A 56,908-nucleotide genomic window follows, 5' to 3' on the forward strand; every position below is an offset into this window, starting at 1 on the left:
GTCGTACGCGACGGCGTTGATGACCTCGGCGGCAATCGCGCTGGCGGCCATCGGGTCGAGACCGCCGGCCGACGGCTCGGCCGGGACGCCCCAGTGCAGGGTGCCGCCGGCGACCGGGTCGCCGCCCGCGTCGGCAGTGGATCCGCCGGGCGCACAGCCGCTGAGCGCGAGGGACGCCGCCACGATGGCGACCGTCCCCGCGAGGATGCGTGTCTTCATTGCTGCCTCTTCTCTGGAGCGTCGTCCGTGGACGCCGCGTCGATGGTGGTGCGGGATGACGTGCCGTGGTGCGCCGCTGCCGCTCGCCGACGCCCGCGCGGGCGGCCGAGCGAGAACGCGGGCTCCCGCCTCGGGGCGAAGTGGTCCTGGAGCCCGTCGGCGAGGAGGTTCCAGGCCGCCGAGAGCAGGATGATCACGAGGGAGGGCAGGACGATGAGGAGTGGCTGCACGTGCATGAAGCGCGTGAACTCGCTGATCATGCGGCCGGCCGAGGGTTCGGGCGCCTGGACGCCCTGACCGAGGTAGCTGAGCGCGGCTTCGATGAGGACCACCTGCGAGGCGACGGACGCGAACTGCACGAACAGTGGGGTCAGGACGTTGGGCAGCAGGTGCTCGACGATCACCCGATGTCCCCGCACGCCACTGAGCGTCGCTGCGAGGACGAAGTCCCGTTCGCGCAGGGCGATGACCGGGGCCCGCATGACGCGGGCGAAGCCCGGAGCGAACACGAGGCCGAGGGCGATGATGAGTGGCCACGGCCCGGTGCCGATGACGACCCCGACGACGAGCGCGACGAGGATCGCCGGCAGCGCGAGCGCCGCGTCCACGATCCGCATGATGATCGCGTCGACCCAGCCGCCGAGGTACCCGGCCACCAGTCCCAGGGCCGTACCGATGACGGCGCCGAGCAGGGCGGCGGCGCCCGAGATGAGCAGACTCGTCCGGGCGGCCAGCGCCAGGCGGGTGAGGTTGTCGCGGCCGAGGTTGTCGGTGCCGAGCAGGTGGTCGAGGCTCGGCGCGGCGAGGGCAGGTCCGGAGGCGGCGAACGGATCGTAGGGCGGCGCGAGGGTCATCCACCCGGCGAGCAGGAGGATGCCGACGAGGATGCCGGCCCCACTCCAGAAGGCGGGACCGAACCCGTTGCGACGGCGGCGGCCGTCGATCTTCGCGAGCGCGATGGCGCGGGTGACCGTCATGACGTGTGGACCCTCACTCGTGGGTCGATCAGCGGGTAGATCAGATCGACGATGAAGTTGATGAGCACGTAGACCGCGCCGATGAGCAGCACGGTCGCCTGGATGATCGGGTAGTCGGACGAGCGGATGCCGGTGAGGAGGAGCGAGCCCATCCCGGGGAGCGCGAACACGGTCTCGATGACGACCGTCCCGCCGACGAGCGCGGCGAGTTCGATGCCGATCACGGTCGTGACGGGGATGAGGGCGTTGCGCAGCGCGTGCCGCCCGACCAATCGGGACGGTGACGCCCCCTTGGCCCGCGCCGTGCGGACGAAATCCTGTCCGAGCGTGTCGAGCAGGGTGCCGCGGGTGTACCTCGCGACGATGGCCGCGAGGACGAGACCGATGAGGAGCGCCGGCAGGATGAGCACCCCGACGAGTCGCAGCGGATCCCCGCTCGCCCCCGCGGTACCCACGAGCGGCAGGCGCAGGGTGAGTGAGTTCACGAGGATGAGGACGGTGCCGAGCACGAACGGCGGGGTCGCGAGGAGCACGAAGGACAGCCCGCGCACCGCGTTGTCGGGGGCCCGACGCCACCGGGTCGCTGCGAGGACGCCCGCCGGGATGCCGAGGACGGTCCCGAACAGGGTCGCCATGACGGCGAGGGTGAGGCTGAGCGGGAGGCGCTGGGCGATGAGGTTTGACACCTCGTTGGGGACGGTGATGGCTCGTCCGAAGTCCCCCTGCAGGACGCCGAGCAGCCACGCGAGGTACTGCGTCAGCCAGGGTCGGTCGAGGCCGAGTTCCGTGCGGAGGGCGTCGAGCGCGGCCGGGTCGGGGTTCGAGGGGTCCGCGAACGCCGACAGGGGGTCGCCCGGGATCACCCGGACCATCGAGAAGACGAGGACGGACAGGACGAACAGGACGAAGAGCGACGACAGGACCCGGGAGACGATGTATCGCGCCATGGGATCAGCTCGCGGAGGTCGGCATCGGTGAGACGCGGTCGGCGCTGCGGGCGTGGGACGGGGCGAAGCTCGCGATGTCGTCGCTCGTCTCCCCGTCGAGCGCGAGCTCCGCGAGGATGCGTCCGAACGCGGGCGTGAACTTGAAGCCGTGACCGGCGGCGAGGGCGACGATGACGTCCGGGTGCTCCTCGAGCGGGCCGAGGACGAAGTTCCGGTCCGGGGTGAGCGCGTACTGGCAGGTCACCGTGCGGAGCTCCGGGCCCGACGCCGGCACGAGGTCCGCCATGAAGTCGGCCAGCTGCCCGGTGAGCTCCGGCGACGGGACGAAGGTGCGCTCCGCCGGCGACATGCGGTTCTCCGAGACGTCGCGGGCGGCCTTCACGGTCGGTTCCCCGAAGGTCGGGAAGCCGTAGTAGCACTCCTCGTCCTCCCAGATCCACACCGGGAACCGCTCGCGATCGAGCTGATCTGCGTCGGCCGGGCGGAAGTAGGTGACCTGCTCCTGCATGACGTCGAGTGGGATCGCCGCGCCGAGGGGTTCGAGCAGCTCGTTGGCCCAGGCATCGGCGGCCAGGACGACCTTGCCGGCACGCACCGGGCCGCTGGAGGTCTGCACCACGACCCCGTCGCCGTCGGGGGTCAGCGCGTCGACGCGGGTGCGGTCGCGGAGGTCCGCACCGAGCGCCCGAGCACGGAGCTGCAGCGTCGCGACGGTGCGCGCCGCGTGGGCGATGCCGGTGTCGGCGGTGTAGACCGTCTCCACGTTCTCGGGGATCCGGAACTGCGGCCACCGCGCCTGCACTTCGGCCGGCGTCAGCAGCTCGTGCGGGACCCCGCACGCCTCCAGGGCCGCGGTGAAGTCGGTGGCCGAGTAGGGTCCGTCGACCGGCAGGAAGATGACCCCACCGGTGATGGTGAGCAACCGCTCGCCCGACTCCTGCTCGAGGTCCGCCCAGTCACGGTACGCCGACTGCGCGAGTCGCACGTACTGCGGAGCGCCGTACGACGTCCGGACGATCCGCGAGGTGTCGTGCGAGGCACCGCGGACGTGCCCGAGTTCGAACTGCTCGAAGGCGACGACCTTCGCGCCCCGACGGGCGAGGTGGTAGGCGGCGGCACTGCCGAGAGCTCCCATGCCGACAACCGCGACGTCGAACGATTCCATCCGGTGGTGCTCCCTCATGCTTGCCCGATCGATTCAGGCAAGTGTGCTGGAGCGCCGGAGACCGGCCTATGGACCGAGCACCCATGTTTCCGCGCTGACAGTGTGTCGGAACGACCGATGGCAGCGATCGGTGGCCCGCGCGGCTTCAGCCGGCCGGGTGCGCATCGCGCAGGGACCGCCGGAGTCGCTCGAGTCGCGCAGCGGCCTGCACCCGGAATCGGAATTCGCTGTCGTCCCAGTCACCATCGAGGAGCGAGCGGATGCGGTCGAGACGCTGCTGCACCGTGTTCGGATGGATGCGGAGGCGTCTCGCCACCGCGTGTCGGCTCTCGCCGTCATCGAAGAAACCGGCCAGCGTGTCGAACAGGGCGGTGCCACGTCGTTCGTCCCAGGCGAGGACCGGCCCGAGGAGTTCGTCGACGAAGCGGATCACCGCCGTCGGCTCGCCCGAGGTGAGCGCGTGATACGGCGCGAGACTGTCGGAGGCCACCGTTGCGGCCTCGATGCCGAGTGGGTGGAGGAACCGCAGGTCGGCCGTCGCTCGTTCGACGGCCGGGCCGAGATCCGCCCATCCGCCGAGGCCGGTGCAGACCACCGCGGTGAGCGCCGACTCGTGCAGCCGGTCGGCCAGCAGCCGACGCAGCCGCTCCGTCTCGGCGACGGGGTCCGCGACCGACCAGGCGACGATCACCCGGTGATCGCGCCGGGCGACCACGCCGTTCTCGCCGACGGCACCCGCGGCGACGAACGCCGCGTCGGCGACGTCCCGCTCGAGGACGTCGACGACCGCGCAGGCTCCCGGCGCCATGGCTAGCAGCGAGGGTTCGACGTCCGCCGAGAGGAGGTCGTCCGCACCGTCGACGACCGCCAGCAGCCAGCGCGCTCGACGCTCGGCTCGCAACGCGATCACCGCGTCGCGCTTGAAGGAGACCAACGCGGCCACCTGGGCGGCCCGCTCCAGCGTGCGGCGGAGGACGCTGTCGTCGGGACCGGAACCGGCCTCCGCGACGATCGACCCGAGAACGCGGTCGGCCCCGACGATCGCCACGACGAGCCAACGGTGCCCTCGGGCTTCCACGAGCTCGGCGTGCCCGCTCAGCTGGCTCCGACCGACCGCGTCGCGGAGCACCGGTCTGCTCGGCAGCTCACCACCGCCGTCGAGGAGTCTCGCCTGGTCGTCCAGCGCCCAGACCCGTCGTCCGAGTCGTTGGGAGAGGGTCACGACGAGGTCCACCACCGTACCGCCGGACATCGCCGCCGAGGTGAGCTCCTCATGGATTCCGCTCGCGAGCTCCGTCGCGGCGAGGTGACGTTCGAGTTCGCGGTAGGCCTCCTCGGCACGGACGACGGCTGCCGCCCGCTCCGCGAGCGCCCGCGCCGTGTGCAGGACGGCCGCGGCGTGATCGGCGAACGCCGAGAGCAGGAGGACGTCGTCCGGCGTGTAGTCGTACCCGAACCGGTTGCACGCGAAGAGCGCGCCGAGCACTTCGTCCCCGACCGCGAGCGGGACACCGAGGAACGACACGAGTCCCTCCGCCCGCACAGCGGCGTCGATGCGGTCGTCGTGGCCGACCTCGGTCATCGTCTCGTACCGCGCGACCCAGGCGGGCTCACGCGTCCCGGCGACCAGGCTGGCGAGCCCGACCCCGGCCGGGACGGCCAGGTCCCGGAACCCGGGCGTCACCGTCCCGACGGAGTGCCGCACCCGGAGGTCTCCTCGGACGTTCTCGACCTCGGAGAGATAGGTGACGTCGGTGCCCATGAGCTGGTGCGCACGCTCGACCAGGCGGCGGAGGACCTCGTCGACGTCCTGCAGGCGGACGAGCTCTCGCGCGGTCGAGAAGAGCGCCTCGAGCTCGTTCGCCCGACGCCGCAACCGTGCACCACGCAGTTGCGACTCGCGGACGGACTCGACCACCGCCTCGGCCTCGGCTCCGGCGACACCGGCCCTGGCGAGCAGGTCCCGGACGCCTGCGCCGGGACGCCCGGGCTCGTCGCGGGACGCCGCGAGGAGGTCGAGCGCCAGTGACGCTCCCGACCTCGCAGCGTCGACGCTCGGGCGCGGTTCGTCGGAGCCGATCACCGGACTCATGCGGACTCCATCAGCGTGAGGGCGGGACACGTCCGCCTCGGGCAGGATGGCCTCAGTCTAGGAGTCGTGCGAGGGGAACACGGGCGGAGTGCGGGCGGCGAACGCGGCGAGCCCCTCGCGGGCGTCCTCGCTGGTGAAGGCCTCCTGACCGAGGACCGCCTCACGGCGGAAGGCCTGCTCGAGCGGCAGGTCCGAGAGTTCGCGGACCGCCCGTTTGACGGCGGCGACGGCGGTGCGACTCTTCGTGAGCAGCTCGTCGGCGACGTCGTGCGCGGTGTCCATGAGCTCCGTCGCCGGGACGACGCGGTTGACGACGCCGTACCGGAGGGCGGTCGCCGCGTCGATGCGACCGCCGCGCAACATGAGGTCCATCGCGAAGGCGTACGGGATCTGGCGGACCAGACGACTCAGCGTGCCTCCCGCGGGGACGACGCCGACACCCGTCTCTGGGAGCGCGAACCCCGCGTGCTCGGCGGCGATGCGGATGTCGGTGGACAGCAGGATCTCGAACCCGCCCCCGAGGCAGAGCCCGTTGACCGCGCCGATCACCGGCTTGTCGAGACGGGTGTGCTTCTGATGCGCGTCGTCCCACTCACTGATGTCGAACCGGCCGTCGGCCAGGGCCGGTATCGACTCGCCGAGGTCCGCTCCGACGCAGAACGCCCGGTCGCCGGCACCGGTCAGGATCGCGACACCGATGCGCGGGTCGTCGCGGACCTCGGCGAACGCTTCGCCGAGTTGGTCGTACATCGCGAGGGTCAGCGCGTTGAGTTTGGCCGGGCGGTCGATCGTGATGACGGCGGTCGCTCCGGACCGGTCCAGTCGGACTCCGCCCATCAGATGGTCCCCGCGGCCCGAAGCTCGTCGATGGCGGCCTCGTCGTAGTCGAGCAGCTCCCGAAGCACCGCGGCCGTGTGGGCCCCCGTCGACGGCGCTCGGCCGTTCGTCCGCGGCGGGGTCGCGTCGAGCTTGACGGGTGAGCCGAAGGTCCGGAGTGCGCCGAACCCGGGATAGGCGGTCTCGACGACCATGTCCCGCGCCGCGATCTGCGGGTCGGCCACCACTTCGCCGATGTCCTTCACCGCGCTCAGCGGGACGAGGTCCCCGGCGAGCGCCTCGAGCTCCGCCTTGCGGCGGCCGGCGAACCAGCGTTCGACGAGGGGACGGACCGCGCCCTCGTAGACCCCCTCGTCGAACCGGTCACCCATCGCGTGGAGTTCGGGGTGGGCCTCGTACTCCCCCGGGGCTCCGAACAGTTCGCAGGAGATCCGCCAGAACTTGTCGGTGTAGCCGCCGAAGAAGACGAAGCCGTCTCGGCAGGGGAACGCCTCGTAGGGGCGCACGAAGGGATGGGCGTTCCCGAGCGGGACCGGCACCGTGCCCTCGGTCGTGTAGGCGACGACCGCGTTCTCGGTCAGGGTGAGGACCGAGTCCTGTTGCGAGATGTCGACGAGCTGCCCGTACCCCGTGGTGTCGGCGTGCCGGAGCGCTGCGAGGACGCCGATCGTCCCGTACAGGCTCGCTGCGAGGTCGCCGATGATGGTGCCGACCCTCGTCGGCGGCCCACCGGCCGGGCCGTTCATCGACCACAGACCGCCGGTCGCCTGGGCGCTGTTGTCGTAGGCCGGTCGGCCACGGTACGGTCCGGTCTGACCGTAGCCACTGAGGGCGGCGTACACGAGGCGCGGGTTGATCGTCCGCAGGTGCTCGTAGCCCAGGCCGAGGCGGTCCATCGTGCCCGGACGGAAGTTCTCGACGAGCACGTCGGCGCGGGCCACCAGATGCTCGAGCAGCGCAGCACCCGAGGGATGCCGGAGGTTGGCGGTGACGCCGAGCTTGTTGCGGTTGTACTGCGCGAAGAAGCCGCTCAGTCGGTCCTCGCCCGCCGGGCCGTCGGGGTCGTCCTCCGCCGCGAGCAACGGCGGGAAGGTTCGGGTGTAGTCGGGTTCGTCCGGGTGCTCGACCTTGACCACGGTGGCCCCGAGGTCCGCCAGGACCATCGAACAGTACGGGCCGGCGACGACCCTGGTGACGTCGACGACCACCACGCCCGCGAGCGAGCCGCGTGCGGTGTCGAACCCGCCGAGATCGGCGAGGCGGACACGCAGGTCCTCATCGATCATCGGTTGCCACCCGTCGTCGAGGTGGTGTGATCCGGCCGCCTGCGCATGTCGCTCCGCTCTGCACTTCGGAACGGTCCCGATCGTGCGTGGCGATCCTGTCACCGCGATCGACGGCGCGGACATGTCCGTCCGGACCACATCCGCGGCCTCAGGGACGGCCGCGACACATGCCGGTCACTCAGCGCCCGCGTCGCCCCGAGAACAGCGCATGGAGGAGCGGCAGGATGGAGACCACCATGAAGACGGTGCCGAGCACCGCGTCGTCGGCCCGGAGCACGGCACCCGCGACGAGCAGTGCGGCGAACAACACGGCCGAGACGACCCGGCCCGTCGTGCGGTCGAGCCGCGCGATCCGCTGTTCCAGTCTCGGGTTGGTGGTCGCGACCGTGCCCGCTTCGACCCGGGTGATGACCGCGTCGAGACGCTTCGGCAGGCGGACGGCGACCGTGGCGATGTCGAGTGCCTCACGACCGAGGTCCTGGACGACGTTGCCGCGTTCGTCTCGGAGCAGCTGCGCGGCGTAGGGCTCGACGGAGTCCCAGAGGTTGAACTCGGGGTCGAGGGCGCTGCAGACACCGGAGGTGAGCGAGATCGCGCGGATGATGAGCAGGAAGTTCTCGGGCAGCTGGAACGGCAGCGTGCGGATGACCTCGCTGAACTGGTTGCCGAAGTCGCGGAACTCCTTCGGATCGACGTCGCGCAGTTCCGCGAACCCCATGCCGCCGAAGCGTCCGAACAGCGCGGTCATGGCCCGCTCGAGCTCGGTCGTGTCGGCCGAGGGCAGGAGGACGCCGAGGTCGCGGATCGCGTCGACCAGGCCCTTGCCGTCGCGCGATGCGGCGGCGATGAGCAGCTTCCGGAGGCCGCGCCTCGTGGTCGGCGGGACCTCGCCCATCATCCCGAAGTCGATGAAGGTCAGCTTCCAGGGCCGCTCGCCCGGGGCGGCGTCGATCGGCGTCACGAAGATGTTGCCGGGATGCGGGTCGGCGTGGAAGAACCCGTTGGTGAAGAGCTGGTCGAACATGACGGCCGCGAACACGGGTGCCACGTCGACCGGATCGATGCCGGCGGCGCGCAGGGCGTCCGCGTCGGTGATCTTGATGGCGGTGACGTCTTCGAGCGTCAGGACGCGCTGGGTCGTGCGCTCCCACACCACCGCGGGTACGGAGACGCGGTCGTCGCCCGCGAAGTCTGCGGCGAACCGCTCGGAACTCGTGGCCTCATGGAGGTAGTCGATCTCCTCGAGGCTCGTGGCGGCGAACTCCTCGACGAGTGCGGGCATGTCGACGCGGTCGGAGACGAGCCGGACGCGGCGCAACCAGCCGCCCACCTTGCGCAGGGCGGCGAGGTCGACGGTGACGATCTCGTCGATGCCCGGCCGCTGGACCTTGAGCACGACGGCGTCGAGCCCGGTGTCGGCGGCGAGCGCCGGAGCGAGCATGGCGCGGTGCGCCTGGCCGAGCGAGGCCGCTGCGACGGGGCGTTCGTCGATGCCGGCGAAGACCTGCGAGAGCGGCACGCGGAGTTCCGACTCGGCGAGCGCGCGGATGCGTGGGAAGGCGACGGGCGGGACTTCGTCCTGCAGGCCTTCGAGCTCCTTCGTGATCTCCGGCGGGAGGACGTCGAGGCGCGACGACATGAACTGGCCGACCTTGATCATGAGGCCGCCGAGGTCGACGGCGAGCACGTGGAACCGTCGTGCGAACTTCTGCATCCGACGCGTGCGGGTCCGCTCCGTCAGTTTGATGAGTCCGAACCGCGGCAGGACGATCTCGAACCACCAGGCGGCGGCCAGGTGCCAGCTCGCGAAGCGGAGGATGCGACGGTACCGGGCGCGCCCGTGAGCGGGCGGACCGGCAGGAACGCCGGCCCGCCCGCTCATGGGAAGCTCGCCGAAACGGGACGCCGAGTCGCTGGGCATCCCGCCGGTCGACGACACTCGGTCAGTCCTGGGCGAGGATCGCGTAGAGGCGCTTGCGAGCGTCGTCGAGGATGGTGACGGCCTGCTGGACCTGCTCGGGCGTGCCGGTGCGGCCGACCTGGGCTGCGGCCTGGGCCAGCTCGACGCCGGCCTTCGGCAGGGCGGTGAAGCCGGGGTGCTCGGACGACTCGGCGTTCTGCCACGGAGCGGATGCTCCGGACTCGGCGACCTCGTCGCGACCGGCCTCGGTCAGTGCGTAGGTCTTGCGTCCGCCCGACTCCTCGGCCGTGATGATGCCCTCGTCGGACAGCAGCTGCAGCGTCGGGTAGACCGAGCCTGCGCTGGGCTTCCAGGAGCCCCCGCTGCGCTCTTCGATCTCGCGGATGATCTGGTAGCCGTGCATCGGCTGCTCGGCCAGGAGGGCCAGCACGGCGGAGCGGACGTCGCCTCGGCCGACGCGCGAGCCGGCGCTCTTCTCGAACTTCGAACGCAGCTGTTCCATCATCTGCCACATGCCGTCGGTACCGAAGCCGGCTCCGTTGCCGAAGCCTCCGCCGTTACCGAACCCTGCGCCACCGAATCCTGCGCCACCGCTTGGGAATCCACCCATGATTGCTCTCCTTCGTAGTCCGTGAACGATGCTCAACGATATATCGGTGAAGCTGTGAACGATATGTGTAATCGCAAGATCGTGATGGCGTAACGTCGCCCTCATGAGCCCCTGGACCGCAGCAGACATCCCCGATCAGCACGGCCGCGTCGCGATCGTGACCGGCGCGAACAGCGGGATCGGCGCGGTCACGGCCCGCGAGCTCGCCGCCCACGGTGCCGCCGTGATCCTCGCCTGCCGCGACACGGACAAGGGCGCGCGTGCCGCGGCGACGATGACCGGCGACATCGAAGTGCGGCAGCTCGATCTCGCCGACCTGGCGTCCGTCCGTCGATTCGCCGACGGCGTCGAGCGGGTCGACGTACTGGTGAACAACGCGGGCGTCATGGCGGTTCCCGAACGACGCACGGCCGACGGCTTCGAGATGCAGATCGGCACGAACTTCCTCGGGCCCTTCGCCCTCACCGGCCTCCTGATCGACCGCATCACCACGCGGGTCGTGACGCTGTCGAGTGCTGCACACCGCGCCGGCAAGATCGACCTGGCCGATCTCAACTGGCGCAACCGCACCTATCGACGCTGGTCGGCCTACGGCCAGTCGAAGCTCGCCGACCTCATGTTCTCGGCCGAACTGCAGCGACGCCTCACGGCGGAGGAGTCCTCGGTACTGTCCGTGGCCGCCCACCCCGGCTTCGCGTCGACCGAGCTCCAGTCCCACACCGAGTCCGCGCAGGGTCCGCTCCTCGCGTGGGGAACCAGGCTCCTCGGTCAGAGCGCTGAGATGGGTGCGCTTCCGACGCTGTACGCGGCGACCTCGCCTGACGTCGAGCCCGGCGGCTACTACGGTCCGAGCGGCTTCGGCGAGATGCGCGGCGGCCCGAAGCCCGTCGGCCGGACCTCGGCGGCCCGCGACGAGCACGTCGCCGCCGAGCTCTGGACGACGGCCGAAGCGCTCACCGGAGTCACCTACCGGTGAGCGCGCCCGGCCGTCCCGGCGTCACGCGGGAAGACTCTCCTCGATCGCGGCGATGACCTCGGGGGCATCCGGCTCGGTGGTCGGACGGAAGCGGTGCACGGTGCCGTCGGGCGCGATGAGGAACTTCTCGAAGTTCCACTTGACGTTGCCGGCCTTGCCGTTGGCATCGGCGGTCTTCACGAGCTCCTGGTAGAGCGGGTGCCGGTTCCGGCCGTTGACCTTCACCTTGTCCATCATCGGGAAGGTGACGCCCCAGGTGGCTGAGCAGTACTCGGCGATCTTCTCGTTGTCGCCGAGCTCCTGCAGGAACTGGTTGCTCGGGAACCCGATCACCGTGAAGCCGCGGTCGGCGTATTCCTTCTGGAGCGCCTCGAGCTTCTCGTACTGCGGTGCGAGGCCGCAGCGGCTCGCGACGTTGACCACGAGTTTGGCCTTCCCGTCCCACTCCGCGAGGGTCGTGTCCCGGCCGTCGAGGGTGGTGACGGGGATGGTGTCCAGATCGGTCATGGTGTGATGCCTCTCATCTGTCGAACGACGTCCTGCCTGTGCACTGGTGTGCGCAAGCGGATCCACTCCGAACGCTACTCGCCCCGGACACGGCCGGCGCCCTTTCGGCAGGGCGTTCCCAGCCGACAGCCGTTGACACCGCCTGCCCGCCGGTGGATCGTGAGTGCAGCAGATCGGAGCAGGACATGGGACGCATCCACATCGACCTCTTCATGACCCTCGACGGCGTCGCTCAGGCGCCCGGCGGGCCGGAGGAGGACCCCAGTGACGGGTTCGCGTTCGGCGGCTGGCAGGCACCGCTCATCGACGAGGTCGACGGGGAGCAGATCGACGCCGGCATGGTGGGCATGGACGCCCTCCTGCTCGGGCGCCGGACCTACGACATCTTCGCCGGATACTGGCCGCACCAGGAGGGCGGTCAGGACGACGGCATCGCCAGGCTCTTCAACCGACTGCCGAAGTACGTCGCGTCACGCGAGCCGAGGGAGCTGCGGTGGGCGAACTCGACGCAGCTCGGCCCGGACCTCCCGGAGGCCGTTCGAGCACTGCGCGAGCGTCACTCACAGATCCACGTCATCGGCAGCCTCGACCTCGTGCAGACCCTGCTCGCTGAGGCACTCTTCGATCAGCTGAACCTCTGGGTGTACCCGATCACGCTCGGCACCGGGAAGCGGGTCTTCGCCACCGGCACCGTGCCGTCCTCGCTGCGCCTGCTCGGCCCGGCGACCACCTCCCCCGCAGGGACGGTCCACCTCAGGTACGAACGGATCGACGGCACACCGGCCACCGGCGACATGGGCGACCCGCGATGAGCGCAACAGACGAGGCGTCGGCGCAGTCACCCGAAGCCGACACCTGCTTCGACACGGTCGTCGTCGGTGCCGGCGTCGCCGGGCTCGTCGCCGCACGACTCCTCGCGGCCGCCGGACGAACGGTGGTCGTCGTCGAGGCCCGTGACCGGGTCGGCGGGCGGGTGTCGACCGAGCGTCGCGACGGTCAGGTGACCGATCTCGGCGCATCGTGGGTGCACGGGGTGAATGACAGTGCGGTCGCCGCGGCGGCCGACGCGTTCGGGATGCGGACCGTCGAGTTCACCGTCGGCGGCTACCAGCCGGACAGCCGGCCGATCGCGTACTACGGTCCCGACGGCGAGCGCCTGTCGGACGCCGAGGCTCGCGGCTTCGCCGAGGATGTTCACGCCCTCGACGCGACGCTGCTCGGTGTCATCGCCGAGTCCGCGCCGGACGCGTCCTACCGTGACGTGACCGAGGCGGCGCTCGCGCTGCAGGACTGGGACGCCGAGCGGGTGCAGCGGGTCCGCGAGTACCTGGAGCATCGTTCGGAGGAGCAGTACGGCGCGTGGATCGAGGACCTCGCGGCCCACGGGCTCGACGACGACGCGATCGACGGTGACGAGGTCGTGTTCCCCGACGGGTACGACGTGCTCCCCCGGCGATTGGCCGAGGGGCTCGATGTGCGCCTGGAGCACGTGGTGACGAATGTGCGGTGGTCTGCGGACGGCGTCGAGGTCACCGCGCAGGGACCGACGGGCGGGGTGGTGCTGCATGCGGGCTCGGTGGTGGTGACGGTGCCGGTCGGGGTGCTGCGGTCGGAGGAGTTCACGATCGATCCCCCGCTGCCGGAGCCGGTCGAGGGCGCACTCGCCCGGTTGCGGATGAACGCGTTCGAGAAGGTGTTCCTGCGGTTCGAGCGGCGATTCTGGGACGACGACGTCTACGCCGTCAGACAGCAAGGACCGGAGAGTCGACGCTGGCACTCCTGGTACGACCTCACGACGGCGCACGGATCGCCGACGCTGCTCACGTTCGCCGCCGGCCCGACGGCCGCGGAGATCCGGGACTGGGAGGAGTCGCGCGTCGTCGAGTCGATCTTCGAGCAGCTGCGGAGCCTGTACGGCGACCGTGTCGAGGAACCGACGGAGGTGCACATCACGCGCTGGCAGGACGACCCGTTCTCCCGCGGGTCCTACGCCTACATGACCGTCGGCTCGACGACCGACGACCACGATGCTCTCGCGACCCCGGTCGGCGGCGTCCTGCACCTCGCGGGCGAGGCGACCTGGACCGACGACCCCGCGACGGTGACGGCGGCATTCCACTCCGGCCATCGGGCGGCGGAACGCATCCTTGGTCAGTCGATCCCGATCGAGACCCTCTGGCGCGACGAGAGCGCAGTACCGGTCGTCAACCCGGTCCGATAGCGACCACGAGTGCGCTCTCGCCGTTGCCGGAGGCGATCAGGCGCGGAGCGGCTTCAGTGCGCCTGCCCACGCTTCGAGCTGGTCGAACAGCACCCCGGCGGCTTCGGTGTGCTGCGGTCCGGGCGTGAAGGTGCTGAAGTCCTCGAAGTCGGCGAACAGAGAGAAGCTCAGCTGCTGGCGCACGTCCGCGATCTGCAGTTCGGCGCTGATGCCGCGGAGGTGTTCGATCGCGCGGGCACCGCCGAGGCTGCCCCATGCCACGAACGCGGCGGCCTTGTTGTTCCACTCGGCGTACAGGTAGTCGATGGCGTTCTTCAGGACAGCGGACGTGGAGTGGTTGTATTCGGGAGTGACGAAGACGAACCCGTCGTAGGGCGCGATCGTCGCCGCCCAGGCCTTCGTGTGCTCGTTCTCGTATGCCCCGAACGACGGCGGCGTCGGCTCGTCGAGGAGCGGCAGCGGGTGGTCGAGCAGGTCGATGAGCTCGTAGCTCGCGCTCCGACCGGCGGCCTGCTCGACGACCCAGTCGGCGACGGCCTTGCCGTTGCGGCCGGGGCGGGTGCTGCCGAGGATGATGGCGATTCGGAGGTCTGACATGGGGTGTTCTCCTTCGATGTGCGTGCCCATCCCGCGAGCCACGGGACGTAGTGGTGCCTGGCTCGCACTGTAGCCCGGCACGGCCGCCGATGTCCTCGACGGGACAGGGGTTGCCTTCAGGCCGGAAGGCGTGCTCGGACCGAGCAGCATCACTCCCTGTCCGCCTGTGGTTCAGGAGCCCGCCTGCAACCCTGGCAGGGGCTGGGCACCGATGACGGCGAGGAGTCGGAGTTTCTCGGCGCTCTCACTCCCGGGCTCGGCCGTGTAGACGAGCAGACGATGGGACTGATCGGGGTCCAGCAGCGTCTGGCAGTGCAGCTCCAGTTCGCCGACCTCGGGGTGGAGGAACCGCTTGACCTCCGTCGGCCGGAGACCGACCTCCTGCGCGGCCCACAACTCGCGGAACTCCTCGCTCCGTTCAAGCAGTGCGTTCGCGAGTCGTTCCGCTCGCGATCCGGGACCGCGCATCGTGACGACCTCCCGCAGCCCGGCGGCGTACACGCGCGAGAGCAACAGGCGATCGGCGGGCGGATAGGCCGCGCTCGCGGTCGGGTCGGTGAACCACCGGTAGCCCAGGCTCCGGTCGTCGCCGGTGAATCTGGAAGCGTCGCCGTTGAGTGCGACGGCCATCGGGGTCTGGCGAAGCGTCTCGCCGAGTTCGTTGATGATCTCGGCGGGGGTGTCCTGCAAGCGGTCGAGGATCCGCAACAGACCGGGGCCGACATGGTCGCCGTGCGCTCCCCGCGCGGGAGGAGTGCGGCCGGCCAGTCGGAAGACGTGGTCCCGTTCGTCCAGGGAGAGGTGCAGGCCCTGCGCGATCGCGGCGATCATCTGTTCGGACGGTTGCGGCCCCACCCCGCGCTCCAGACGGGCGTAGTAGTCGGTCGACATGTTGCAGAGCGCCGCGACCTCCTCCCGCCGGAGGCCGTCCGTCCGTCGCCGCGGACCGCGCGGCAGCCCGACGTCCTCAGGCTGGAGGAGGTGGCGACGATGACTGAGGAAGGTCGCCAGACCCGGTCGATCGATCATCGCGCTCCTTCTCCTGCTGCAGTCGGTCGAGTCCCTTTCTATCGTGCGTGCAAGCAGACAGCCACGGCCTGTCGATCCACCCCTGACGAGGACGACCGCAGCTGCGGTGGTCGCGCGATGGACGGAGGTATCCACTGACCGGCGATCAGTGGATGAACCGGTCCTGGCGCCCGCCATGGACAAGACCGCAGTCTGGGTCTCACACACACCACGCTGTGCCGCCTCCCAGACGAAGGACCACCCATGTCTCGAACACCCGCGTTCACCATCCCCGACCTGACCGGGTCGTTCGCCGTCGTCACCGGCGCGAGCGACGGCCTCGGTCGAGTCATCGCCACCGACCTCGCCCGGGCGGGCGCTGAGGTCGTCCTGCCCGTGCGCTCGACCACGAAGGGCGGGCACGTCGCCGACGGCATCCGTGCTGCGGTTCCGCGCGCGAGGGTGTCGGTCCGCAGTCTGGACCTCGCCTCCTTGGAGTCCGTCTCCGCGCTCGTCGACCAGCTCACCGCGGAGGGCCGCCCGATCGACCTGCTCATCAACAACGCCGGCGTGATGACGCCGCCCGAACGGCAGGAGACGCGCGACGGGTTCGAGCTGCAGTTCGGCGTCAACCACCTCGGTCACTTCGCGCTGACCCTCGGCCTGCTGCCACTGCTCAAGGCCGGCGGAGCGCGCGTCACGCACCAGACGAGCGTCGCCGCCCGCAGCGGGGACGTCAATTGGGACGATCTCAACTGGAAGCGCGACTACGACGGGATGCGGGCGTATCGACAGTCCAAGATCGCCGTGGCCTTGTTCGCCCGCGAACTCGACGCGCGGAGCCGAGCAGGTGGGTGGGGGGTCTCCAGCAACCTGTCACACCCTGGCGTCTCCCCCACCAACCTGTTGGCGGCACAACCGGGCATGGGCCGGCAGCGGGACACTGGAGCCCGTCGCGTGGTCCGCTTGCTCTCACGCCTCGGCGTCGCAGGCACGGTGTCGAGCGCCGCTCAGCCCGCGCTCATGGCCGCAACGGCTTCGACCGCGCGAGGCGACGAGTTCTACGGCCCGGTGAGGACCATCGGTGGCCGACCCGCGCTCCTCCCGACCCTGTGGCCGCCGATGCGAGACCTGGACGACGCGCGTCGGCTCTGGGACGAATCCGAGCGGCTCATCGGACGGTGACGCGCACGACCGTCGACCGGTCGATGGTCCGAGGACGCCTGCCGGAACTCGTGACGATGGCCGCCACCACCGCCCGCCGGAGGCCGGCACCGAGGTGATCCGGAGGCTCGCGCCCTACTCAGGGATGGACGGCGCCCCGTCCGCGCCGCGCGCGATGCGGAGCATCCGCGTCGCTGTCGCGTGGAGGAGTGCTCTGAGGTCTTCAGGCTCGTCGACGATCACCGCATGATCTCCCAGCCCGGCGATCACCGCTGGAAGCCAGTCGAGGCGCTTGGCTCGGATCGAGACCCGATGCCAGGCAGGTGCGTCCTCGATCGACTCCACGACGGCCACGCTCTCCGGGAAGTGGGCCCGGATCTGCGGGACGCTCGCCTGGATGCGCAACCGGACGTGCCATCGGTAGTCCGCCCCCGCGAATCGATCGACGAGCGGAGGGCGCTCCGCTCGAACAATCGGGCCCGAGACGACGCCGGGCAACGTCCGCGCCGATCGGATGCGGTCGACCCGGAAGGTGCGCTCCTCCGCTCGCTCGACGTCGAACGCGTCCAGGTACCAACGACCGGCATGGACGAGCAGGTCGAACGGATGCACCGTGCGACGCGATGGTGTGTCCTCCGCGTCGCGGTAGCGCAATTCCACGGGGCGTCTCGCTCGGAGCGCGTCCGACACGGTGAGCAGGACTCCCGCGTCGGGCACGTCGAGGGGCGACGGTCTCCGTGCTGCGGCCTGCAGGACCGCCTCGAGGCGGTCCACGGATGCGGCCGGGAGGGATCGCCGGATCTTCGCGAGGGCGATCTGCGCCGCGAGGTCCGGGGAGTCGGAGGACGATTGGGCTTCACTCAAGCCGAGGAAGACGGCGACCGCCTCCTCGTCGGTGAGCATGATCGGCGACACCCGTCGGCCGACGGCGAGGCGGTACCCGCCGTAGCGACCGCGCACCGATTCGATCGGGACATCCAGGTCCACGAGACGCTGCACGGAGCGGCGCACGGTCCGTTCATCAACGCCCAACCGTTCGGCGAGCTCTGGCACGCTGCGGATCTCCGCCGACTGCAGCAACTCGAGCAGCTGCAGCGCTCGAGCAGTCGGCGAGCCGGCATGTCCCATCTCATGAGAATACCGGGCGAAATCTGTCCGGTATTAGCTCTATCGTCGTCACCGCCACCGCACCCGCGGGGAGCCCCACCTGTCATGGAGACACACATGCAACTCGCAGCCACCCGGATCATCACTGACGACGTCGACGCCCTGGTCGCCTTCTACGAGCGGGTCACCGGCGTGACTGCGGCACGCTTGCATCCACTGTTCGCCGAGGTGCGCACCGACACCGGCACGCTCGCCATCGCCAGTTCAGCGACCATCCCACTGTTGGGTGAGAACGCCGCCGCGCCGCGAGCCAACCGATCCGTCATCCTCGATCTGCTCGTCGATGACGTCGACGCGGTCTACACGACGCTCCAGGGCGTCGTGGAGACGTTCGTGAACGAGCCGACGACCATGCCGTGGGGCAACCGGTCGCTGCTGTTCCGCGACCCCGACGGCAACCTCGTCAACGTCTTCACCCCGACCACCGCTGACGCCGGTGAACGCGTCGGATCGTGAACCTGCACCTGCCGGCTACGCCGGGATGACGCTCGACATGAGTCGCGGTGCTGGCGGGAGCGCTTCGTGCCGGTCTGACGCACGCAGTCCGTCGATCACGAGTGCGGCGTAGCGTCGCGCAGCTCGGACGCGCTCCGTCTCCGTCGTACTCGAGAGTCCGCGAGCCGCGAGCAGGACCACGAGGAAGTCGTCGAGGACGAAGTCCGCGCGCAGCGCGCCGACGTCGATGGCACGACGAGCGACGGTGGTGATCGCCCGCACGGCCTGTTCGCGCTGGGTCCGGAAGTCGATGGCATCGGGGTAGGCGGCGAGGAACGCGTCCGTGAACCCCTGGTTCCGGGCGTTGAGGACCAGGACCTCCTCGATGATGCCGCGGAAGCCACGCCAGGGGTCGACATCCGCGAGGGCGTCGACCACGATCGAGCGGCAGGCGCCGAGCTCGTCCACGAAGGCGGCTCTGACGAGATCGGCTTTGGTCGGGAACCGCCGGTAGAGGGTGGCCGGCCCGACACCGGCTCGTCGGGCGATCTCTCGCATCGTCACGTGGAGGCCGTCGGTCCCGAACAGTTCGCGGGCTGCGGCGAGGACGCGGTCACGGTTCTCCTGGGCGTCGGAACGCAGGTTCTGAGGCAGTGTCGCGGACATGTGTCTCACATTACTCAAGTGGACGGGTGCGTCCGTTACGTTTCGGGAGGCGGGTCAGATCCCCCGCCACGAAACGGAGTGCACCCATGCGCGCAGTGATCATCCGGACCTTCGGCGACCCGAGTGGGATGGAGGTGACGGACCTGCCCGTCCCCACGCCCGGGGCCGGTGAGGTCCTCGTTCGAACGGAGGCCGCAGGCGTCGGCGGGGTCGACGTCGTGATCCGCAGGGGCGGGATCGCCGAAGCCGCCCGGGACTCGGGGATGATCCCGGGGAGTGAGGCCGCCGGCGTCATCACCACGACCGGGCCCGACGTCGACCCCGCATGGGTCGGTCGACGGGTCTGGGCGTTCACGGGGACGTCGGGCGCGTACGCCGAGTACGTGATCGCGCGAGCAGACGAGATCGTCGAGCTGCCGTCCGACCTGACATCCATCCAGGCGGTGACGCTGGGTAGCGCGTTCCCGGTCGCGCACTTCGCGCTCGAACGCGCTCGCCTGGCCGCGGGCGAATCCGTCCTCGTGCGCGGGGCCGCCGGGAGCATCGGCCTGGCCGGCGTCGAGCTGGCCGCTCGTGCCGGTGCCGGGGTCATCGCCGTCACCACGTCATCCCCGGAACGCGGAGCACGACTGCGGGCCTTCGGCGCCACGCACGTGCTCGACCGCGCGGGTGTCGGCAGCGCGGAGGCCCCGGCCGAGTTCGACGTCATCCTCGACATCGTCGGCGGCCCCGACCTTCCCCGGTTCATCGAGCGGCTCTTGCCGAACGGCCGCCTGATCGCCGTGGGCGTGGTGGGCGGGTTCCCGCCCGCCGACTTCGGCACGGCTCTGTTGTCCGGCTTCCGCCGATCGATCACCTTCGGAACCCTGAGCCTCGACACCGTGCCGCGCGAGGACCTCGCCCGGGTCCGGGCCGAGGTGTTCGACGACGCCGTCCGCGGCACGCTCTCGCCGGTGGTCCACGACACCCTGCCACTGAGCGACGCCGCCGAGGCGCACCGGCTCATGGACGCCGGGGAGGTGTTCGGGCGCATCGTGCTCGTCCCCTGAGTCGGCTGACAAGGCAGGCACCGATCCGCCACCGCTACAGCCAGATCGTCGCCAGCCAGATCTCGACGGCGGCGAGCACCAGCAGGGCGACGTTCAGCCCGAGTACCCGGATCTCACCGCGACGCACGTGCAGGGTGATACCGCCGAGCTGCACCAGGACCAGCCCGACCGCCGCCGCGACGGTCAACCAGGTGAGGACGCCCACGAGCGGGGGCAGGATGAGACCGACCACGCCCAGGACCTCGAGGAGCCCGATCACTCGAACCGCCGAGAGTGGCATGCCGTCGACCCACGCCATCATCGGGCGGAGCTGCTCTGCAGAGCGGACGAGCTTCATGCCGCCCGAGTACAGGTACAGGACCGCGAGCAGTCCTGCAACGATCCAATAGGCGATGACCATGTGCAACCTCCGAGTGCGTGTGTGCGTTGATGGTTACGATGGGTAACCAACGCAAGTGTGGACCGGATCGGACCGGCGTACAAAAGGCACACGCGTGTGACCGAGCCGCGAGGGGTGCCGTGTTCCGCTATCAGAGGCTGTGTTCCGTCAGGGGCGACCAGGGCAAGGCCATCCGCTCACTCCTGGACCGCATCGCCGACAAGTGGGCGCTCCTCCTCCTCGCGACGCTCCATGACGGCCCGTTCCGGTTCACCGAGCTCGAGCAGCGCATCCCGGGCATCTCCCGACGCATGCTCACCCTCACCCTCAGGAACCTGGAGCGCGACGGGCTCGTCATCCGCACCACCTTCGCCGAAGTGCCGCCGCGGGTCGAGTACGAGTTGACAGACCTCGCGCAGTCGCTCATCCCCCATGCGGTGGCACTCGCCGAGTGGGCCGGCGAGCACGTCCCTGTGATCGAAGCGAGTCGAACGGCATACGACGAGCGGTTCTGACCACCTGCCCGTGCTGCGAACAACGAGAAAGTCCCGAAAACCAGATGGTTTCCGGGACACCCCTTGACCCTCATGTCGCCCAGTTAGTGAGCTTCCCTGAGTTCTTGCACGCTCCGCTCCGCGCAGCCCGCGCTTCGCATCACTCAGTCCATGCATTCAATGTTTGTGGTCCTGGCGCGGTCCCGGTAGACGATCTACACGCCAGTTGGACGACATCGCCATCACCATCGTTCGTCAGCACGGCGCCTCCGCCGCGAGTGTGATGCGTAGTGCACACTTGTGCGGACTCGATTGGGAGGACGGGAGTGCCATGACGAATCGTGCAGCTAGACCCCCAAAGCAGCTTTTCCCGTAATTGTCGCGCGAGAATGTGCGCGGTTCGCGAGGTGATTGGCGGAGCAGGTCAGCGAAGACGCTCACCATCTGAGCGCTGGCACGCACATCGTGTATGAGTCGGTGTCTGGCTTCAAGGCGCGTCTCGAACGGGATTGATGGGACAGCCGCGGTGCCGGACCAATGCGGGCCTGGATCGACACACGCAGCGCACTTCAGTAGGCAGGACAGCCTCCCGCTGCTCGAATCTACGAAGGTGGTGTAACGCTATGAGATCGATTACTACGTTGCTGCGACTCGTTAGGACGAATAGACGCCGCGGCCCAGATCCTTGCGTCGACGTACATCGCCTCTGACCACAGCCGTTTCGAGTTCCCAACGCAGCTCGTGTCTCCAGCGGACGGCTCCGGTGCTCGCCTCGACCTCATCGTCGACCAGGTCTGGATGATCCCGTTCGATCGCCGAGTAGAGGTCGGCTATCGAGATTGGTGCGCCGTCTCTCTCAAAGCGTACGATGCGCGGGATCTCTGTTGCGAACTGATTGCGCCTTGTCATGAGAGAACACTAGCGAAAAGGTGCCACCCTTCTCGCCCACTACGACCCGGCGGCCGCCTATTATTGGACTGATTCGCGTTTGCTGTTCGAAGGGGGGCAAACCTTGATCGGCTAAGCCTGCTCCGCTTCCGCAAGGGGAAGATCGTCAACGTATGCGTGAATTGTCGTAAGCACATTCTCGGGTTTGATGTTGAGTTCGACTCGATCGTCCCTCGCGATGAAGTATCCGGGCGCCATCCGACTCAAGGCCAGACACTCCTGCCTGAGTTCAACGTCTGAAATCGTGAGGTTCCGCGTGTACCGCAGGGCAGTCCGGAGGGAGGCGTACTCAACCGTGTGGTCGCGATCTTCCTGCTGCAGCTCGTACACGGTCTCGAGGATCTGTTGATGCGGACTGGACTCAGGCTCAGACGCTTCGATCGCGTCGACCCACTGCTCGGCCTGGTTCGGCGTCTGGCAGGTGGCCAGAAGTTCTCGCATCTTCGCCAGGCTGACTCGCTTTATGGGGGCCAACCTCACAAGCCGCGCGAGGTCCCTGGCCCGCATGAGAGTGATGCCTTTGGAAGGGTTGGCCTGGCGGTCGGATTGGATCTCGCGAATGACCGCACCAAGGTCGTCGGCGCCAGTTTCGAACTCTGGACCGACGACGATTGCGTAATCGCAGTCGGCCTCATCGCGATGGCGCGCGATGGTGGACACCTCAACACTGCTCTTCTTGACCTTTCCTCCCGGCTTCTCCTTGCTTTTCGCCTCCAGGGAGACACGGTATTGAGCGACGCCATCATCACCCGCAGGCAAAAAGGCCTCGGCAAGGCCATCTTGTTCGTCTTTTGCAGCCTTTGGCACCGCCTCAAACCCTAGCTGTTGGAAGACATCGACCAGCGCAAGTTCAAGACCCTTCGGACTCGTGAGCGAGTTCATGAGTCCCTGCGCGACAGTGATGGAGTTGCGCGCCCCGGAGGATCTAGCAAGGTGCCTGAGTAGCTCATCCCTGGCATCGAGAACGGAGACCACCGCTGCATCACCGAGGTTGGCATCGTTTAGTCCTGCCTCCAGCAGTATCTCGGCGATCGCAAAAAGTTCGAGGGGCAGGTTCTTCTTCCGGTCGTTGTACTCGTCGGCGAAGTGCGCAACGAATGGGTGTTCGAGATTGATCGAGAGCCGCCCACTTGCACTATCTAGCATGGCCATCGGGAGAAGCGTTCCCAGATCCTCATAGACCACGTCACCAATTAGGCCCGCACCGTCAGTGATCCGCGCTTCAAGAAAGGCGATAAGTTCGTCTGATGTGGAGAAGACCTTCTTATCGATCGAAACTAGGTGTCGGGAGTGGATCTTCTCCTCATAGGCATCAACGACCAGGCGCAGGATCGGTTTCTCTGTGAGGCTTGCGGGGCTGTCCGCAAATCGTTGCGAGGCTCGGCGCTCGGATGCAGCCTGGGTCTCGTGTGATTCAAGCTTCGCCCGAGCGAGGTTGAACAGGCCACGTAACAACTCGCGTGATCGGTCGACGACTGGTCCAGCTAGCAGAGTCTCGCGTGAAGACCGGAGTTCTGTGTCGAGTCGGTCAATATTGACGACAAGCCTAAAACGTGAGAACGTGCCGTGACGGAGGCTATTCCGGTCGATGCCAAAGCCCGAATCGTCCGGATTTATAAGACGTCCGTGCACATATACAAAGAAACCGTTGCTACGTCCCACGTCCGCAGACTTGCCGGCGTCGATAGGGTCTTCGTAAAGCTCAAGGTACCCGCTTACAGGGCCAAGACTCTTGTCTACAAGCAAAAAGTGCCGATAGTCCTCTGAGGGTATTTTCTCGTCGACGTCGGTATCGAGTTCATTGGGCGCGGGGTTCGGAATCGTGATGATGTCTTTACCAAGCACCCACGCGCCAACCTGCGTCGCACTTGCTTTAGATGCGATCACCTTCTGGCCGTTTAGATACAACGAAAAGTCGTCGCGCAACGGCATCGCGGTTGCAAGCACCCAACGCAAGCGACCCGCGGCGAGCTCGATCGCCATCGGTTTCAGATCCGTGATGATGGCGACAGTCCAAGACTTCTCTGCAGCTTCACCGAACAGGGCCAGACTGTCGCGCCCGGCATCGTCCGACATCCAAGGTCGTACAGCTCGGAGCGCCTCCTGCTCAGTGAGCTCACGGAGCGGCAGCTGCACAGGCGGGGCTGTGACAGCCTCCGCAGTTGCCGCGCGATCGGAAGCCGGCGGTGGCGTTGGAATCGCTTTGAAGTCCATCGTCGTGGAGTAGTACTTGCCGCCGGACTTCGTAATGTGAGTGAGCCGTGTTCCAAGGACGTATGCTGCTAGCTTTCCAATTCCAAACTTTCCGATTGTACGCCTGCCACGAGCGGTCGTTCGATTGTTGGCTTTCACCGAATCTCCGACGATCCAGTGAATCTTGAGCCCGGCGGCATCCATACCCGTACCGTTGTCAATAATGGCGATTGAGGCATCAGGTGCCGCCCGGTCCGGCGTCATCACGGTGTGCACGCAAGTCGCATCCGCATCAAATGCATTCGAAACTAGTTCCTCGATGGCCTTGTTCGGGCTGCTATAGAGACCCTCGGAAAACAGGCCGATAATTTGGAAGCTGATCTCAACGTTAATCTGGTCTGTGACCGCGCCAGCCTCGTAGAACGAGCTGCTCCCACTTAGAGCCGTTGAGGCGCTCATGGCTTCTGAACGGTCAAAACAACTTCGGTGCGCATACGCTTGGAAAGCGAAGAGTTCTGATTCGCCGTGCGCACAGGCAGGTACCTCTTATTCTCTGGAAGATCGCGTTCTATCCGGGCCGTGACATTGAAACCGGCCTGCTGATACGCGATTCGGACCAGAGCATCGTTTTGGATGTAGTTTCCACGCAACGTCGAGTTTCCGATGACCGTTACGACCTCGGCCTGAGGCTTGCACACCCGTTTGAGCTCTCGCGAGAAAAGAGCGAGATCCTGCGAGTATCGGGTGATAGTTGATAGAGGAAGGCGGTCGGGATCATCAACGGAGTCCTTGATAAACTGGACCATGTCATTTACATGGTCTAGGGCGTCACCATTAAGTGCGCGCTCGGCCCCAATGCTGTTCGAACGTATCTTCCTCAGCTCCGGGATCGTGTGACCGAACCAGATGAGCGACATCTTGTGCCCGCGGAGGTAGTCGATCGCATTGAGATAGGGCGGGGAGGTGATAATAAGGTCCACAGAGTTTGCAGCTAACGCAAGCGCACGCGCATCGCCGCGAGCGACCTCAACCTGGCCAGTAAGTTCACGCTGATCAAGGAGCTTCATAAGACCCGCAACCGAATTTTCGAAGCCTCGGTAAACGTCAAAGGCCGATTCGGTGGCCACACGATGAGGACGGCTGTGCGAAGTGTCCGCAGCCAGCGATGCCTTGGGCGACTTCGTCACGATGATTCGACTCAACGCCACTTGAAGTGCCTGTCTAATCGCGTCATCGTCGACGCGATCCATCTCGCGAACCAGGCGGTTCAGCTGGGTACGCTGCGTCCCCGCGAACCAATACTCAGCGAACTTGATCGTCTCTGGATCTTCCCACCGAGCTTTAACCACCGCCGAGGCCCGGGCCCGAGCGCAGAGACGCTCAGCCTCCGCAACGACCGCATGGGTGTCTACTGGACGCGTCGCAACCGAGCTCATGAGGACAGCAAGCGGATCCATGTCGAACCCGCGAGCAGAGTGGCCGCGGCCCGCCGCGGCTGTGAGGACGGTGCCAGAACCGCACATCGGGTCAAGGACCACCAGCTCGCCCTCGCCGGATATGGCGTCCAGATGGTCGATGGCAATGTCAGGAGCCATCTTCGCTGGGAAGGGGTGGATAGTTCTTGCACCCATCAGGAGCGCTCCTTTTACTCGTCCGGCAAGAGCAGGCGTGCTCCTCGAGGCCGTCAATCGTCTCATCATCCCAGCGGGGCCAGAGACAGGTCATCGAACTCGCCGGCGTGTCCGAGCTTATCGGGGACCGCTGACAGCTTGGACCCGGAGCCCCCTCTCGGCCCAGTTGTGACAATCGCGCCCTGGGATGGGAGTGCGCAGAGGGCCTTGTGCCCCAACCTGAACTGGGTTTCGCGCCGCGCCGGATACACCCGTTGTACGTAATGTGAACACGACCCGCTCGTGACACGTCGAGGTATCCTCCGTACCGTGATTCTTCAGACAGCGTTGAGCGACAACTCAACATCGTTGCCGCGGAGGGTGGTGATGTAGACCGGGTATTGCGTCGGCCAATTGACTGGGATCGGGAACGGGCCAACTCACGGACGCCGGCCCGATCGTGTCGTGGAAGTCGCTGCGAAGTATGCTCGATCGAAGGGTCTTGTGTAGGCGAGGCAGGTAGAGTTAGGCGAACTTGAAGACGGAATTGAAATCGGGGCACCGAGCCGGACATATAGCAACGCCGCTTGGTGTCAGTCGCGAGTCGGACCGACCGCAGATTTCAGGTTCAGAATTCACCTACAGACGGCAGTAAATTACGCAATGCGTCTTTTACATTTAGTTTGTGCCGCGAAATATTATGGTTTCATTGCGCGTACATTGCTGTTGATCCAGTGGACGAGCGAGTTGTGTCGCGCGTTGAAAGCATGGAGAACGGCCCACGATCCTACTCTGCCGGGCATCGCCACAGAGAAGCACACTTACATACCTCAGCTGCCTGCGACGATCCTGCAATCAACTCATCTCACTCCACGGCCAGGTCCAGTTGAACATTAGCCAATGACGGCCCACCTCAACACAACTCTTGCATGCGTCGACCCGCATCCGGATCCCGAGGAAGAGCGTTGCCACGACGTCAACGACTCCGTGGACGCCTTTCCACCGAACGGACCAGAGCTTCATGGAACGGCACTCCGGGATAATGCGCGTGAGTGAACCGATGCCACCGTGACGGATGTAATGGACGCCCGCCGACGGCCCACACCTGTAGGTCGCGGGCATCAATCAGGGTCTCGGCCCACGCGACCTGCTCTCGGAAATGCACGCGGGCGGGCCCGGAAGGTTCTTGCCCTCCGTAAGCAATCAACACAGCGTTGCACTGCTCGATGGCGGCCGAGATTGCAGGCCTCGCTTCCAGCCAGCCGTCCGGTTCTGCCCCGACTTCAGCTATGTTCCCAGTGCGGTACGTGGCAATCGAGAACAGGTTGGCAGTAACGATCGCGCTAACCCCAAGGAGTTCTTTCAACAAGGCGACGCGTCGTCGGGTACGGTCGCCAGAGGTGGCCGATGGCGGATTGGACATCAGGACTAGCAGGACCGTCCCAGCTCGGGAGAGGCCGTGGGGTCGCATCGTACCGGGCTGAGAATCGTCCACACTCAAGCATATGTGAGACTCCTGTTCACGCGCGAGGCCGCGACACGTTGCGACTTACGGATCTGCTGAGTATGTACCGGTCATACTGAAACCTAGCCAAGCGGCCCATGCACTGTCTGTAGCGAATCAACACTGGCTAGACAACCTGCGAAGGCGCATTTCAGGAAGAGGATCGAGGATGACCACCGTGAGCGACTTTGACATCAACAACTTTTTGGGCGATCAGATCGAGCATGCAAGAGGCGGCAGGCTGGCACGTCAGTACGGTCGGATCGCGGAAAAAGGCCAGAGCATAGACAGCATCAAGCTGGCGGTTGATGCGGCCATCGACAACATCCAAGTCCACGATGCCCGTTCCTTTGTCATCTATGGTGAACCCCAGAGTGGCAAAACCGAGATGATGATCGCCCTCACCGCCGCTCTGCTAGATATCGGCAAGCGGATCGTGATCGTGCTGACCAACGACAGTGTGCAGCTACTGGAACAGAACATCACTCGCTTCCAGCTGTCCGGCCTCGATCCTGCGCCGAAGAACTTCTCCGAGGTCCTCGACAGCGCCGTGAAGATCGCCGGTCGTGACTGGGTCATTTTTTCCAAGAAGAACCAGAGTGACCTTGACAAGCTCCTACAGAAGATCTCCGCTTATCCGAACCGGGTAATCCTGGACGATGAGGCAGACTACGCGACGCCGAACGGTAAGGTGAATCGCGCGGACAAGACTCGTATCAACGAGCTGGTCGAGAAGCTTATCGGAAAGGACGGTATATACATCGGCGTCACTGCGACTCCGGCTCGCCTCGACTTAAACGCGACCTTCGACAACGAGAACACCCGCTGGGTCGACTTCCCTCCTCACCCCTTCTACACCGGCCAGGACGTCTTCTTCCCAACGACGAAAGAAGGGATGGAAAACCTCAAGTACAAATTGATTCGTATGCCCGACGCTCGAGATGACACAAAGTTTCTGCGGAAGGCACTGCTTAGCTTTCTGGTGAACGTCGCCTTCTTGAACTACACGAATCAGCGTCCCGGTAGCTACTCGATGCTAATTCATGCGAGCGGCAAGAAGGCCGACCATGCCGTTGACTATGAGGCAGTGACGAAGATTTTTGGGATTCTCGCGGACTCCAACGCCACGAGATACGAGGCAACAACTCGCGAGCTTTTCGAGCTTGCCCGGGCCCGGCACGGAGAACTTGCCACCGCACTGACGCGCTTCGTTCTGCGTTCCATCAACCAGAACAACGTCGTCGTAATGAACAGTAACTCCGATCGATCGCAGTCGAGCTACACGAAGGTGACTACCCCAGCAGCACTGTTCACTGTGGCGATCGGGGGTAACATCGTCTCCCGCGGGGTGACCTTCGATAACCTCCTCTCAATGTTCTTCACCCGCGATTCCGCTCACAAGATCCAGCAGGACACCTACATTCAGCGTGCGCGGATGTTTGGAAGTCGCGGCGCTTACCTTGAAAGTTTCGAGCTGTACATTCCAGGCGCTCTCTACGACGACTGGCAGCGCTGCTTCGTCTTCCACAAGCTCTCACTCCGTCAGATCCGAAGCGGCTCTGGGGCACCTCTGTGGCTTCAGGACAATCGCATCCAGCCCGCAACGACGGCAAGCGTTAAACTAGCCGCCGTTGACTGGCAGAGTGGTGAGATGACGTGGGAGATTTTCAAGTTGTCTCCTGAAGTCGAAAAGATAATTGGCACCGGTGGCACCGGCATCGATCTCGTCAAAACTCTCGCTTCCACTGTCGGCAAGGACGCCCTCCCTGACCATGTCGTCGAGTTCGTCGAGAACTTCAGTCCCAAAGGCGCAAATTCCGTCGCTGTCCACCCGACGAGGTTGATCACGAAGTCATACACGACCGCCGACGCTGACACCATCACCCGCGCAAAGGGCTTTATCGGAACTAAAGAAATTGAACGCCTCGTCTACCCGCTCGCAATCCATCACTTCATGCTTTTTTCCAACGAAAAGGGCTTCGCTCGCGTCTATTACAAGTATTCACCGGCGCCGAACGACCCCAACGTAAATAGCCGACGCCTGGTATTCGTCGGGCGTAACGCGACCGCTTAGTGATCGGCGAGAAGCTCCGCTACCACGGAGTTGCCCTAGCCCGACTGATCGCGGAAGCTGGAGAGGAAGTCACCATCGAGCCGTTGAAGGACACTTCCCGCTGCGCGTATACGGTCAACAATGTGGTGATTTTCGTGAAGTACTCGACCAGCCGCCTGAGCCCGTGGAAGTTCGGTTTCTCAGACGATCAGAGGACGGAGCTGGAAGAGCTGGCGACTGGTTTCACGGCCATCTGGATTGTTCTCGTCTGTGGCAACGAGGGCGTCTTGGCCGTGCCCTGGGTCGACGTGCTTGCGGACCTTCTGAAGGACAAAGACGGAGGCGCATTCTCCCTTCAGGCTTCGCGAAGAAAGCACGAGAAGTTTCGCCTGTCGGGCGCTCGGGGAACGCCACTCCGTATTGCCGAGACCGATTTCCCGGCGCGCCTCTTCGTCTAGGTGGCGGCGATTTTCCGCCAGGCCTATCCCGCAGTCATGTCAAACGCATGCTTGTCGAGCGTGCGATTGCTGGAATCGATGTGCGCCCCGAGCGCGGTCGCAGTGTCGCCGCCAAATTCACCATGGACCGGGCGGCCTCGTCGCCCGGTGAATCAAGGGTCAGACTATCCGGCACGTGCCCGTCCTCCACTACCTCACCCCTGTGTTTGAGCGCATCGGCGCAGGCTGGCTTCCGAACTCAATGGCGTCCTTCAAGAAGTCAATCTAGCTGGCATCATCTGCCCGACACGAAGATTCACGGAGGGATAGCTCATCACTCAGCAGCCGGAAATGAGCGGACCAGGGCGATCATCAGTTCAGTCAGTGAATTGCGCTGAAGGAACGACTCTCATCGGACACAACGCTAAGCTCCGGTTATACGGAATACGTGCGCAGCATGATCCGCCAGCCCGTTGGCGAAGCGTGAGCGCTCTCGTAAAACAGAGGCTAGAGTTTGCAGAGCAACGACGACGGAAAGAGGAGGCTTATCATGACAACCATTGATGACGCGATCAATGATCGAGTTGAAATCGAATTCACGTACGACGGATTGCCGCGTGTGGTTCAGCCAGCCGCCCATGGTACGCATGTGAGCACGGGTAAGGAGTTGCTTCGTGGCTATCAGACAGGCGGAACCAGTGCAACGCGGTCGGTCCCATTATGGGACCTCTTTTCCGTCGCGAAGATCGAGTCCCTGGTCGTGACTGAACGACGATTCGACGCAAACCCGCCCGGCTACTCTCCAGATGATCGCCACCTGGGCGAGATCTACGCTCAGTTGTAGAAGGCTCTCTCGAGTTGTGTTAAAGGTAGCGCACAGGGACTAGCGAGGCGCCAAAGAAATGAGTCCCGGAAACCAAAGGTTTCCGGGACTCACTGGTCGGGCTGACAGGATTTGAACCTGCGACCCCTTGACCCCCAGTCAAGTGCGCTACCAAGCTGCGCCACAGCCCGATGCCATCTCCGCGGGCGGAGAAGACAACTCGAACAGTCTAGCGGATTCCGAGGGCGCTCCGTGACACGGCTCCGGCGACGGCAGCCCGGTCCAGACAAGCCGCACTCGTCGGGTGGGAGGTCTCCCCTGCCCGCCCCCGCACGGGGCACGCTACCGTGACTCGTCCGCGCCCGCGTGACAGGACGAACCGACCGATCCGGTCACCCGACGAAGGACCACCATGCGCTACAGCCACTACTGGAAAGAGGTCCGTGTCGCGGCCCTCACCGCCCTGCCCGTCGCGATCGTCTCGGGCATCGTGCAGGTCAGCCGGAACACGCCGATCGACGACGCCATCATCGGCGGCGCCATCACCTTCGTCGCCCTGTCGCTGCTCATCCCCGTCGTGCGCCACTGGCTGCACCCCGAGTCCCGCGGCTGACCACCGCGGCACGACGAGGCATCTCCAGGACGCATCCCACGATGTGCCGAGAGGTCCGGGCAGGTGCCCGGACAGGCGCTACTCAGCCTTGCGATCGGCGATGAGCTGGTCGCGCACCTTGCGCCGCAGCACCTTACCGATGAGCGACGTCGGCAGCTCGTCGAGCTGCACGACCCGCTTGGGCACCTTGTACGCCGTGAGGCGGGTCCGGCAGTAGTCGCGCAGCGAACCGGCGTCGAACACCGTTCCGGCACGCATGACCACCGCGGCCGTCACGTCCTCGCCACCGGAATCGCGCGGCAGACCGACCACCGCGGCCGACTCGACGTCCGGGTGCGACAGGAGCGTCTCCTCCACCTCGGACGGGCTCACGTTGAACCCACCGGTGATGATGAGCTCCTTCACCCGGTCGATGACCGTCACGAAGCCGTCCGCCGACACCGTCACGATGTCGCCGGTCCGCAACCAGCCGCCCTCGAGCAACGCCTCGCGCGACTCGTCCGGACGACCCCAGTACCCCTGGAAGACCTGCGGGCCACGGAGCAGCAGCTCGCCCGACTCCCCCGCCGCACGATCGACCGTCGGGTTCTCGGGATCGACGACGCGGATCTCGGTGCTCGGGAACGGCACACCCACGGTGCCCGGCCGACGCGACGGACCGATCGGGTTGCCGAGCGCCACCGGCGACGACTCCGTCATCCCGTAGCCCTCGACGAGCAGACCGCCGGTCGCCTCCTCCCACCGCGTGACCGTCGACACCGGGAGACTCATCGCCCCGGAGATCGCGAAGCGGACACTCGTCAGGTCGACGCCCTTGCGGCTCGACGCACGCGACAACGCGTCGTAGATGGGCGGCACAGCCGGCAGGAACGTCGGCGGCGACTTCTTCGCCGCCGTGAGCACCAGCTCCAGGTCGAACTTCGGGAACAGCACGAGCCGCGCCCCGATGCTCATGGCGAACGTCAGGCACAGCGTCATGCCGTAGGCGTGGAACAGCGGCAGGACTCCGTAGAAGACCTCGCCACCCTCGCTCAGGCCAGGCACCCACGCGCGTCCCTGCTCGGCGTTCGCCCGCAGGTTGCGATGCGTCAGGATGGCACCCTTCGGTGCCCCGGTCGTCCCACTCGTGTATTGCAGGAGCGCGGTGTCGTCGAGCGTCGGACGCACGACTCGCTTCGACAGCTTCCGTCCGCCGATCAGCCGTTCCCACGGGAGCACGTGCTTCGCCGACGGGGTCGCGGTCATCGCCGCACGCGACTCACGCGCACGCTTCACCGGCAGCCGGAGCGCCAGACGCTTCGACAACGGCAGGGCCTGGGTGATGTCGACCGAGACGATGCGGCCGCGCATCACGTCGGCCGGGAGGTCGGCCACCAGATCGTAGACCTTGTCCCACACGATCGCGACGTGCGCGCCGTGGTCCTCGAACTGATGCCGCAGCTCACGAGCCGTGTAGAGCGGGTTGTGCTCGATGACCGTCGCACCGAGCCGGAGCGCCGCGTAGAACGCGACGACGTGCTGCGGACAGTTCGGCAGCACGAGCGCCACGCGGTCGCCCGGCTTCACGCCGAGCTTGCGGAGCCCTTCGGCCGCTCGAGCGACCTGTTCGCCCAGCTCGCTGTAACTCGTCTCGGCACCGAAGAACTCCAGGGCGATGCGATCACCGAAGCGCTTCACCGAGGTGTCAAGCAGGTCGACGAGCGTCTCGGTGACCTCGTCGATGTCGGCGGGCACGCCACTGGCGTAGGACGACAGCCATGGCCGCTCGGCCAGACGCTGACGCTGTGCCTCTCCGGCCTCGGTCGGCTCCGACGACTGCTCGCCCTCGCGCTGCTCGGCTGTGTTTCCTCGATGGTCCACGACGATCCTCCAGATGACACCCGTGCGCACCGCACGCATGCCTCCACCCTAGGCGGGGCGTATGCCCGACCGGGGATGCGACCCGACCGCTTGACAAGCTCCAAACCGACACCGGTGAATCCCCCGAGGAGTCGTGGAACAACGCCAGAAGCCGGCCACCCGAAGGCGACCGGCTCCCGATGATCCAGCGACTCAGACGGCGTCGGGTGACGCGGGCGTCTTCGGCTGACGCTTCGCAGCCGCAGCCGCGTTGTCGGACATCGCCTGCTGGAGGTTCTCCCCCAGCGCGCCACCGGCGACCCCGCCCAGGAGGGCGGACAGGTCGAGCCCGGTGATGTCCTTGACGACCTTCGGAACCTCGCTGACGACCTGACCGACCGTCTTCGTGACCGCTGACGCGCCCTCAGTCGAGATGACCGTGAGGTTCGAGATGTTGCCGAGCGGCTCGGACACGGCGCGCGTGATCTCAGGCAGACGGGCGATGATCTCGGACGCGAGCCCGGCCTCACCGTACTTCTTCAGTGCCTCCGCCTTCGCGTCGATCGCCTCGGCCTCCGCCAGACCCTCCGCGGCCACGGCCGACGCCTTCGCGTCACCCTGGGCGCGGATACCCTCGGCCAACGCGATCTGCTTGTCGCGCTCAGCGGTACCGGCGAGACGCACGGACTCCGCAGCGGCCTGGGCGTCCTGCACCGCCGCGACCTTGTTCGCCTCGGCGATGGTCTTGCGCTTGAACGCGTCGGCTTCCGTCGCGGCGTTGGCCGCATCACGAGCCGCCTGCGCGCGCTGGACCGTCGCGTACGCGTCGGCCTCGGCAGGCTTGCGGACCTCGATGTCGAGCCGCTCCTGCTCCACCTTCGCCTTCTCGGCGAGGGCTTCGCGCTCCTGCTCCGCGACCAGGCGGTCCTGCTGCGCCGTGGCGAGCTGACCGGAGGCCTCGGCCTCGGCGTTCGCGCGGTCGGTCTCCGCCTTGATGGTCGCCTGCTTAAGGCTCAGGGCCTTCTGACGCTCCGCGACCTGCTCCGCCGCTTCGATCCGCGCGAACTCGGACGCTCGAGCGGTCTCGGCTTCCTTGATCTCCGCGTTCTGCCGGGCGAGCGCGTTCTCAGCACGCCCGAGGTCGGCGAGGTAGTTGGTGCCGGGCGTCGAGATGTCGGAGATGTTCAACAGGTCGACCTGGAGGCCCTGCTCGGCGAGATCCGTCTTGGTCGCCTCGACCACCGCTTCGGACAGGGCGTTGCGGTTGGAGATGATCTCCTTGATCGGCATGTTGCCGATGATGGAACGCAGCGACCCTTCCAGGGACTGCTGGATGATCTGCGTCAGCGACCCCTGCTGCGAGAGGAAGCGCTGCGCGGCACGGCGCACACCCTCCGGCGTGCCGGAGACCTTGAAGTTCACGCTCGCCTGGATGGCGACCTTGATGAAGTTGGTGTCGACGCCCTCGACGACGATGCCGATCTGGCGCTGCTCGAGCGAGATCGGGAAGCCCTGCTGCAGGATCGGCCAGATGAACACGCGCCCACCGATGACGACGCGCTGCCCACCATCGGGCTCGCCCGTCTTGGCGCCGGCCCCCCGACCGACGATGACGAGCGCCTGGTTCGGCGGTACGCGCTTGATACGTCCGGCGACGAACGCGACGATCGCGAGCGCCACCACGACGAGTGCGATCACGGCGATCACCGTGATGTTGGTGGTGATGAAGTCCATAGGGCAGGTGCCTTCCCCTCGAGGGCGTGCTGGTGGATGGATGGAATCAGGGCTGCGTGTCGGCAGCGGCTCCGCTCGACGCGGGTTCGACCTTCACACGGGAACCCTGGAGCTCGACCACGCGGATCCGGCTGCCCGTTTCGATCCTGGTGTCGGAGAAGGCGAGGCGGGTCTCGATCTCGTGCGGACCGTCGAGGCTGACCTCGCCGAAGGAAGCCGAGATGGTCGACCGGGCGACCCCGTAGAGCCCGAGCGGTGAGCTCGGCGTGCCGTCCTCCGAGCGTTTGAAGCTCCGGATCATCAGCTGGACGCCGACGAGCACGAGGACACCGATCACGGCGGAGATGACATATGCGGACCAGTCGGGTAGCCCGTTCGCCAGCACGATCGCCCCGACGGCGCCGAAGACGGTGAACGCGCTCCCGAGCGCGGTGGCCGAAACGGCCCCGTCCAGGAAGTCGAAGATCTCACCGAAGACCAGGGAGATGAGGACGATCACGAGACCGACGGCGCCGACGATGATGAACAGGGTCATGGCACCAACCCTACTGAACGCCCAGGCGGCGTGCGGGAAAGCGGTCTCCGGTGACGGCGCCGACGGGCTGCAGGCTCCTGTGGAGCGACTGCGGAGGCCCTCAGTTCGCCGCGTCGAGCAGGTCCGTCAGCCAGCCGGCACCGCGCGTCGTCGCGCCCAGACCCTCGACGCGTTCCCGCAGCTCGCGGTCCGAGGTGACCACGACGACCGCGCCGTCGAGCCCACGGACGACGTCCACGATCGCGTCGTCGCCACTCCCCGCCGCGTCGACGACCGAGACGCCCGCCCGCAGCTCATGCCCGGGCTCTCGCACGTCGTCATCGGTGTGGACGCCGCGGGCCTGTCCTTCGACGACGGCGACGTAGGCCGGCCACCAGCGGTTGAAATCGAGGTCGAGCGCCTGGGCGTCGAGACCCTCGTGTGCGAGACGGCCGAGTCGCGCGACGAACCGCTGCGCGGCTCCGGCACGATCCTTCCACCACCCGTCCGGTCGCGACCCGACGACGTTCGCGACGTCGACGACGACCGTGACGCGGCGCTCGAGCTGCGACCGCAGGCCGGGCCACGAATCGGCGAAGCCGGGGTGCAGGGGCAAGGTCTCGACCTCATCCAGCGGCACCCAGGCGAGGGCGATGCTCTCCGGGTCGGAAACCACGGGTTCGAACGGCTCGACCGCCTCGACGATCACCGTCGTGTACGACCAGAACCCGAGATCGAGCACGGAGTCGAACCGCAGCTCGATCGACTCGGCGGGGACACCCGCCTCCTCGTGCGACTCGCGGACCGCACCGTCCACAGCGCTTTCGAACTGGTGACGCGCGCCTCCCGGGATGCCCCAGGTGCCGCCGAAGTGGCTCCAACCGGCTCGATGCTGCAACAGCACGCCACGCGCTCGATCGTGGACGAGGAGTCCGGCTGCACCGAACCGTCCCCAGAACTTCCGGCCGTCGCCGGACTCGACCCAGGCATCGCCGGCATCCCGGACGGGGCCGCCAGCAGGATGCGCATCAGTCATTGGACCAGCCTGTCACGAAAGCCTGCGCGCCACGCCCTTGCCCGCCGTCACATCCCCGGCACCTGCTGGAATATGTTATATATTGAACTTGAGTATTGCAGTGGTTGCATCAGCGCCACGCACCGAACCCACGCGAAGGACCCTCATGGATGCACGTCAACGCCGGACGCGGGCACGGCTCGCGCGTACGATCCTGCAACTCGCCGCAGAACGCCCCACCTCCGAGATCTCCGTCTCGGAGATCGCCGCGCGCGCCGGCATCAACCGCTCGACCTTCTACCAGCACGCGGCGGCACCGTGCGAGTTGCTCGAATCGGTCCTCGCCGAGGAACTCACGGAACTGAGCATGACCCACCTGGCGACCGTCTCCGCGGACGACGCCGCAGCGGCGATCACCAGAGCCACGGTCGCAACGCTCCGCCACCTCGACGAACGAGCCGACATCTACCGGGTCGGGCTCGGCGACGACCTCCTCGGTGCGAGTCTCCAGCCGATGCTCAACCGGGTCTTCACATCCACCGTGCTCGACATCTTCGAGCGCGGCGCGATCACCCTCCCCCACGCCGAATGCCTGAGCGAGGAACAGCGCGACCTCTTCGTGCGGTCTGCGGCGCACTTCGTCGCAGCAGGGTCGGTGGCGACCTTCCGCGTGTGGCTCGACACCCCCGCACCGCGCGACATCGAATCGTTCCTCGAGGTCATCCGCGAACTGCTCCCGAGCTGGTGGCCGTTCGAAGCCGAGCCCGCATCCGCCCTCGCGCCGGCCGCCGAGGCCGCATCTGAGCGCCGCTGACCCCGCCTCGACCACGACGAAGGCCCGGGACCACTCCATGGAGTGGTCCCGGGCCTTTTTCGTCGCCGTCCGTTGGACGGACGCAGCAGATCAGCGCTGGCGCTTCTCGCGGACGCGCATGTTGACGTTGATCGGCGTGCCCTCGAAGCCCCAGATCTCGCGCAGGCGACGGATCACGTAGCGACGGTAACCGGGGTCGAGGAACCCGGTCGTGAAGAGCACGAAGGTCGGCGGGCGGCTCGCGGCCTGCGTGCCGAACAGGATGCGGGGCTGCTTGCCACCACGCAGCGGGTGCGGGTGCGCCGCCGTGAGCTCAGCGAGGAAGGCGTTGAACTTGCCGGTGGGGATACGCATGTCCCACGACTCGAGTGCGACCTCGAGCGCGGGGACGAGACGCTCCAGGTGGCGGCCCGTCCGCGCGGAGATGTTGACGCGCGGCGCCCACGACACGTGCGAGAGGTCCTGTTCGATCTCGCGCTCGAGGTACTTCCGGCGTTCGTCGTCGAGCTGGTCCCACTTGTTGAAGGCGAGCACGAGTGCGCGACCGCTCTCGAGGACGAGGTCGATGATGCGCACGTCCTGCTCGCTGATCACCTCGGTGACGTCGATGAGGACGACGGCCACCTCGGCCTTCTCGAGCGCCGTGCTCGTGCGGAGCGACGCGTAGAAGTCGGCACCCTGCGACAGGTGCACGCGACGACGGATACCCGCGGTGTCGACGAAGCGCCAGATCTTGCCGCCGAGCTCGATCTGCTCGTCGACCGGGTCGCGGGTGGTCCCGGCGAGGTCGTTGACGACGACCCGCTCCTCGCCTGCGGTCTTGTTGAGCAGGCTGGACTTGCCGACGTTCGGGCGCCCGAGGATCGCGACGCGGCGGGGGCCGCCGAACTCGTCCTTCGCGACGGCCGAGACCTGCGGGAGGACCTTGAGGATCTTGTCGAGGAGGTCGGCGACACCACGGCCGTGGATCGCGGAGACCGGGTGGGGCTCGCCGAGGCCGAGGTTCCAGAGCGCTGCGGCCTCCGGCTCCTGACGGGCGTCGTCGACCTTGTTGGCGACGAGGAAGACGGGGCGTCCGGTCTTGCGGAGGAGCTTGACGACCTGCTCGTCGGTCGCCGTGGCGCCGACCATGGCGTCGACCACGAAGATCACGACGTCGGAGAGGTCGATGGCGATCTCGGCCTGGGCCGCGACGGACGCGTCGATCCCCTTGGCGTCGGGCTCCCACCCACCGGTGTCGACGACCGTGAAGCGACGGTCGTTCCACTCGGCCTTGTAGTTCACGCGGTCGCGGGTGACACCGGGGGTGTCCTCCACGACGGCTTCACGACGGCCGAGGATGCGGTTCACCAGGGCGGACTTGCCCACGTTCGGTCGACCGACGATCGCCACGACGGGCAGCGCCGGCAGGAAGCGGATCTCGTCCGGGTCCTCGGTCGCGCCGTCGAGGATGTCGAGGTCGTCGCCCTCGAGGTCGTAGTCGGCCAGGCCGGAGCGGAGGGACGCGGCCCGCTGGGTCGCGAGCTCCTCGTCCATGTCCTGGAGGCGGTCCGCGAGGTCGTCGGGGCCTCCGTCGAACTGCTCGTCATCGTGAGCCATGGGAGTTCCTTGCTGTGAGGGATTCGGTGACGCGGACGACCGCGTCGACCGTCTCGTCGAAGTCGATGTGCGTGGAGTCGACCGTGGTCACTCCGTCCGCCGCGTTCATGAAGTCGACGACCCTGGAGTCCGCCCGATCACGCCGTTGCAGTTGTTCCGCGACGTCGCCGGCAGGGTGGCTCTCGAATTCCGCTGAACGCCTGGCCATTCTAGCCGCTTCGGATGCCGTGAGCAGGATCCGAGCCTGAGCATCCGGTGCGACCACCGTGGTGATGTCGCGTCCCTCGACGACGATGCCCGGGCGGTCGACGTCGGCGATGAGCGATCGGAAGGTCTCGTTGATCCACGCACGCACCTCCGGGACACGGGCGACGGCGGACACGACGGCCGTCACGCGAGGGCCCCTGATCTCGTCGGTGACGTCGCGATCCCCGAGCGAGAACGCGGTCACGTCCGGGTCGAGGGAGACGGTGAAGGCGCCACCGAACGCGTCGAGCGAGCCGATCACCGCCGCCGAGTCCTCGGGGTCGACGTCCGCATCGAGCGTGTGCAGCGCGAGCGCGCGGTACCAGGCGCCCGTGTCGAGGTAGCGGTAGCCGAGCCGGCGGGCGACGGCCTTGCTCACGCTGGACTTGCCGCTGCCGGCCGGTCCGTCGATCGCGACCACGACGGGTGCGTCCGGCGTCGTCGACGCGTCGGTGCTGATGGGGTGTTGTTCGGTCATGTCTCTTCCTATACCTCCGCGATGCGCCAGCCGCGCGACTCGAGGTCGTCGACGGTGCGCTGCTTCACCTCGGGGAGGACCTGGACCTCCGCGAGACCGATGTTCGCGCCGGGCGAGTGCTCCAGACGCAGGTCTTCGATGTTGACGCCGATCTCACCCAGCTCCGTGAACAGGGCGCCCAGCTGGCCGGGGCGGTCGTCGAGGAGGACGACGATGCTCGCGAACCGGCGGTTCTGGCCGTGCTTGCCGGGGAGCCGTGCGACACCCGTGTTGCCGGCGGCGATCGTGTCCGCGATGGTGCGGCGAGCGCCCGGCACCTCCGGATCCCGGAGCGCCGAGATGACCGAAGTGAGGTCGGTGGACAGCTGTTCCAGCACGGGGAGGACCTCGGCGTGGTTGGCGCTGAGGATCTGGACCCAGAGCTCCGGTGCACTCGAGGCGATGCGGACGGTGTCGCGCAGGCCCTGTCCGGCGAGCTGGATGGCGCCCTCCTCGGCGTCCTGCAGCTGGGCGGCCAGGAGGCTCGCGACGAGTTGCGGCGTGTGCGAGACGAGCGCGACGAAGCGGTCGTGTTCGTCCGGCGTCATCTCCATCGGGATGGTGCCGAGGTCGAGCGCGAGGCCCTCCACCTGCGACAGCGCCCAGGCGGGCGTCTCGGCGTCGCGGCAGATCACCCAGGGGCGGCCGAGGAAGAGGTCGGCCCTGGCGGAGATCGCTCCCCCGCGCTCACGGCCGGCGAGCGGGTGGGAACCGATGTACCGGGTGAGGTCGACACCGCGCTCGAGCAGTGCGCGGTACGGCTCGAGCTTCACGCTCGCGACGTCGGTCACGACGGCGCGTGGGAACGCGGCGAGTTCGGCCTCGATGACGCGGGCGGTGACGTCCGGTGGGACGCAGATGACGACGACGGACGGGTCGTCGGTGGGTTCCGCTGCACGACCCGCGCCGTAGTCGATGGCGAGTCGCAACTGGCTGGGCGACGCGTCGTCAAGGATGATGTCGACGCCCTTGGCACGCAGTGCGAGTCCGATGCTCGCGCCGAGGAGGCCGGCTCCGACGATGCGGACCGACCCCTGCACGCGCGCGGGCGCGGAGCTCAGATCGCTCATGCCGTCGGCTCCGACGCCTCCGCTGCCGTGCCGTCGGCCGCGCGGGCTTCAGGACCGTGAGCGCGGGCGATGGTCAGGATGGCGCCGAGCTCGTCCTTGCTCAGCTCGCGCAGCTGGCCGGATCCGAGGGTCCCGAGGTGCAGGGGGCCGAACTGACGGCGCACGAGGTCGACGACCGGGTGGCCGACGGCGTCGAGCATGCGACGGACGATGCGGTTCCGACCGGAGTGCAGCGTGAGCTCCACGAGACTGAACCCGTCCTCGGTGCCGAGCAGGCGGGCCTTGTCGGCGGAGATCGGTCCGTCCTCGAGCTCAATGCCCGCGGTCAGCTTCGCGAGGACCTGCGCGGTGACCTTGCCGGTGACCTTCGCGATGTACGTCTTCTGCACACCGAACGACGGGTGCGCGAGCACGTGCGCGAGGTCGCCGTCGTTGGTGAGGATGAGCAGACCGCTCGTCTCGGCGTCGAGGCGGCCCACGTTGAAGAGCCGTTCCTCGTACTGCTCGGTGAAGCGGCGCAGGTCGGGGCGACCGCGGTCGTCCTTCAGCGAGCTGTAGATGCCCACCGGCTTGTTGAGCATGAGGTAGCGCTTCGAGGCGTCGAGCTGGATGGCGCTGCCGTCGACGGACACGAGGTCGTGCTCCGGGTCGATCCGCGAGCCGAGCTCGGTGACGACGACGCCGTTCACCTCCACACGGCCGTCCTCGATGAGTTGCTCAGACACACGCCTCGAGGCGACGCCGGCGTTCGCCAGCACCTTCTGCAAGCGGATGCCCTCTGATTCAGTGCTGGTCACTGTCGAATCCTTCCCGGCCATCGTCGAGCAACGGCGAGATCCGCGGCAGCTCCTCGATGGCGTTGATACCAAGTTGGGTGAGCAGGAGATCGGTGGTGCCGTAGTTGATGGCACCCGTCTCACTGTCGGTGAACATCTCCGTGATGAGTCCGCGCCCGAGGAGGGTGCGGACGACGGAGTCGACGTTGACGGCGCGGATCGAGGCGATCGCGCCGCGGCTGATCGGCTGCTTGTAGGCGATCACGGCCAGGGTCTCGAGCGCCGCCTGCGACAGCTTCGTCGGGTTCTGGGTCACGACGTAGTCGGTGACGAGCGCGTCGTAGTCGGCTCGGACGTAGATCCGCCAGCCGCCGCCGACCTCGCGGAGTTCGAACCCGCGTCGGACGCCACCGCGTTCGCCGTCGTAGTCGGCGACGAGTTCGGCGATGGCCCGTCGGACGGCCCCGACCGGGACGTGCACGGCGGCGGCGAGGTTCACGAGGCTCTGCGGTTCGTCGGCGACCATGAGGATCGCCTCGAGCGCCCGTGGGACGTCCGGTGCGGGCACCGGCGCGGGTTCGGCCCGCAGGCCTTGGGCGGCGTCCGTCGGCCGCTCGATCGACTCGGGTGTCGCGTCAGGCATCGTAATCGGCTCCCAGGTTGGCGAGGCTGTCGTCGTTCCAGGTCTCGGCGGTCCAGCGGAGCGTGAGCTCGCCGAGCGGTTCGATCTGCTCGAAGGACAGCGCGGCGTGTCGGTACAGTTCGAGCACGGCGATGAAGCGCGCGATGACCACGCCCTTCAGCTCCGCACCAGCCACGAGCTCGCGGAAGGTGTGTGACCCGCCGCGGCGCAGGATGGCGACGACGTGCGCCGCCTGCTCCCGGATGCTCACGAGCGGTGCGTGCAGGTGGTCGAGGCCCACGGTCGGCACCTCGCGCGGCGTGAAGGCGAGGGTCGCGAGTGCGCCGAAGTCCTGCGCGGTCAGCGTCCAGACGAGTTCCGGGGTCTGCTGACGGTACTGCTCCTCCAGCCGGACCGCCCGGAAGTGGCGCGCCGCCTCCAGGTCGAGGCGCTCCGCGAACCACGCCGACGCCTGCTTGAACGCGCGGTACTGCAGCAGGCGGGCGAACAGCAGGTCCCGCGCCTCCAGCAGGGCGACGTCCTCCGCGTCGACGAGCTCACCCTGCGGCAACAGCCCCGCGATCTTGAGGTCGAGCAGGGTGGCCGCGACGACGAGGAACTCGCTCGCCTGGTCGAGTTCGTCGTCGGCCTCGAGCGTGCGCAGATAGGCGATGAACTCGTCGGTCACGCGGCTGAGCGAGACCTCGGTGATGTCGAGTTCGTGCTTGCCGATGAGGGTCAGCAGCAGGTCGAAAGGCCCTTCGAAGCCCTCGAACGACACCCGGAACGACGGTGCCGGTGCGGGGTCGACGGTCGTCGCCTCATCGGAGCGCGAGCCGGTGTCGCCGGCCGGAGGGAGGACGGCCACGGGCGTCCGCGCGGGATCAGGCGATCGCGCCACGGGAGATGAGCTCTCTCGCGAGCTGACGGTAGGCCTTCGCGGCGGCGTGCTCCGGTGCGAACTCGGTGATCGGGGTTCCGGCGACGCTCGCGTCGGGGAACTTCACGGTCCGTCCGATGACCGTCTCGAGGACCTTCTCGCCGAACGCGTCGACGACGCGCTCGAGGACCTCACGCGAGTGCAGGGTCCGGGAGTCGTACATGGTGGCGAGGATGCCGTCGAGCTCGATCGCCGGGTTGAGGCGGTCGCGCACCTTGTCGATGGTCTCGATGAGCAGCGCGACACCGCGGAGCGCGAAGAACTCGCACTCGAGCGGGATGAGGACCCCGTGGCTGGCGGTGAGGGCGTTGACCGTGAGCAGGCCGAGCGAGGGCTGGCAGTCGATCAGGATGACGTCGTAGTCGTCGGACACCTTGCGGAGCACCCGGGCCAGGATCGTCTCGCGCGCGACCTCGTTGACGAGGTGGACCTCGGCGGCCGAGAGGTCGATGTTGGCCGGGAGCACGTCGAGACCCTCGATGGCGGTGTGCTGGATGACCTCGGCCGGGTCCTTCACGGTGCCGAGCAGCAGGTCGTACACGGTGTTGGAGTCGTGGGTGGAGATGCCGAGACCGGCGGACAGCGCACCCTGAGGGTCGAAGTCGACGACGAGCACCCGGCGGCCGTATTCGGCCAGCGCGGCGGACAGACTGATGGTGGTCGTCGTCTTGCCGACGCCACCCTTCTGGTTGCAGAGCGAGATGATGCGTGCCGGACCGTGCTGCGCCAGTGTGGGCGGCACCGCGAACTCACGACGCGGGCGGCCGGTCGGGCCGTTCGGGTTCAGTTCGGCGGCGGTCTTGCGCGCAGAATCCTGCACTGCGCTCGTGTGCTTCGTACCGGCCACCGGTGTTGCCTCGCTCCCGCTTGCTGTCGTTCGAGTGACGAGTCTACCGGGCCACGGGTCAGGCCTGCGGTGCCGCTCCGCCCGTGGTCCATCTGGCCCGGGGATGGGACTGCGTGTACACGTCACGGAGGTTGTCGACCGTCACCAGCGTGTACAGCTGCGTCGTCGCCACCGAGGAGTGACCGAGGAGTTCCTGCACGACGCGGACGTCGGCTCCGCCCTGCAGCAGGTGCGTCGCGAAGGAGTGTCGGAGGGTGTGCGGCGAGACGTGCGATTCGAGTCCTGCGCGCTCGGCGGCGCGCTGGAGGACGAGCCACGCGCTCTGGCGGGACAGCCGCGCACCGCGCTGCCCGAGGAAGAGCGCCGGCGTGGACCGGCCGAGGCCGGAGAAGACCGGCCGGACGCGAACGAGGTAGCGGTCGACTGCGTCACGGGCGAAGCTGCCGAGCGGCACGATCCGCTGCTTGCCGCCCTTGCCGAGGAGCCGGACGATGTCGGTGTCGATGACGTCGTCGACGTTCAGCCCGACGGCCTCGGAGACGCGGGCACCCGTCGCGTAGAGCAGTTCGAGGAGCGCCTTGTCGCGGACGGCGAGCAGGTCGTCGCCGTCGGTCGTCTCGAGCAGCGCGCGGACCTGGTCGATCGTGATCGCCTTCGGGAGCCGCCCCGGGAGCTTCGGCGGCCGCACCTCACGCGCGACGTCGACCTCGACGAGCTGTTCGTCGAGCAGGAACCGGTGGAGGCCGCGGATCGACGACAGCACCCTGGCGAGCGAGGACGCGCGCACCGGCTGACCCTCCGGTGTCCGGAGCGACGCCGTGTACTCCGACACGTGCGCGGCGGTGACGGCCGGTGCCTCGACGACGCCGTGCGCCCCGAGCCAGGCGAGGTAGCCCTCGAGATCCCGTCGGTAGGCGGCCTGCGTGTTGGCCGACAGGCCGCGCTCGATCGCGATGTGCCGCAGGTAATCGGCGACCGCGCGATCGAGCGCCACGCCTCAGGCTCCGCCCGGCCCGATCGTGGAGTCGCCGCTGTCGCGCAGCGTCGACCACCCGCGATCGCGAGCTGCGGCGGCCGTGAGGACACCGAGCATCAGGATCGAGTTGTGGAGCCGACCGTCGAGCACCGCGGCCACGGCGTCGTCGAGGGGCACCCACTCCACGAGGATGTCCGCCTCCTCCTCAGCACGGGCGAAGGCCTCGGCGGTCGCGGTGAGGTCACGCGCGAGATAGATGCGGATCGACTCGTTGCTGCCACCGGGCGTCGTGTAGAACTCCGTCAGCAGCTGGAGCGAACCGGCGACGAGGTCGGCCTCCTCCTCCAGCTCGCGACCCGCGGCCACGGCCGGGTCCTCCCCCGCGATGTCGAGCAGGCCGGCCGGCAGCTCCCAGTCGCGCTCACCGATCGGGTGGCGGTACTGCTGGATGAGCAGGACGCGCTCGTCGGCGTCGAGCGCCAACACCGCGACCGCACCGGTGTGGTCGACGAACTCGCGCACGACCTCGCCGTCGCCGTAGCGGAACGTCTCCCGTCGGATGTCCCACACCTTGCCCGCGAACGGGCGCTCGGAGGACACCACCTCGACGGGGTGCGACTCGTCGCGCAACGACGCGGCGTCGCCGATCGACTCAACCATTGGCGACGTCGAACAGGCGGCTCGCCTGCTGGCGCTCGAGGGAAGCACCGACGAGGCCGGCGAACAGCGGGTGCGCGTGGTTCGGGCGCGAGCGCAGCTCGGGGTGCGCCTGCGTCGCGACGTAGAACGGGTGCACCTCGCGCGGCAGCTCGACGTACTCGACGAGCGTGCCGTCGGGCGACAGGCCGGAGAACTGGAGGCCGGCGTCCGCGATCTGCTGGCGGTAGCCGTTGTTCACCTCGTAGCGGTGACGGTGACGCTCGGACACCTCGTCCGCACCGTACAGCTCGGCGACGATCGAGCCCTCGTCGAGCTTCGCCGCGTACAGACCGAGGCGCATCGTGCCACCGAGGTCGCCGCCGGCGATGATCTCGACCTGCTCGGCCATCGTCGCGATGACGGGGAACTGCGTGTCGGGGTCGAACTCGGAGGAGCTGGCGCCCTCGAGCCCGACGACGTTCCTGGCGTACTCGATGACCATGCACTGCAGGCCGAGGCACAGTCCGAGCACCGGGATGCCGTTCTCGCGGGCGAACTTCAGGGCGCCGAGCTTGCCCTCGATGCCGCGGATGCCGAAGCCGCCGGGGACGCAGATGCCGTCGACGTCGGCGAGCGCCTTGATCGCTCCCTCGACGGTCTCGCAGTCGTCGGACGGGATCCAACGGATGCTGACCTTGGTGTCCTGGGCGAAGCCGCCGGCCTTCAGCGCCTCGGTCACCGACAGGTAGGCGTCGGGCAGGTCGATGTACTTGCCGACGAGGCCGATGGTGACGGCGTGCTTCGGGTGGTGGACGGCCTCGAGGAGGTCGGCCCAGCCGCTCCAGTCGACCTCGTTGGTGACGAGACCCAGGCGGTCGGCGATGTAGGCGTCGAGACCCTGGTCGTTCAGCATGGTGGGGATGTCGTAGATGCTCGGGACATCGACCGCGTTCACGACCGCGTCCTCGTCGACATCGCACATGAGCGCGATCTTGCGCTTGTTGCTCTCGGTCACCGGGCGGTCGCTGCGGAGCACGAGGGCGTCGGGCTGGATGCCGATGGACCGGAGGGCCGCGACCGAGTGCTGCGTCGGCTTCGTCTTCTGCTCACCGGAGGCACCCATGTACGGCACGAGGGACACGTGGACGAAGAACACGTTGTTCCGGCCGAGCTCGTGGCGGATCTGGCGAGCCGACTCGATGAACGGCTGCGATTCGATGTCGCCGACCGTGCCACCGATCTCGGTGATGATCACGTCGGGCTGGGGCGTCTCGGACGCCTGCAGGCGCATGCGGCGCTTGATCTCGTCCGTGATGTGCGGGATCACCTGCACGGTGTCGCCGAGGTACTCGCCGCGACGCTCCTTGGCGATGACGGTCGAGTAGATCTGACCGGTCGTCACGTTGGCGGCCTGGCTCAGCTCGATGTCGAGGAACCGCTCGTAGTGGCCGATGTCGAGGTCGGTCTCGGCGCCGTCGTCGGTCACGAAGACCTCGCCGTGCTGGAACGGGTTCATCGTGCCCGGGTCGACGTTGAGGTAGGGGTCGAGCTTCTGCATGACCACCCGGAGCCCGCGCGCCGTCAGCAGGTTGCCGAGGCTGGCTGCGGTGAGCCCCTTGCCCAACGAAGAAACGACACCACCAGTCACGAAGATGTGCTTGGTCGTGCCGTTGGAGCCCGAGACGATGCCGTCGATCGGAGAGTTCAGGTTGCCCGCTTCAGAAGTATTCACCACGGGCTTTTATCCTACCATCCAGTTCGGGTTCATGTGTCACTTCCTTGGCGTTCTCGTCGTCACGAGGCTGCGAGGGCGAGCAGTTCGCGGGCGTGGGCGAGGCCGCTGTCGGACTCCGCGAGCCCGGAGAGCAGCCGCGCCATCTCCGCCTCACGCTCGGCGCCGACGAGCTGGCGCACGCTCGAGGCCGTCACCGAACCGTCGCCGCCCTTGACCACGCTCAGGTGGTTGTTGGCGAAGGCCGCGACCTGCGCGAGGTGGGTGACGACGATCACCTGCGAGCGCTCGGCGAGGGCCGCGAGGCGACGGCCGATCTCGATCGCCGCGGCTCCGCCGACGCCGGCGTCGACCTCGTCGAACACGAAGGTGGGCACGGGGTCCGCGCCGGCGATGACGACCTCGAGGGCGAGCATCACGCGGGACAGCTCTCCGCCCGAGGCGCCCTTGCCGAGTGGTCGGGGCTCGGCACCGGCGTGCGGCCGGAGGAGGAAGGCGATCACGTCCTTGCCGTGCAGGGTGAGGTCGTCGCGATCGGACACCTCGACGACGAGCTCCGCCTCGGCCATGGCGAGCGAACGCAGTTCCGCGCTCGCGGCTGCGCCGAGTCGAGCGGCGGCTTCGACGCGGACGGCGCTCAACGTCGCAGCCGCGGCGTCGACCTCCCCGGAGAGTCGTTCGACGTCTCCCTCGAGCTGGGTGATTCGGTCGGAGTCGCCGTCGAGTTCCATCAGGCGGGTGCTGCCCGTCTCGAGCAGGTGCAGGACGTCCTCAGGGGTCGGCCCGTACTTCCTGGCGAGCGTCGCGAGGGTCGCGCGGCGCTCCTGGACGACCTCGAGTTCGCGAGCGCCGTCCTCGTCGAGTCCGGCGAGGTAGCTCGAGAGCTCGGCGGCGATCTCCGCGGCCAGGTAGCTCGCGTTGGCGACACTCGCGGCGATCGCGCCGAGGGCGGGATCGTGCACCGAGGCCCGGTCGAGCTGCCGCCGCGCGCCTTCGAGCAGTCCGACGACGTCGCTCTCCTCGCCAGCCTCGGCTGAGACGAGTTCTCGGGCGCCGGCCGCCGAGAGACGGAGCTCTTCGAGGTTGGTCAGTCGATCGGCGCGCTCGGCCAGCTCGGCGTCCTCGCCGGGCTGCGGGTCGGCCTGCTCGATCTCGGCCAGCGCGACGCGCAGCTGCTCGGCCTCAAGGAGTCGCGTGTCGCGCTCGTTCGTCAGGGTCTCGAGTTCCGTCCGCAGCTCCAGGAGCTCCGTGTAGCGCCGCTGGTAGTCACCGAGGGCCAGTTGGAGCGGTTCACCGGCGAAGCGGTCCAGAGCGTCCCGCTGGGCCGGCGCGGCCCGCAGCCGGATCTGATCGGACTGCCCGTGCACGACGACGAGCTGCTCGCCGAGTTCGGAGAGGATCCCGATGGGCGCCGTCCGGCCACCGACGATCGCGCGGCCGCGGCCCTCCGCGGTCACGATCCGACCGAGCAGCAGCTCTGCCGCATCACCCGCGGGATCGAGGTCTCCCCCGGCCTCGCGGACGCGCTCGGCGACCGCGCCGTCGCCCGGCACCAGCCAGCGTCCCTGGACGCTCGTCTGCTTCTGGCCCGCTCGCACGACGCCGCTGTCCGACCGTTGACCGAGGAGCAGCCCGAGGGCGGTGACCACCATCGTCTTGCCTGCGCCGGTCTCGCCCGTCACGGCGGTGAAGCCGGGACCGAGCGGGAGCGTTCCGGACGCGATCACGCCGAGGTCGCGGATCTCGATCTCCTCGATCATGCGGTGCCCTCCTGATCGCTGTGGTGTCGGGTGGCCGTGGAGGCCGGGAGGCGGATCGTGCCGGTCATCGGCTCCTCGCGTCCGACGGGGCCACGCCAACCGGTGACCGGCAGCCGGAACTTGTTGACGAGACGATCGGTGAAGGTGCTCTCGTGGAGGCGCGCGAGGCGGACCGGCACCGAGGAGCGTCTGACGACCACTCGGGCGCCCGGCTGGAGGTCCTTGGCCCGGCGGCCGTCGCACCAGAGCACGCCGAGACCGTCGGTGCGTTCCAGCACCTCGACGGCGAGGGACGACTCCGGGCCGACCACGAGCGGCTTCGCGAACAGGGCGTGCGCGCTGAGCGGGACGAGGGTGATGGCCTCGACCGACGGCCACACGACCGGGCCGCCCGCCGAGAAGTTGTAGGCGGTGGAGCCGGTCGGCGTCGAGATGACCACTCCGTCACACCCGAAGGAGGAGAGCGGACGCTGATCCACCTCGATCACGACCTCGAGCATGCGTTCCCGGCTCGCCTTCTCGACCGTGGCCTCGTTGAGCGCCCACGTCTCGTAGACGACCTCCGCGCCGACCTTGACCCGGACGGAGAGCGTCATGCGCTCCTCCACGAAGTAGTCACGACGCACGACGCGTTCGACCGTCTCGGCGAGGTCGTCGCGCTCGCTCTCGGCGAGGAAGCCGATGTGACCGAGGTTCACCCCGAGCAGCGGCGCCGCCGATCCTCGTGTGACCTCGGCGGCTCGCAGGATCGTGCCGTCGCCGCCGAGGACGATCGCCAGTTCGATGTCGCCGAGCGAGACCTCCTCGTCGAGGATGGAGACGACGTCGAGCTCCGGGTCGACGGCGATGAGGTCGGCCCGCTCCAGCGCGCTGAGGACCGGGCGGACGCCCGCCTCCAGAAGCAGCCTGGACACGAGCACGGCGGCATCGCGCGAGTCGTCGCGGCCGGTGTGCGCGACGACCAGGATGTTCCTCGCCGCGACCGCAGGATCGGTGGAATGTGCCATCGGGTTACGCTCCAGCCATCGAGGTGATCTGCTGCATCCATTCTGTCGGATTGGTTCCGTGCTCCGCCGATATCCACACCACGTACTCGCGGTTGCCGTGGGTGCCGACGATCGGCGACGGGATGAGCCCGGCCGTCCCGAGCCCGAGGTCCCAGGCCGCCCACAGGACGCCTGCGACGGCGTCGGCACGGAGCGCGGGATCGGTGACGACGCCCTCACGGACGCCACCACGACCGACCTCGAACTGCGGTTTGACGAGTAGGACGAGTTCCGCCGGTGACGCGACGACCGACACGACTGCCGGGAGCACCTGCGTGAGGGAGATGAACGAGAGGTCGCCGACCACGAGCGACGGACGCTCGTCCAGACCGGTGAGGTCGCTGAGCTGCTCCGGCGTCAGGAAGCGGACGTTGCACCCCTCCACAACCTGCACCCGCTCGTCTTCTCGGAGCTGCGGCACGAGCTGGTCGTGCCCGACGTCGAGGGCGATCACCCGACGCGCTCCACGCTCGAGCAGGACCTGGGTGAATCCGCCGGTGGAGGCGCCGGCGTCGAGGACGAGTGCGTCGTCGACCACGACCGGGAAGGCGTCCAGGGCGGCGAGCAACTTGTGGGCGGCGCGACTCACGTAGTGGTCGGCGCCGGCGACGACGACCCGGGCATCCGGGTGGACCCGGTGGGAGGCCTTCACGATCGTGCGGTCGTCGACGCTCACGAGCCCGTCGGCGATGAGCTGGGCCGCATGGGTCCTGGAGCGGGCGAGTCCTCGCGCGGCGAGGGCGGCGTCGAGGCGGGCGGGCTGCGCGGCGCCGTCCGGCGAATCGGCTGCAGCCGGCGGTTCGGGTGTGTTCTCCATGCGCTACGCCGAGGTCTTCGGCGAGTCGCTCCCCTCGAGCGTCGCCCGCAGTTCGTCGACGAGCTGGCTGTATGCGGCGGCCCGCTCCTCGAGCGGCTGCTCGTCGATGAGGTTGACGCGGGACACGAGGCCGTCGGTCGGGTGCTCCGGTTCGTTCGTCACAGGGCAACCCTACCGGCCGCCACCGTCCCCGCCCCCGGGAACCGCTGAGGGCGAACACCCGTGGTCAACCGCGCCTCCCGAGGGGTGGGCATCACTCCGCGTACAGGTGCTCCGGGACGTTGAGCCCGTAGATGGCACGGCCGGACGCCCAGATCGCGGCGCACGCGGCGCGCAACAGGTCGATCCGGGACGGGCCGTCCGACTCCACCACGACGTCGTTCCCACGGATCCGTACCGTGGCCGCACCGACCGTCGCCGCCTTGCCGTCGCGCGACATGGTGGTGGCCGGATACGGCTCGTGCAGCTGCCGCAGATCCTCGAGGATGAAGGTCGGCCGGGAGTGCTGGTCGGCCGCGAGGACGTGCTTGGCCCGATCGATGCCGGTCAGGACGAGGGCTGACGCAATTCCGGCGCGGTTCGCGCCGAGGATGTCGGTGTCGAGTCGGTCGCCGATGAAGAGCGGCTTCGATGCGCCGAAACGCACCTTCGCCTCGTCGAAGATCGGCACCTCCGGCTTCCCGGCGACCGTCGCCAGACGGCCGACCGCCGTGTGGACGGCCGACACCAGCGTGCCGTTTCCCGGAGCGATCCCGCGAGCCTGCGGGATGGTCCAGTCCGTGTTGGTCGCGACCCACGGCAGCTCGGATCCGTCGGCGGTCGGCGTTTGCAGCGCGAACGCCGCTTCGGCCAGCTGCGACCAGCCGACCTCGGGAGCGAAGCCCTGGATCACCGCAGCCGGCGAGTCCTCAGCCGAGCGGGTGACGACGAAGCCACCCTTCTCGACCTCGTCGACGAGCCCGGCGCCTCCGACCACCAGGATCGTGGACCCGGCGGGCACCAGGCCCGCCAGCAGCCGGACTGCGGCCTGTGGGCTCGTGACGACCTCTGCCGGCGCGACACTGAGACCGAGGTCGGTCAGGTGCTGCGCGACGGAGGCGTCCGTCCGGGAGGCGTTGTTCGTGATGTATCCGACGCGAACGTGCTCTGCCGCCAGATTCAGCGACTCCACCGCGTGCGGGATCGGGTTCGGGCCGGCGTAGACCACGCCGTCAAGATCGGCGAGAACCACGTCGACGCCGTCGAGCGGGGTCACGGGCTTAGGCCTTCTCGTCAGCAGCGGACTCACCGGACGGCTCCTCCCCGGGCTGATCGTCGGATTCAGGGGCATCAGCCGTTGGCGACTCGGATTCGTCGTCGAACTCGAGGAACTCCTCCACGACCACCATCGTCTCGCCCTCGTCGTCCGCAGCGGACTGCTCGAGCGCCTCGGAGGCGATCATCGCCCGGTCGTGCCAGACGGCCGCCTCCTCCTCACGACCGAGGACCTCGAGGGTCTCGGCGTACGCGTTGAACAGCGCCGGGCTGTAGGAGAACGCACGCTTCGGGTCGAGCTGTGGGATCTGGAGCTCGAGCAGTGCGTCCTCGGTCTGCCCGAGGTCGAGCCGGGCACCCGACATCGCGATCGCGAGGGCGACGCGGACCGGCACGTCGAGGGTCGAGCGATCGACGGACCGTCCGAGTTCCAAGGCACGCTCCGGTCGGCCGACGCCGCGTTCACTGTCCACCATGAGCGGCAGCTGGTCGTCCTTGCCGGAGATACGGCGATAGGTCCGCAGCTCGCGAAGCGCGAGGGCGTAGTCGCCGGTCTCGTACGCGGTGATGGCGAGGGTCTCGCGGACCATCGCGATCCGGCCGGCGCGACGGGCAGCGGACATCGCGTGGAGGTGGGCCAACGCAGGATCGCTGTCGATCAGTCGCGCCGCCATCGCCAGGTGCTGGGCGACGCCGTCGGCGTTCTCCTTACTCAGGGTCTTCAGCTCGTTCCGCGCACCCTTGTCGAGGTCCTGCGGCGTGACGTCGTCAGGGATCTCCGGATCGTCGTGACGCGGCCGGATCGACTTGAGTTCGAACGCGATACGCTCTTCCTCGGTCAGCTCACGCTCGCGTCGGAACGCGTCGCGGTCCCCGCGGGCCGGAGCGCCATCGCGCGTCCACAGCTCGCGTCCACCGCTGTCGCGCCCGCGGTCGGGACGGCCACCACGCTCAGAGGAGTGTCCACGGTCGGTACGGTTCCCGCGGTCCGGACGATCGCCGGACGACGGACGGTCACCACTGCGCGCGGGACGGTCCGACCGCTGCGGACGATCCCCCGACAACGGCCGGTCCTGCTGCCAGGCGGGACGGTCCGACCGTTGCGGACGGTCGCCGGACGCTGGACGATCCTTCTGCCAGGCCGGGCGGTCCGAACGCTGCGGTCGATCACCGGACGACGGACGGTCACCACTGCGCGCGGGACGGTCCGAGCGCTGCGGGCGGTCCCCGGACGCCGGGCGATCGTTCTGCCAAGCCGGACGATCCGAACGCTGCGGACGGTCCGCTGATGACGGACGGTCACCGCTCCGTGCTGGACGGTCGGACCGCTGCGGACGATCCGTGCGCGGACGATCGCTCCTGGGCGCATCGGACCGCTGCGGGCGGTCGGTGCCACGAGCGCGATCATCGCGCCGTGCAGCACCACCGTTCCCACGGTTGTCACCGGAAGATCTCGGAGGACGTCGCTCACCCTTGTCGGGCTGGTCTGCTGACTGGTCACTCACGATGATCTCCACGGTGCTCGGACGCCGTCACCCGGCGTCAACCTACTGTTGAATTCTTGTCCCACGGTACCCGTGAAACGACGACTTCACGCACGATGCGTGTTAACGCAAAATGGCCACCCAAGAACCTTGGGTGGCCATCTCAACGAAGAAGTCCGGCGGTGTCCTACTCTCCCACAGGGTCCCCCTGCAGTACCATCGGCGCAAAGAGTCTTAGCTTCCGGGTTCGGAATGTGACCGGGCGTTTCCCTCTCGCTATGGCCGCCGAAACACTATTGATGTATCAAAGTGAACAAGCAAACCAACACGCTGTGCGAACACAGTGGTGTTGTTTCCGGGTTCTCGACCGTACATCGAGAACCACTCAGTGGACGCGTAGCATCTTCGTATTCAAACAAAGAAAGTGTTATCAAATTATCGGCTTATTAGTACCGGTCAGCTCCGAGAGTCTTTCGTCCTCTCTTCCACATCCGGCCTATCAACCCAGTAGTCTGGCTGGGAGCCTCTCGCCCGAAGGCATGGAAATCTCATCTTAAGGCCGGCTTCCCGCTTAGATGCTTTCAGCGGTTATCCATCCCGAACGTAGCTAATCAGCGGTGCTCCTGGCGGAACAACTGACACACCAGAGGTTCGTCCAACCCGGTCCTCTCGTACTAGGGTCAGATCCTTTCAAATTTCCTGCGCGCGCAGCGGATAGGGACCGAACTGTCTCACGACGTTCTAAACCCAGCTCGCGTACCGCTTTAATGGGCGAACAGCCCAACCCTTGGGACCTACTCCAGCCCCAGGATGCGACGAGCCGACATCGAGGTGCCAAACCATGCCGTCGATATGGACTCTTGGGCAAGATCAGCCTGTTATCCCCGAGGTACCTTTTATCCGTTGAGCGACAGCGCTTCCACAAGCCACTGCCGGATCACTAGTCCCGACTTTCGTCCCTGCTCGACTTGTCAGTCTCACAGTCAAGCTCCCTTGTGCACTTACACTCGACACCTGATTGCCAACCAGGTTGAGGGAACCTTTGGGCGCCTCCGTTACTTTTTGGGAGGCAACCGCCCCAGTTAAACTACCCACCAGGCACTGTCCCTGAACCGGATTACGGTTCGAAGTTAGATATCCAGAGTGACCAGAGTGGTATTTCAACAATGACTCCACCTGAACTAGCGTCCAAGCTTCAAAGTCTCCCACCTATCCTACACAAGCCACACCGAACACCAATACCAAGCTGTAGTAAAGGTCACGGGGTCTTTCCGTCCTGCTGCGCGTAACGAGCATCTTTACTCGTAATGCAATTTCGCCGAGTTCGCGGTTGAGACAGCTGGGAAGTCGTTACGCCATTCGTGCAGGTCGGAACTTACCCGACAAGGAATTTCGCTACCTTAGGATGGTTATAGTTACCACCGCCGTTTACTGGGGCTTAAATTCTCAGCTTCGCCTTGCGGCTAACCGTTCCTCTTAACCTTCCAGCACCGGGCAGGCGTCAGTCCGTATACATCGTCTTGCGACTTGGCACGGACCTGTGTTTTTAGTAAACAGTCGCTTCCCACTGGTCTCTGCGGCCTTCAAACGCTTTCGGAGCAAGTCCTAATACGCCTCAGGCCCCCCTTCTCCCGAAGTTACGGGGGCATTTTGCCGAGTTCCTTAACCACGATTCTCTCGATCTCCTTAGTATTCTCTACCTGACCACCTGAGTCGGTTTGGGGTACGGGCCACTAGAACCTCGCGTCGATGCTTTTCTTGGCAGCATAGGATCACCTACTATCCCTTACGGGTCCGTATCGTGTCTCAGCCTTCACGAGAGACGGATTTGCCTATCTCTCAGCCTACGCACTTACACCGGGACAACCATCGCCCGGCATAGGCTACCTTCCTGCGTCACACCTGTTAATACGCTAAACGCACCAGCATGGGGTCGAGCGTTAGACCGGACCCATCATCCCCGAAGGGAATCAGTCGTCCGGGTTAGGACTCTTAGCACCACTGGATTATCTTGGGCGGTTCTTCGCGGGTACGGGAATATCAACCCGTTGTCCATCGACTACGCCTGTCGGCCTCGCCTTAGGTCCCGACTTACCCAGGGAAGATTAGCTTGACCCTGGAACCCTTGGTCTTTCGGAGGACATGTTTCTCACATGTCTTTCGCTACTCATGCCTGCATTCTCACTCGTGTAGCGTCCACGGCTGGTTTACACCGCCGCTTCACTCGCCACACGACGCTCTCCTACCCATCAATACGGCTGGACCACGAAGGCCTACCAAAAATATCAATGCCACAACTTCGGTGGCGTGCTTGAGCCCCGTTACATTGTCGGCGCGGAATCACTTGACCAGTGAGCTATTACGCACTCTTTCAAGGGTGGCTGCTTCTAAGCCAACCTCCTGGTTGTCTGTGCAACTCCACATCCTTTCCCACTTAGCACGCGCTTTGGGACCTTAGTTGGTGGTCTGGGTTGTTTCCCTCTCGACGATGAAGCTTATCCCCCACCGTCTCACTGCTGCGCTCTCACTTACCGGCATTCGGAGTTTGGCTGACGTCAGTAAGCTTTTGGGCCCCATCGGCCATCCAGTAGCTCTACCTCCGGCAAGAAACACGCAACGCTGCACCTAAATGCATTTCGGAGAGAACCAGCTATCACGAAGTTTGATTGGCCTTTCACCCCTATCCACAGCTCATCCCCTCAGTTTTCAACCTAAGTGGGTTCGGTCCTCCACGACGTCTTACCGTCGCTTCAACCTGGCCATGGATAGATCACTTCGCTTCGGGTCTAGGACATGCGACTGAATCGCCCTATTCAGACTCGCTTTCGCTACGGCTACCCCACACGGGTTAACCTCGCCACATATCGCTAACTCGCAGGCTCATTCTTCAAAAGGCACGCTGTCACACCAACAAGGGTGCTCCAACGGTTTGTAAGCAAACGGTTTCAGGTACTATTTCACTCCCCTCCCGGGTACTTTTCACCTTTCCCTCACGGTACTTGTCCGCTATCGGTCATCTGGGAGTATTTAGGCTTATCAGGTGGTCCTGACAGATTCACACGGGATTTCTCGGGCCCCGTGCTACTTGGGATACTCCTCGCACGATTGCAGCATTTCGACTACCGGGCTGGCACCGTCTCTGGCTGGGCTTTCAATCCCATTCGTCTATACCACGTTCTAATGCTCCCCGAATATCAGTTCGGAGTGAGAAGTCCCACAACCCCGGACATGCAACGCCTGATAGCTATCACACATGCCCGGTTTAGCCTCTTCCGATTTCGCTCGCCACTACTGACGGAATCACTGTTGTTTTCTCTTCCTGGGGGTACTGAGATGTTTCACTTCCCCCCGTTCCCTCTACCCGCCCTATATATTCAGGCGGGAGTCACCAGATCACCACAAGGGGCCTGGCGGGGTTTCCCCATTCGGAAATCCTCGGATCACAGCTCGTTTATCAGCTCCCCGAGGCTTATCGCAGATTACTACGTCCTTCTTCGGCTCCAGATGCCAAGGCATCCACCGTTTGCTCTTAGAAATTTGAAATCACATGAGTTTGAATCGATCGGCATCAGTTACCTGATGCAGATTGACCAATGATCAACATCACTTCCGAAGAAGCATGTTTTGATCTTTGTGATCCACAACCCCAAAGGGTCATGAATCTAAGATGCTCGCGTCCACTGTGTAGTTCTCAAAGTACGGGCGGTACCTCTCTCCTTGACCATTGATGTCAAGCAAAAGAGGCCCTGAGGTTCGTCCTTCCTCCACC

General features: G+C 66.8%; 50 protein-coding genes, 1 tRNA gene and 2 rRNA genes (1 of these 53 running past the window's edge). 12 read left to right on the forward strand and 41 right to left on the reverse strand.

From position 1 onward, the window contains the following. The 9 genes from FGL15_RS00260 to FGL15_RS00300 all read right to left on the reverse strand — a co-directional run. A protein-coding gene (locus FGL15_RS00260) for an ABC transporter substrate-binding protein (protein WP_138944536.1) crosses the window boundary here: on the reverse strand, positions 1–219 show its start. Its footprint begins 1,353 nt before the window's first position; only the first 219 of its 1,572 coding nucleotides appear in the window; its start codon is at positions 217–219; the stop codon falls past the left edge of the window. Beyond that, a complete protein-coding gene (locus tag FGL15_RS00265) occupies positions 216–1,196 on the reverse strand; it encodes an ABC transporter permease (protein WP_138944537.1) in 981 nt (326 codons plus the stop codon). Before FGL15_RS00265 ends, FGL15_RS00260 begins: the two co-directional genes overlap by 4 nt. Further along, on the reverse strand, positions 1,193–2,143 hold the full coding sequence (locus tag FGL15_RS00270; protein WP_138944538.1) for an ABC transporter permease: 951 nt from the start codon (positions 2,141–2,143) through the stop codon (positions 1,193–1,195). Before FGL15_RS00270 ends, FGL15_RS00265 begins: the two co-directional genes overlap by 4 nt. 4 nt (positions 2,144–2,147) lie before the next feature. Then, complete coding sequence (gene solA, locus FGL15_RS00275; RefSeq protein ID WP_168223260.1) at positions 2,148–3,308, reverse strand: N-methyl-L-tryptophan oxidase; 1,161 nt, start codon at positions 3,306–3,308, stop codon at positions 2,148–2,150. Positions 3,309–3,453: 145 nt separating this feature from the next. After that, positions 3,454–5,400, reverse strand: coding sequence for a helix-turn-helix domain-containing protein (locus tag FGL15_RS00280; RefSeq protein ID WP_138944540.1), 1,947 nt, complete (start codon positions 5,398–5,400; stop codon positions 3,454–3,456). A 57-nt stretch (positions 5,401–5,457) separates the two neighbouring features. Beyond that, a complete protein-coding gene (locus tag FGL15_RS00285; protein ID WP_138944541.1) occupies positions 5,458–6,237 on the reverse strand; it encodes an enoyl-CoA hydratase/isomerase family protein in 780 nt (259 codons plus the stop codon). Beyond that, positions 6,237–7,523, reverse strand: a complete 1,287-nt coding sequence (locus FGL15_RS00290) for a CaiB/BaiF CoA-transferase family protein (protein WP_138944542.1) — start codon at positions 7,521–7,523, stop codon at positions 6,237–6,239. Before FGL15_RS00290 ends, FGL15_RS00285 begins: the two co-directional genes overlap by 1 nt. A 178-nt stretch (positions 7,524–7,701) precedes the next feature. Continuing rightward, positions 7,702–9,405, reverse strand: coding sequence for an AarF/ABC1/UbiB kinase family protein (locus FGL15_RS00295; RefSeq protein ID WP_138944543.1), 1,704 nt, complete (start codon positions 9,403–9,405; stop codon positions 7,702–7,704). A gap of 61 nt (positions 9,406–9,466) precedes the next feature. Beyond that, a complete protein-coding gene (locus FGL15_RS00300) occupies positions 9,467–9,958 on the reverse strand; it encodes a PadR family transcriptional regulator (protein ID WP_085514431.1) in 492 nt (163 codons plus the stop codon). A gap of 199 nt (positions 9,959–10,157) precedes the next feature. On the opposite strand from FGL15_RS00300, the gene FGL15_RS00305 reads away from it, so the two are divergent. After that, positions 10,158–11,030, forward strand: coding sequence for an oxidoreductase (locus FGL15_RS00305; RefSeq protein ID WP_138944544.1), 873 nt, complete (start codon positions 10,158–10,160; stop codon positions 11,028–11,030). Between the two features lie 21 nt (positions 11,031–11,051). Here the strand turns inward: FGL15_RS00305 and FGL15_RS00310 are convergent, their stop codons facing one another. Beyond that, on the reverse strand, positions 11,052–11,537 hold the full coding sequence (locus FGL15_RS00310) for a glutathione peroxidase (RefSeq protein WP_056005205.1): 486 nt from the start codon (positions 11,535–11,537) through the stop codon (positions 11,052–11,054). A gap of 185 nt (positions 11,538–11,722) precedes the next feature. Here FGL15_RS00310 and FGL15_RS00315 point away from each other — a divergent pair, with 185 nt between their 5' ends. Both FGL15_RS00315 and FGL15_RS00320 read left to right on the forward strand, forming a co-directional pair. Continuing rightward, positions 11,723–12,349 (forward strand): dihydrofolate reductase family protein, encoded by a 627-nt coding sequence (locus FGL15_RS00315; protein ID WP_138944545.1) that lies wholly within the window; start codon positions 11,723–11,725, stop codon positions 12,347–12,349. Further along, entirely contained in the window at positions 12,346–13,758 is a 1,413-nt protein-coding gene (locus FGL15_RS00320) for an NAD(P)/FAD-dependent oxidoreductase (protein WP_138944546.1), read from the forward strand. The genes FGL15_RS00315 and FGL15_RS00320 overlap by 4 nt, the downstream gene beginning before the upstream one ends. Positions 13,759–13,794: 36 nt before the next feature. Here FGL15_RS00320 and FGL15_RS00325 read toward each other — a convergent pair whose 3' ends face one another. Both FGL15_RS00325 and FGL15_RS00330 read right to left on the reverse strand, forming a co-directional pair. Further along, a complete protein-coding gene (locus FGL15_RS00325; RefSeq protein WP_138944547.1) occupies positions 13,795–14,355 on the reverse strand; it encodes an NADPH-dependent FMN reductase in 561 nt (186 codons plus the stop codon). Positions 14,356–14,526: 171 nt separating this feature from the next. Further along, entirely contained in the window at positions 14,527–15,384 is an 858-nt protein-coding gene (locus FGL15_RS00330) for a helix-turn-helix transcriptional regulator (RefSeq protein ID WP_138944548.1), read from the reverse strand. A 243-nt stretch (positions 15,385–15,627) separates the two neighbouring features. Between FGL15_RS00330 and FGL15_RS00335 the strand changes: the two genes are divergently transcribed. Next, a complete protein-coding gene (locus tag FGL15_RS00335; protein ID WP_138944549.1) occupies positions 15,628–16,548 on the forward strand; it encodes an SDR family oxidoreductase in 921 nt (306 codons plus the stop codon). A gap of 114 nt (positions 16,549–16,662) precedes the next feature. On the opposite strand, the gene FGL15_RS00340 is transcribed toward FGL15_RS00335, so the two are convergent. Next, entirely contained in the window at positions 16,663–17,655 is a 993-nt protein-coding gene (locus FGL15_RS00340; RefSeq protein ID WP_138944550.1) for a YafY family protein, read from the reverse strand. Positions 17,656–17,751: 96 nt separating this feature from the next. Between FGL15_RS00340 and FGL15_RS00345 the strand changes: the two genes are divergently transcribed. After that, positions 17,752–18,150 (forward strand): VOC family protein, encoded by a 399-nt coding sequence (locus tag FGL15_RS00345; protein ID WP_138944551.1) that lies wholly within the window; start codon positions 17,752–17,754, stop codon positions 18,148–18,150. A 15-nt stretch (positions 18,151–18,165) separates the two neighbouring features. On the opposite strand, the gene FGL15_RS00350 is transcribed toward FGL15_RS00345, so the two are convergent. Beyond that, positions 18,166–18,795 (reverse strand): TetR/AcrR family transcriptional regulator, encoded by a 630-nt coding sequence (locus tag FGL15_RS00350; protein ID WP_138944552.1) that lies wholly within the window; start codon positions 18,793–18,795, stop codon positions 18,166–18,168. 86 nt (positions 18,796–18,881) lie between these two features. Here FGL15_RS00350 and FGL15_RS00355 point away from each other — a divergent pair, with 86 nt between their 5' ends. After that, positions 18,882–19,844 carry a zinc-dependent alcohol dehydrogenase family protein gene (locus FGL15_RS00355; protein ID WP_138944553.1) on the forward strand — a complete coding sequence of 321 codons (963 nt, stop codon included), beginning with the start codon at positions 18,882–18,884 and terminating at the stop codon, positions 19,842–19,844. Positions 19,845–19,878: 34 nt separating this feature from the next. On the opposite strand, the gene FGL15_RS00360 is transcribed toward FGL15_RS00355, so the two are convergent. Next, positions 19,879–20,244, reverse strand: a complete 366-nt coding sequence (locus FGL15_RS00360; RefSeq protein ID WP_138944554.1) for a DoxX family protein — start codon at positions 20,242–20,244, stop codon at positions 19,879–19,881. 119 nt (positions 20,245–20,363) lie between these two features. Between FGL15_RS00360 and FGL15_RS00365 the strand changes: the two genes are divergently transcribed. Further along, entirely contained in the window at positions 20,364–20,738 is a 375-nt protein-coding gene (locus FGL15_RS00365) for a helix-turn-helix domain-containing protein (protein ID WP_138944555.1), read from the forward strand. A gap of 999 nt (positions 20,739–21,737) precedes the next feature. Here FGL15_RS00365 and FGL15_RS00370 read toward each other — a convergent pair. The 3 genes from FGL15_RS00370 to FGL15_RS21380 form a co-directional block, all read right to left on the reverse strand. Continuing rightward, on the reverse strand, positions 21,738–24,317 hold the full coding sequence (locus FGL15_RS00370) for an ATP-binding protein (protein WP_138944556.1): 2,580 nt from the start codon (positions 24,315–24,317) through the stop codon (positions 21,738–21,740). Next, entirely contained in the window at positions 24,314–25,489 is a 1,176-nt protein-coding gene (locus FGL15_RS00375) for a hypothetical protein (protein ID WP_138944557.1), read from the reverse strand. The genes FGL15_RS00370 and FGL15_RS00375 overlap by 4 nt, the downstream gene beginning before the upstream one ends. A gap of 955 nt (positions 25,490–26,444) precedes the next feature. Further along, complete coding sequence (locus FGL15_RS21380) at positions 26,445–26,939, reverse strand: DUF1643 domain-containing protein (RefSeq protein ID WP_370282239.1); 495 nt, start codon at positions 26,937–26,939, stop codon at positions 26,445–26,447. Between the two features lie 202 nt (positions 26,940–27,141). Between FGL15_RS21380 and FGL15_RS00385 the strand changes: the two genes are divergently transcribed. From FGL15_RS00385 to FGL15_RS00395, 3 genes are all read left to right on the forward strand, one after another. Beyond that, positions 27,142–29,046 carry a Z1 domain-containing protein gene (locus FGL15_RS00385; protein ID WP_138944559.1) on the forward strand — a complete coding sequence of 635 codons (1,905 nt, stop codon included), beginning with the start codon at positions 27,142–27,144 and terminating at the stop codon, positions 29,044–29,046. Further along, positions 29,046–29,483 (forward strand): hypothetical protein, encoded by a 438-nt coding sequence (locus FGL15_RS00390; RefSeq protein ID WP_138944560.1) that lies wholly within the window; start codon positions 29,046–29,048, stop codon positions 29,481–29,483. The genes FGL15_RS00385 and FGL15_RS00390 overlap by 1 nt, the downstream gene beginning before the upstream one ends. 529 nt (positions 29,484–30,012) lie before the next feature. Continuing rightward, the gene (locus FGL15_RS00395) at positions 30,013–30,306 is read left to right on the forward strand and encodes a hypothetical protein (protein WP_205858664.1); all 294 of its coding nucleotides are present in this window, start codon (positions 30,013–30,015) and stop codon (positions 30,304–30,306) included. A gap of 93 nt (positions 30,307–30,399) precedes the next feature. On the opposite strand, the gene FGL15_RS00400 is transcribed toward FGL15_RS00395, so the two are convergent. Beyond that, positions 30,400–30,476: transfer RNA gene (locus FGL15_RS00400), tRNA-Pro, on the reverse strand. 221 nt (positions 30,477–30,697) lie between these two features. Between FGL15_RS00400 and FGL15_RS00405 the strand changes: the two genes are divergently transcribed. Continuing rightward, positions 30,698–30,898 (forward strand): hypothetical protein, encoded by a 201-nt coding sequence (locus tag FGL15_RS00405; RefSeq protein WP_056005177.1) that lies wholly within the window; start codon positions 30,698–30,700, stop codon positions 30,896–30,898. A gap of 78 nt (positions 30,899–30,976) precedes the next feature. Here FGL15_RS00405 and FGL15_RS00410 read toward each other — a convergent pair whose 3' ends face one another. From FGL15_RS00410 to FGL15_RS00425, 4 genes are all read right to left on the reverse strand, one after another. Then, positions 30,977–32,797, reverse strand: a complete 1,821-nt coding sequence (locus FGL15_RS00410) for a long-chain-fatty-acid--CoA ligase (protein ID WP_138944561.1) — start codon at positions 32,795–32,797, stop codon at positions 30,977–30,979. Between the two features lie 153 nt (positions 32,798–32,950). Further along, positions 32,951–34,471, reverse strand: a complete 1,521-nt coding sequence (locus tag FGL15_RS00415; protein ID WP_064295482.1) for a flotillin family protein — start codon at positions 34,469–34,471, stop codon at positions 32,951–32,953. Positions 34,472–34,517: 46 nt separating this feature from the next. Further along, positions 34,518–35,006 carry an NfeD family protein gene (locus tag FGL15_RS00420; RefSeq protein WP_138944562.1) on the reverse strand — a complete coding sequence of 163 codons (489 nt, stop codon included), beginning with the start codon at positions 35,004–35,006 and terminating at the stop codon, positions 34,518–34,520. A gap of 100 nt (positions 35,007–35,106) precedes the next feature. Further along, a complete protein-coding gene (locus FGL15_RS00425) occupies positions 35,107–36,021 on the reverse strand; it encodes an NUDIX domain-containing protein (RefSeq protein WP_138944563.1) in 915 nt (304 codons plus the stop codon). A 145-nt stretch (positions 36,022–36,166) separates the two neighbouring features. Here FGL15_RS00425 and FGL15_RS00430 point away from each other — a divergent pair, with 145 nt between their 5' ends. Next, complete coding sequence (locus FGL15_RS00430; RefSeq protein ID WP_138944564.1) at positions 36,167–36,814, forward strand: TetR/AcrR family transcriptional regulator; 648 nt, start codon at positions 36,167–36,169, stop codon at positions 36,812–36,814. 90 nt (positions 36,815–36,904) lie between these two features. Here the strand turns inward: FGL15_RS00430 and der are convergent, their stop codons facing one another. The 18 genes from der to FGL15_RS00515 all read right to left on the reverse strand — a co-directional run bounded on the left by der (position 36,905) and on the right by FGL15_RS00515 (position 56,682). Next, positions 36,905–38,413, reverse strand: a complete 1,509-nt coding sequence (gene der, locus FGL15_RS00435) for a ribosome biogenesis GTPase Der (protein ID WP_085514417.1) — start codon at positions 38,411–38,413, stop codon at positions 36,905–36,907. Next, the gene (gene cmk, locus FGL15_RS00440; protein WP_138944565.1) at positions 38,400–39,137 is read right to left on the reverse strand and encodes a (d)CMP kinase; all 738 of its coding nucleotides are present in this window, start codon (positions 39,135–39,137) and stop codon (positions 38,400–38,402) included. Before cmk ends, der begins: the two co-directional genes overlap by 14 nt. 8 nt (positions 39,138–39,145) lie before the next feature. Then, positions 39,146–40,246, reverse strand: coding sequence for a prephenate dehydrogenase (locus FGL15_RS00445; protein WP_138944566.1), 1,101 nt, complete (start codon positions 40,244–40,246; stop codon positions 39,146–39,148). Beyond that, the gene (locus FGL15_RS00450) at positions 40,243–41,064 is read right to left on the reverse strand and encodes a pseudouridine synthase (protein ID WP_086475416.1); all 822 of its coding nucleotides are present in this window, start codon (positions 41,062–41,064) and stop codon (positions 40,243–40,245) included. The genes FGL15_RS00445 and FGL15_RS00450 overlap by 4 nt, the downstream gene beginning before the upstream one ends. After that, positions 41,030–41,665, reverse strand: a complete 636-nt coding sequence (scpB, locus tag FGL15_RS00455) for an SMC-Scp complex subunit ScpB (RefSeq protein WP_138944567.1) — start codon at positions 41,663–41,665, stop codon at positions 41,030–41,032. The genes FGL15_RS00450 and scpB overlap by 35 nt, the downstream gene beginning before the upstream one ends. After that, complete coding sequence (locus FGL15_RS00460) at positions 41,658–42,425, reverse strand: ScpA family protein (RefSeq protein WP_064295504.1); 768 nt, start codon at positions 42,423–42,425, stop codon at positions 41,658–41,660. Before FGL15_RS00460 ends, scpB begins: the two co-directional genes overlap by 8 nt. A gap of 103 nt (positions 42,426–42,528) precedes the next feature. After that, a complete protein-coding gene (locus tag FGL15_RS00465; RefSeq protein WP_071260744.1) occupies positions 42,529–43,404 on the reverse strand; it encodes a ParA family protein in 876 nt (291 codons plus the stop codon). 85 nt (positions 43,405–43,489) lie between these two features. Beyond that, the gene (xerD, locus tag FGL15_RS00470) at positions 43,490–44,425 is read right to left on the reverse strand and encodes a site-specific tyrosine recombinase XerD (RefSeq protein WP_086475418.1); all 936 of its coding nucleotides are present in this window, start codon (positions 44,423–44,425) and stop codon (positions 43,490–43,492) included. A gap of 3 nt (positions 44,426–44,428) precedes the next feature. Further along, entirely contained in the window at positions 44,429–45,067 is a 639-nt protein-coding gene (locus tag FGL15_RS00475) for an NUDIX hydrolase (RefSeq protein WP_138944568.1), read from the reverse strand. Next, positions 45,060–46,754: a CTP synthase gene (locus FGL15_RS00480; RefSeq protein ID WP_305037127.1), complete on the reverse strand. Its 1,695-nt coding sequence runs from the start codon at positions 46,752–46,754 to the stop codon at positions 45,060–45,062. Before FGL15_RS00480 ends, FGL15_RS00475 begins: the two co-directional genes overlap by 8 nt. An 86-nt stretch (positions 46,755–46,840) precedes the next feature. Continuing rightward, positions 46,841–48,538: a DNA repair protein RecN gene (gene recN / locus FGL15_RS00485; RefSeq protein ID WP_138944569.1), complete on the reverse strand. Its 1,698-nt coding sequence runs from the start codon at positions 48,536–48,538 to the stop codon at positions 46,841–46,843. After that, complete coding sequence (locus tag FGL15_RS00490) at positions 48,535–49,545, reverse strand: NAD kinase (RefSeq protein WP_138944570.1); 1,011 nt, start codon at positions 49,543–49,545, stop codon at positions 48,535–48,537. The genes recN and FGL15_RS00490 overlap by 4 nt, the downstream gene beginning before the upstream one ends. Before the next feature lie 4 nt (positions 49,546–49,549). Next, positions 49,550–50,401, reverse strand: coding sequence for a TlyA family RNA methyltransferase (locus FGL15_RS00495; protein WP_138944571.1), 852 nt, complete (start codon positions 50,399–50,401; stop codon positions 49,550–49,552). A 3-nt stretch (positions 50,402–50,404) separates the two neighbouring features. Then, positions 50,405–50,563 (reverse strand): hypothetical protein, encoded by a 159-nt coding sequence (locus tag FGL15_RS20140; RefSeq protein WP_168223262.1) that lies wholly within the window; start codon positions 50,561–50,563, stop codon positions 50,405–50,407. A gap of 91 nt (positions 50,564–50,654) precedes the next feature. Next, positions 50,655–51,731: an HAD-IIA family hydrolase gene (locus tag FGL15_RS00500; protein ID WP_079002654.1), complete on the reverse strand. Its 1,077-nt coding sequence runs from the start codon at positions 51,729–51,731 to the stop codon at positions 50,655–50,657. Continuing rightward, the gene (locus FGL15_RS00505; protein ID WP_240773683.1) at positions 51,661–52,719 is read right to left on the reverse strand and encodes a hypothetical protein; all 1,059 of its coding nucleotides are present in this window, start codon (positions 52,717–52,719) and stop codon (positions 51,661–51,663) included. The genes FGL15_RS00500 and FGL15_RS00505 overlap by 71 nt, the downstream gene beginning before the upstream one ends. Before the next feature lie 594 nt (positions 52,720–53,313). Then, positions 53,314–53,429 (reverse strand): 5S ribosomal RNA (gene rrf / locus FGL15_RS00510). Positions 53,430–53,565: 136 nt separating this feature from the next. Beyond that, positions 53,566–56,682: ribosomal RNA gene (locus FGL15_RS00515) — 23S ribosomal RNA — on the reverse strand. Positions 56,683–56,908: the final 226 nt, after the last annotated feature.

The sequence above is a fragment of the Plantibacter sp. M259 genome (assembly GCF_006065115.1).
GTDB lineage: Bacteria > Actinomycetota > Actinomycetes > Actinomycetales > Microbacteriaceae > Plantibacter > Plantibacter auratus.

Excerpts from the sequence above, each read along its gene's own strand:
- FGL15_RS00265 (WP_138944537.1), bottom strand. The coding sequence starts at position 1,196 with ATGACGGTCACCCGCGCCATCGCGCTCGCGAAGATCGACGGCCGCCGC.
- FGL15_RS00270 (WP_138944538.1), bottom strand. The coding sequence starts at position 2,143 with ATGGCGCGATACATCGTCTCCCGGGTCCTGTCGTCGCTCTTCGTCCTG.
- solA (WP_168223260.1), bottom strand. The coding sequence starts at position 3,308 with ATGGAATCGTTCGACGTCGCGGTTGTCGGCATGGGAGCTCTCGGCAGT.
- FGL15_RS00280 (WP_138944540.1), bottom strand. The coding sequence starts at position 5,400 with ATGAGTCCGGTGATCGGCTCCGACGAACCGCGCCCGAGCGTCGACGCT.
- FGL15_RS00285 (WP_138944541.1), bottom strand. The coding sequence starts at position 6,237 with ATGGGCGGAGTCCGACTGGACCGGTCCGGAGCGACCGCCGTCATCACG.
- FGL15_RS00290 (WP_138944542.1), bottom strand. The coding sequence starts at position 7,523 with ATGATCGATGAGGACCTGCGTGTCCGCCTCGCCGATCTCGGCGGGTTC.
- FGL15_RS00295 (WP_138944543.1), bottom strand. The coding sequence starts at position 9,405 with ATGAGCGGGCGGGCCGGCGTTCCTGCCGGTCCGCCCGCTCACGGGCGC.
- FGL15_RS00300 (WP_085514431.1), bottom strand. The coding sequence starts at position 9,958 with ATGTGGCAGATGATGGAACAGCTGCGTTCGAAGTTCGAGAAGAGCGCC.
- FGL15_RS00305 (WP_138944544.1), top strand. The coding sequence starts at position 10,158 with ATGAGCCCCTGGACCGCAGCAGACATCCCCGATCAGCACGGCCGCGTC.
- FGL15_RS00310 (WP_056005205.1), bottom strand. The coding sequence starts at position 11,537 with ATGACCGATCTGGACACCATCCCCGTCACCACCCTCGACGGCCGGGAC.
- FGL15_RS00315 (WP_138944545.1), top strand. The coding sequence starts at position 11,723 with ATGGGACGCATCCACATCGACCTCTTCATGACCCTCGACGGCGTCGCT.
- FGL15_RS00320 (WP_138944546.1), top strand. The coding sequence starts at position 12,346 with ATGAGCGCAACAGACGAGGCGTCGGCGCAGTCACCCGAAGCCGACACC.
- FGL15_RS00325 (WP_138944547.1), bottom strand. The coding sequence starts at position 14,355 with ATGTCAGACCTCCGAATCGCCATCATCCTCGGCAGCACCCGCCCCGGC.
- FGL15_RS00330 (WP_138944548.1), bottom strand. The coding sequence starts at position 15,384 with ATGATCGATCGACCGGGTCTGGCGACCTTCCTCAGTCATCGTCGCCAC.
- FGL15_RS00335 (WP_138944549.1), top strand. The coding sequence starts at position 15,628 with ATGTCTCGAACACCCGCGTTCACCATCCCCGACCTGACCGGGTCGTTC.
- FGL15_RS00340 (WP_138944550.1), bottom strand. The coding sequence starts at position 17,655 with ATGGGACATGCCGGCTCGCCGACTGCTCGAGCGCTGCAGCTGCTCGAG.
- FGL15_RS00345 (WP_138944551.1), top strand. The coding sequence starts at position 17,752 with ATGCAACTCGCAGCCACCCGGATCATCACTGACGACGTCGACGCCCTG.
- FGL15_RS00350 (WP_138944552.1), bottom strand. The coding sequence starts at position 18,795 with ATGTCCGCGACACTGCCTCAGAACCTGCGTTCCGACGCCCAGGAGAAC.
- FGL15_RS00355 (WP_138944553.1), top strand. The coding sequence starts at position 18,882 with ATGCGCGCAGTGATCATCCGGACCTTCGGCGACCCGAGTGGGATGGAG.
- FGL15_RS00360 (WP_138944554.1), bottom strand. The coding sequence starts at position 20,244 with ATGGTCATCGCCTATTGGATCGTTGCAGGACTGCTCGCGGTCCTGTAC.
- FGL15_RS00370 (WP_138944556.1), bottom strand. The coding sequence starts at position 24,317 with ATGAGCGCCTCAACGGCTCTAAGTGGGAGCAGCTCGTTCTACGAGGCT.
- FGL15_RS00375 (WP_138944557.1), bottom strand. The coding sequence starts at position 25,489 with ATGGGTGCAAGAACTATCCACCCCTTCCCAGCGAAGATGGCTCCTGAC.
- FGL15_RS21380 (WP_370282239.1), bottom strand. The coding sequence starts at position 26,939 with ATGCGACCCCACGGCCTCTCCCGAGCTGGGACGGTCCTGCTAGTCCTG.
- FGL15_RS00385 (WP_138944559.1), top strand. The coding sequence starts at position 27,142 with ATGACCACCGTGAGCGACTTTGACATCAACAACTTTTTGGGCGATCAG.
- FGL15_RS00395 (WP_205858664.1), top strand. The coding sequence starts at position 30,013 with ATGACAACCATTGATGACGCGATCAATGATCGAGTTGAAATCGAATTC.
- FGL15_RS00405 (WP_056005177.1), top strand. The coding sequence starts at position 30,698 with ATGCGCTACAGCCACTACTGGAAAGAGGTCCGTGTCGCGGCCCTCACC.
- FGL15_RS00410 (WP_138944561.1), bottom strand. The coding sequence starts at position 32,797 with ATGCGTGCGGTGCGCACGGGTGTCATCTGGAGGATCGTCGTGGACCAT.
- FGL15_RS00415 (WP_064295482.1), bottom strand. The coding sequence starts at position 34,471 with ATGGACTTCATCACCACCAACATCACGGTGATCGCCGTGATCGCACTC.
- FGL15_RS00420 (WP_138944562.1), bottom strand. The coding sequence starts at position 35,006 with ATGACCCTGTTCATCATCGTCGGCGCCGTCGGTCTCGTGATCGTCCTC.
- FGL15_RS00425 (WP_138944563.1), bottom strand. The coding sequence starts at position 36,021 with ATGACTGATGCGCATCCTGCTGGCGGCCCCGTCCGGGATGCCGGCGAT.
- FGL15_RS00430 (WP_138944564.1), top strand. The coding sequence starts at position 36,167 with ATGGATGCACGTCAACGCCGGACGCGGGCACGGCTCGCGCGTACGATC.
- der (WP_085514417.1), bottom strand. The coding sequence starts at position 38,413 with ATGGCTCACGATGACGAGCAGTTCGACGGAGGCCCCGACGACCTCGCG.
- cmk (WP_138944565.1), bottom strand. The coding sequence starts at position 39,137 with ATGACCGAACAACACCCCATCAGCACCGACGCGTCGACGACGCCGGAC.
- FGL15_RS00445 (WP_138944566.1), bottom strand. The coding sequence starts at position 40,246 with ATGAGCGATCTGAGCTCCGCGCCCGCGCGCGTGCAGGGGTCGGTCCGC.
- FGL15_RS00450 (WP_086475416.1), bottom strand. The coding sequence starts at position 41,064 with ATGGCCGGGAAGGATTCGACAGTGACCAGCACTGAATCAGAGGGCATC.
- scpB (WP_138944567.1), bottom strand. The coding sequence starts at position 41,665 with ATGCCTGACGCGACACCCGAGTCGATCGAGCGGCCGACGGACGCCGCC.
- FGL15_RS00475 (WP_138944568.1), bottom strand. The coding sequence starts at position 45,067 with ATGGTTGAGTCGATCGGCGACGCCGCGTCGTTGCGCGACGAGTCGCAC.
- recN (WP_138944569.1), bottom strand. The coding sequence starts at position 48,538 with ATGATCGAGGAGATCGAGATCCGCGACCTCGGCGTGATCGCGTCCGGA.
- FGL15_RS00490 (WP_138944570.1), bottom strand. The coding sequence starts at position 49,545 with ATGGCACATTCCACCGATCCTGCGGTCGCGGCGAGGAACATCCTGGTC.
- FGL15_RS00495 (WP_138944571.1), bottom strand. The coding sequence starts at position 50,401 with ATGGAGAACACACCCGAACCGCCGGCTGCAGCCGATTCGCCGGACGGC.
- FGL15_RS00500 (WP_079002654.1), bottom strand. The coding sequence starts at position 51,731 with ATGCCCCTGAATCCGACGATCAGCCCGGGGAGGAGCCGTCCGGTGAGT.